General features: G+C 67.5%; 49 protein-coding genes (2 of these 49 only partly in view). 18 read left to right on the top strand and 31 right to left on the bottom strand.

Features of this window, described 5'->3' with window-relative positions; all coding sequences use genetic code 11:
* The 12 genes from FDN03_RS06645 to FDN03_RS06700 form a co-directional block, all read right to left on the bottom strand.
* On the bottom strand, positions 1-923 hold the 5' portion of the coding sequence (locus FDN03_RS06645; RefSeq protein ID WP_249354388.1) for a dipeptide ABC transporter ATP-binding protein. Its footprint begins 115 nt before the window's first position; 923 of the gene's 1,038 nt are visible here — the first part of the coding sequence; its start codon is at positions 921-923; the stop codon falls past the left edge of the window.
* On the bottom strand, positions 904-1,926 hold the full coding sequence (locus FDN03_RS06650) for an ABC transporter ATP-binding protein (protein ID WP_212743873.1): 1,023 nt from the start codon (positions 1,924-1,926) through the stop codon (positions 904-906). The genes FDN03_RS06645 and FDN03_RS06650 overlap by 20 nt, the downstream gene beginning before the upstream one ends.
* Positions 1,923-2,831: an ABC transporter permease gene (locus tag FDN03_RS06655; protein WP_138175277.1), complete on the bottom strand. Its 909-nt coding sequence runs from the start codon at positions 2,829-2,831 to the stop codon at positions 1,923-1,925. Before FDN03_RS06655 ends, FDN03_RS06650 begins: the two co-directional genes overlap by 4 nt.
* Entirely contained in the window at positions 2,828-3,751 is a 924-nt protein-coding gene (locus FDN03_RS06660; protein WP_138175279.1) for an ABC transporter permease, read from the bottom strand. Before FDN03_RS06660 ends, FDN03_RS06655 begins: the two co-directional genes overlap by 4 nt.
* Positions 3,752-3,823: 72 nt before the next feature.
* Positions 3,824-5,422, bottom strand: a complete 1,599-nt coding sequence (locus FDN03_RS06665; protein WP_138175281.1) for an ABC transporter substrate-binding protein — start codon at positions 5,420-5,422, stop codon at positions 3,824-3,826.
* A gap of 118 nt (positions 5,423-5,540) precedes the next feature.
* Positions 5,541-6,737: an ROK family transcriptional regulator gene (locus tag FDN03_RS06670; RefSeq protein WP_138175283.1), complete on the bottom strand. Its 1,197-nt coding sequence runs from the start codon at positions 6,735-6,737 to the stop codon at positions 5,541-5,543.
* Positions 6,738-6,950: 213 nt separating this feature from the next.
* Positions 6,951-7,865, bottom strand: coding sequence for a phosphotransferase (locus FDN03_RS06675; RefSeq protein ID WP_171021152.1), 915 nt, complete (start codon positions 7,863-7,865; stop codon positions 6,951-6,953).
* A 497-nt stretch (positions 7,866-8,362) separates the two neighbouring features.
* The gene (gene gatB / locus FDN03_RS06680; protein ID WP_138175287.1) at positions 8,363-9,865 is read right to left on the bottom strand and encodes an Asp-tRNA(Asn)/Glu-tRNA(Gln) amidotransferase subunit GatB; all 1,503 of its coding nucleotides are present in this window, start codon (positions 9,863-9,865) and stop codon (positions 8,363-8,365) included.
* A gap of 9 nt (positions 9,866-9,874) precedes the next feature.
* Entirely contained in the window at positions 9,875-11,413 is a 1,539-nt protein-coding gene (gatA, locus tag FDN03_RS06685) for an Asp-tRNA(Asn)/Glu-tRNA(Gln) amidotransferase subunit GatA (RefSeq protein ID WP_171021153.1), read from the bottom strand.
* A 4-nt stretch (positions 11,414-11,417) separates the two neighbouring features.
* The gene (gene gatC, locus FDN03_RS06690) at positions 11,418-11,714 is read right to left on the bottom strand and encodes an Asp-tRNA(Asn)/Glu-tRNA(Gln) amidotransferase subunit GatC (protein WP_054822085.1); all 297 of its coding nucleotides are present in this window, start codon (positions 11,712-11,714) and stop codon (positions 11,418-11,420) included.
* A gap of 85 nt (positions 11,715-11,799) precedes the next feature.
* Positions 11,800-12,354, bottom strand: a complete 555-nt coding sequence (locus tag FDN03_RS06695) for a 1,4-alpha-glucan branching protein (protein WP_138175289.1) — start codon at positions 12,352-12,354, stop codon at positions 11,800-11,802.
* 50 nt (positions 12,355-12,404) lie between these two features.
* Complete coding sequence (locus FDN03_RS06700) at positions 12,405-12,929, bottom strand: GNAT family N-acetyltransferase (RefSeq protein WP_138175291.1); 525 nt, start codon at positions 12,927-12,929, stop codon at positions 12,405-12,407.
* 701 nt (positions 12,930-13,630) lie between these two features.
* On the opposite strand from FDN03_RS06700, the gene FDN03_RS06705 reads away from it, so the two are divergent.
* On the top strand, positions 13,631-14,419 hold the full coding sequence (locus FDN03_RS06705) for a glucosamine-6-phosphate deaminase (RefSeq protein ID WP_138175293.1): 789 nt from the start codon (positions 13,631-13,633) through the stop codon (positions 14,417-14,419).
* A gap of 99 nt (positions 14,420-14,518) precedes the next feature.
* Here FDN03_RS06705 and FDN03_RS06710 read toward each other — a convergent pair whose 3' ends face one another.
* Together FDN03_RS06710 and ligA are read right to left on the bottom strand one after the other, a co-directional pair.
* The gene (locus tag FDN03_RS06710) at positions 14,519-15,334 is read right to left on the bottom strand and encodes an inositol monophosphatase family protein (protein WP_138175295.1); all 816 of its coding nucleotides are present in this window, start codon (positions 15,332-15,334) and stop codon (positions 14,519-14,521) included.
* Complete coding sequence (gene ligA / locus FDN03_RS06715) at positions 15,331-17,613, bottom strand: NAD-dependent DNA ligase LigA (RefSeq protein WP_138175297.1); 2,283 nt, start codon at positions 17,611-17,613, stop codon at positions 15,331-15,333. The genes FDN03_RS06710 and ligA overlap by 4 nt, the downstream gene beginning before the upstream one ends.
* Before the next feature lie 244 nt (positions 17,614-17,857).
* On the opposite strand from ligA, the gene FDN03_RS06720 reads away from it, so the two are divergent.
* Positions 17,858-18,247 carry a hypothetical protein gene (locus FDN03_RS06720; RefSeq protein ID WP_138175299.1) on the top strand — a complete coding sequence of 130 codons (390 nt, stop codon included), beginning with the start codon at positions 17,858-17,860 and terminating at the stop codon, positions 18,245-18,247.
* A 24-nt stretch (positions 18,248-18,271) separates the two neighbouring features.
* Here FDN03_RS06720 and FDN03_RS06725 read toward each other — a convergent pair whose 3' ends face one another.
* The 5 genes from FDN03_RS06725 to FDN03_RS06745 form a co-directional block, all read right to left on the bottom strand.
* Entirely contained in the window at positions 18,272-19,318 is a 1,047-nt protein-coding gene (locus FDN03_RS06725; RefSeq protein ID WP_138175301.1) for a protein phosphatase 2C domain-containing protein, read from the bottom strand.
* A complete protein-coding gene (locus tag FDN03_RS06730; RefSeq protein WP_138175303.1) occupies positions 19,318-20,529 on the bottom strand; it encodes an adenylate/guanylate cyclase domain-containing protein in 1,212 nt (403 codons plus the stop codon). Before FDN03_RS06730 ends, FDN03_RS06725 begins: the two co-directional genes overlap by 1 nt.
* Positions 20,526-21,080: a hypothetical protein gene (locus FDN03_RS06735; RefSeq protein WP_054821906.1), complete on the bottom strand. Its 555-nt coding sequence runs from the start codon at positions 21,078-21,080 to the stop codon at positions 20,526-20,528. The genes FDN03_RS06730 and FDN03_RS06735 overlap by 4 nt, the downstream gene beginning before the upstream one ends.
* Positions 21,081-21,217: 137 nt before the next feature.
* Positions 21,218-22,084: a biotin--[acetyl-CoA-carboxylase] ligase gene (locus FDN03_RS06740; protein WP_138175305.1), complete on the bottom strand. Its 867-nt coding sequence runs from the start codon at positions 22,082-22,084 to the stop codon at positions 21,218-21,220.
* Between the two features lie 98 nt (positions 22,085-22,182).
* Positions 22,183-23,040 carry an NAD(P)-dependent oxidoreductase gene (locus tag FDN03_RS06745; protein ID WP_138175307.1) on the bottom strand — a complete coding sequence of 286 codons (858 nt, stop codon included), beginning with the start codon at positions 23,038-23,040 and terminating at the stop codon, positions 22,183-22,185.
* 202 nt (positions 23,041-23,242) lie between these two features.
* Between FDN03_RS06745 and FDN03_RS06750 the strand changes: the two genes are divergently transcribed.
* From FDN03_RS06750 to FDN03_RS06760, 3 genes are all read left to right on the top strand, one after another.
* Positions 23,243-24,853, top strand: coding sequence for an acyl-CoA carboxylase subunit beta (locus tag FDN03_RS06750; protein WP_138175309.1), 1,611 nt, complete (start codon positions 23,243-23,245; stop codon positions 24,851-24,853).
* Between the two features lie 51 nt (positions 24,854-24,904).
* Entirely contained in the window at positions 24,905-25,129 is a 225-nt protein-coding gene (locus tag FDN03_RS06755) for an acyl-CoA carboxylase subunit epsilon (RefSeq protein WP_138175311.1), read from the top strand.
* Positions 25,130-25,322: 193 nt separating this feature from the next.
* Complete coding sequence (locus FDN03_RS06760) at positions 25,323-26,990, top strand: DUF885 domain-containing protein (RefSeq protein WP_138175313.1); 1,668 nt, start codon at positions 25,323-25,325, stop codon at positions 26,988-26,990.
* Positions 26,991-27,109: 119 nt separating this feature from the next.
* On the opposite strand, the gene FDN03_RS06765 is transcribed toward FDN03_RS06760, so the two are convergent.
* Positions 27,110-27,751, bottom strand: coding sequence for a hypothetical protein (locus tag FDN03_RS06765; RefSeq protein ID WP_138175315.1), 642 nt, complete (start codon positions 27,749-27,751; stop codon positions 27,110-27,112).
* 8 nt (positions 27,752-27,759) lie between these two features.
* Positions 27,760-28,149, bottom strand: a complete 390-nt coding sequence (locus tag FDN03_RS06770) for a VOC family protein (protein WP_138175317.1) — start codon at positions 28,147-28,149, stop codon at positions 27,760-27,762.
* Positions 28,150-28,307: 158 nt separating this feature from the next.
* Between FDN03_RS06770 and FDN03_RS06775 the strand changes: the two genes are divergently transcribed.
* The 5 genes from FDN03_RS06775 to FDN03_RS06795 all read left to right on the top strand — a co-directional run bounded on the left by FDN03_RS06775 (position 28,308) and on the right by FDN03_RS06795 (position 35,503).
* Positions 28,308-28,952 carry a cyclase family protein gene (locus FDN03_RS06775; RefSeq protein WP_138175319.1) on the top strand — a complete coding sequence of 215 codons (645 nt, stop codon included), beginning with the start codon at positions 28,308-28,310 and terminating at the stop codon, positions 28,950-28,952.
* Positions 28,953-29,164: 212 nt separating this feature from the next.
* Entirely contained in the window at positions 29,165-30,544 is a 1,380-nt protein-coding gene (locus FDN03_RS06780) for a dicarboxylate/amino acid:cation symporter (protein WP_138175321.1), read from the top strand.
* Between the two features lie 182 nt (positions 30,545-30,726).
* A complete protein-coding gene (locus FDN03_RS16590) occupies positions 30,727-31,407 on the top strand; it encodes a TetR family transcriptional regulator (RefSeq protein WP_249354389.1) in 681 nt (226 codons plus the stop codon).
* Between the two features lie 5 nt (positions 31,408-31,412).
* Positions 31,413-34,856, top strand: coding sequence for an MMPL family transporter (locus tag FDN03_RS06790; protein WP_138175323.1), 3,444 nt, complete (start codon positions 31,413-31,415; stop codon positions 34,854-34,856).
* Positions 34,853-35,503, top strand: a complete 651-nt coding sequence (locus FDN03_RS06795) for a Maf family protein (protein WP_138175325.1) — start codon at positions 34,853-34,855, stop codon at positions 35,501-35,503. The genes FDN03_RS06790 and FDN03_RS06795 overlap by 4 nt, the downstream gene beginning before the upstream one ends.
* A gap of 72 nt (positions 35,504-35,575) precedes the next feature.
* Here the strand turns inward: FDN03_RS06795 and FDN03_RS06800 are convergent, their stop codons facing one another.
* The gene (locus FDN03_RS06800) at positions 35,576-36,397 is read right to left on the bottom strand and encodes an alpha/beta hydrolase (protein ID WP_175419313.1); all 822 of its coding nucleotides are present in this window, start codon (positions 36,395-36,397) and stop codon (positions 35,576-35,578) included.
* A gap of 158 nt (positions 36,398-36,555) precedes the next feature.
* Here FDN03_RS06800 and FDN03_RS06805 point away from each other — a divergent pair, with 158 nt between their 5' ends.
* Complete coding sequence (locus FDN03_RS06805) at positions 36,556-36,984, top strand: hypothetical protein (protein WP_249354391.1); 429 nt, start codon at positions 36,556-36,558, stop codon at positions 36,982-36,984.
* 14 nt (positions 36,985-36,998) lie between these two features.
* Here FDN03_RS06805 and FDN03_RS06810 read toward each other — a convergent pair whose 3' ends face one another.
* Genes FDN03_RS06810 through FDN03_RS06820 form a run of 3 tightly spaced genes read right to left on the bottom strand, consistent with a single transcriptional unit; the run spans position 36,999 to position 40,564 of the window.
* Positions 36,999-37,535 (bottom strand): HPP family protein, encoded by a 537-nt coding sequence (locus FDN03_RS06810; RefSeq protein WP_138175327.1) that lies wholly within the window; start codon positions 37,533-37,535, stop codon positions 36,999-37,001.
* 27 nt (positions 37,536-37,562) lie between these two features.
* Positions 37,563-38,024: a hypothetical protein gene (locus FDN03_RS06815; protein ID WP_138175329.1), complete on the bottom strand. Its 462-nt coding sequence runs from the start codon at positions 38,022-38,024 to the stop codon at positions 37,563-37,565.
* Complete coding sequence (locus FDN03_RS06820) at positions 38,021-40,564, bottom strand: nitrate reductase (protein WP_138175331.1); 2,544 nt, start codon at positions 40,562-40,564, stop codon at positions 38,021-38,023. Before FDN03_RS06820 ends, FDN03_RS06815 begins: the two co-directional genes overlap by 4 nt.
* Before the next feature lie 297 nt (positions 40,565-40,861).
* On the opposite strand from FDN03_RS06820, the gene FDN03_RS06825 reads away from it, so the two are divergent.
* Positions 40,862-42,637 carry a biotin carboxylase N-terminal domain-containing protein gene (locus FDN03_RS06825; RefSeq protein WP_138175333.1) on the top strand — a complete coding sequence of 592 codons (1,776 nt, stop codon included), beginning with the start codon at positions 40,862-40,864 and terminating at the stop codon, positions 42,635-42,637.
* Positions 42,638-43,176: 539 nt separating this feature from the next.
* Here FDN03_RS06825 and FDN03_RS06830 read toward each other — a convergent pair.
* The 3 genes from FDN03_RS06830 to FDN03_RS06840 form a co-directional block, all read right to left on the bottom strand.
* Complete coding sequence (locus FDN03_RS06830) at positions 43,177-44,565, bottom strand: MFS transporter (protein WP_138175335.1); 1,389 nt, start codon at positions 44,563-44,565, stop codon at positions 43,177-43,179.
* Between the two features lie 262 nt (positions 44,566-44,827).
* Positions 44,828-45,250, bottom strand: a complete 423-nt coding sequence (locus tag FDN03_RS06835; protein WP_138175337.1) for a GNAT family N-acetyltransferase — start codon at positions 45,248-45,250, stop codon at positions 44,828-44,830.
* 200 nt (positions 45,251-45,450) lie between these two features.
* Positions 45,451-46,854, bottom strand: coding sequence for an NAD(P)H-quinone dehydrogenase (locus FDN03_RS06840; protein WP_249354393.1), 1,404 nt, complete (start codon positions 46,852-46,854; stop codon positions 45,451-45,453).
* Between the two features lie 102 nt (positions 46,855-46,956).
* Here FDN03_RS06840 and FDN03_RS06845 point away from each other — a divergent pair, with 102 nt between their 5' ends.
* The 4 genes from FDN03_RS06845 (at position 46,957) to FDN03_RS06860 (ending at position 50,618) form a co-directional block, all read left to right on the top strand.
* On the top strand, positions 46,957-47,772 hold the full coding sequence (locus FDN03_RS06845; RefSeq protein ID WP_138175339.1) for a purine-nucleoside phosphorylase: 816 nt from the start codon (positions 46,957-46,959) through the stop codon (positions 47,770-47,772).
* A 39-nt stretch (positions 47,773-47,811) separates the two neighbouring features.
* On the top strand, positions 47,812-49,548 hold the full coding sequence (locus FDN03_RS06850) for a phospho-sugar mutase (RefSeq protein WP_349291709.1): 1,737 nt from the start codon (positions 47,812-47,814) through the stop codon (positions 49,546-49,548).
* A 103-nt stretch (positions 49,549-49,651) separates the two neighbouring features.
* A complete protein-coding gene (deoC, locus tag FDN03_RS06855) occupies positions 49,652-50,338 on the top strand; it encodes a deoxyribose-phosphate aldolase (RefSeq protein WP_138175341.1) in 687 nt (228 codons plus the stop codon).
* A 34-nt stretch (positions 50,339-50,372) separates the two neighbouring features.
* Positions 50,373-50,618, top strand: a complete 246-nt coding sequence (locus tag FDN03_RS06860) for a hypothetical protein (protein ID WP_138175343.1) — start codon at positions 50,373-50,375, stop codon at positions 50,616-50,618.
* 141 nt (positions 50,619-50,759) lie between these two features.
* Here FDN03_RS06860 and mfd read toward each other — a convergent pair whose 3' ends face one another.
* Positions 50,760-54,383: a transcription-repair coupling factor gene (gene mfd, locus FDN03_RS06865; RefSeq protein ID WP_138175345.1), complete on the bottom strand. Its 3,624-nt coding sequence runs from the start codon at positions 54,381-54,383 to the stop codon at positions 50,760-50,762.
* Positions 54,384-54,652: 269 nt separating this feature from the next.
* Here mfd and FDN03_RS06870 point away from each other — a divergent pair, with 269 nt between their 5' ends.
* Together FDN03_RS06870 and nhaA are read left to right on the top strand one after the other, a co-directional pair.
* Positions 54,653-55,147: a DUF2505 domain-containing protein gene (locus FDN03_RS06870; protein ID WP_138175347.1), complete on the top strand. Its 495-nt coding sequence runs from the start codon at positions 54,653-54,655 to the stop codon at positions 55,145-55,147.
* A gap of 158 nt (positions 55,148-55,305) precedes the next feature.
* A complete protein-coding gene (gene nhaA / locus FDN03_RS06875; RefSeq protein ID WP_138175349.1) occupies positions 55,306-56,637 on the top strand; it encodes a Na+/H+ antiporter NhaA in 1,332 nt (443 codons plus the stop codon).
* Between the two features lie 137 nt (positions 56,638-56,774).
* Here the strand turns inward: nhaA and sufU are convergent, their stop codons facing one another.
* Both sufU and FDN03_RS06885 read right to left on the bottom strand, forming a co-directional pair.
* Positions 56,775-57,230, bottom strand: a complete 456-nt coding sequence (gene sufU, locus FDN03_RS06880; protein WP_138175351.1) for a Fe-S cluster assembly sulfur transfer protein SufU — start codon at positions 57,228-57,230, stop codon at positions 56,775-56,777.
* On the bottom strand, positions 57,231-57,671 hold the 3' end of the coding sequence (locus tag FDN03_RS06885) for a SufS family cysteine desulfurase (protein ID WP_138175353.1). It continues 858 nt past the right edge of the window; the window shows 441 of its 1,299 coding nt (coding positions 859-1,299); its start codon lies beyond the right edge, outside the window; the stop codon is at positions 57,231-57,233. It abuts the gene before it with no gap.

Genomic DNA, 57,671 nt, shown 5'->3' on the forward strand with positions numbered 1-57,671 from the left:
CGGGTGTGGAAGCGGCAGCCGGTGGGTGGATCAATGGGCGAGGGCGGGTCGCCCTGGAGCATGATCAGCTTCCGGTCGGTGCCATCGCCACGACGCAGCTCCGGCGCGGCCGAGAGCAGCGCCTGGGTGTAGGGGTGGGCGCTGTCGTCGTACACCTGGTCGTAGGTGCCGGTTTCCACCACGCGCCCCAGGTACATGGTGGCGACGCTGTCGGAAATGTGGCGCACGATCTGCAGGTCGTGGGCGATGAACACGTAGCTGAGCCCCAGCTCGCGCTGCAGCTGCATCAGCAGGTTCACCACCTGGGCGCGCACCGAGACGTCCAGGGCGGAGACCGCCTCGTCGCAGATCAGCACCTTGGGGTTCAGCGCAATGCCCCGGGCGATCCCGATCCGCTGCTGCTGGCCGCCGGAAAAGTTGTGCGGGTAGCGCTCCAGATGGTCCGGGTTCAGTCCGACAAGTTCCATCAGCTCGCGCACCTTGGCCCGGCGGGCGGAGGGCCGCACCAGCTCCGGGTGGATTTCGAAGGGCTCGAGCAGGATTTGTTCGATGGTCATGCGCGGGTTCAGCGACGCATAGGGGTCCTGGAAGATCAGCTGGATGTTGCGCCGCATCTCGGCGCGTTCGGCGCCGTGCAGGGAGTTGATGTCGACCCCCTGGAACAGCACCTGCCCCTCGGTCGGCTTTTCCAGACCGCTCATGATCCGGGCCAGGGTGGACTTGCCGCACCCGCTTTCACCGATCACGCCCAGGGTTCGGCCGCCGGCGACCTGCAGATCCACCCCGTCCAGGGCCTTGACGACCTTGCGCGGCCCAAAGGGCAGCGGGCGGGCGACCGGATAGTGCTGTTTGACCCCGCGCAGCTCCATGATCGATTCATGGCTCTGGGCGGTGAAGCCGAGTTCAGTTTCGGTGAGTGACAAGGCTTTCGACCTCCCGGTAGTTGAAGCAGGCGGTGTGGCGCTGTGGGTCAATCTGTTCCAGTGGCGGCACCGCGGTGGTGCAGTGCTCGGTGACGTACCGGCAGCGATCGGCGAAGGAGCACCCGGCCGGCAGGGCCAGCAGGTCCGGCGGGCTGCCGGGGATCGCCGGCAGCAACTGGCCCTTGAGCTCCTCGCTGGCGATGGATTCGGCCAGCCCCTTGGTGTAGGGATGGGCCGGCTCATCCAGCACCTGGGCGGTCGGGCCGTTCTCGATGATCCGCCCGGCGTACATCACCGCCACCTGGTCGGTCACCTCACGCACCACCGAGATGTCGTGGGTGATCAGGATCAGGCCCATGTTGTTCTCGGCCTGCTGTTCCTTGAGCAGCTGCAGGATCTGGGCCTGCACCGTGACATCCAGCGCCGTGGTCGGCTCGTCGGCGATCAGCAGTTCCGGGCCCAGCGCCAGTGCCATGGCGATGACGATGCGCTGGCGCATCCCGCCGGAGAACTGGTGCGGGTAGTCGTTCACGCGGCTGGCCGAGGCGGGGATCTTGACCCGGTCCATCATTTCGATGGCGGCCTTCTTCGCTGCGGTTCGGCTCATCCCGCGGTGCACCCGGTACAGTTCACCGATCTGCCGCCCCACCGGATGAACCGGATTCAGGGCGCTAAGGGCATCCTGGAACACCATGGAAACCTTCGGACCGGTCAGCTGGCGGCGCCGCTTGGCGCTGATGGAGAGCAGGTCCTCCCCATCCAGCAGGATTTCCCCGTCGACCACCCGGGCCGGAGGGGTATCCAGCAACCCCATGATGGTGCGGGCGGTGACGGACTTGCCGGAGCCGGACTCGCCCAGGATCCCCAGGGACTGCCCGGCCTGGACCGACAGGTTGACACCATTGATGGCGGTCGCCACCCCCTGTGCGGTGGCGAACTCAACGCGCAGGTTGCTCACCGAGAGCAGCTTGTGATGCTGGGCCTGGGTTGTTGGAATCATCATTTGCCCTTCGGGTCGAATTCGTCGCGGATGGCTTCACCGAACAGCACGAAGCCCAGCACCGTGATCGTCAGGAAGACTGCCGGGAAGATCAGCAGGTGCGGTGCCGCATCGATGTAGTCGCGCGCGGCGGCCAACTGCAGCCCCCAGGAGACGGCCGGGGGCGTCAGGCCGATGCCGATGAACGTCAGCCCGGCCTCGGCGGAGATCATCCCGCCCACGCCCAGGGTCTGCAGCACCAGCAGCGGGGTGATCGCGTTGGGCATGATGTGCTTGCGGATGATCCGCCCGTTGCCGGCGCCCAGCAGCTTGGCTGCCTGAACGTATTCGCGGTGGCGCACCTCCATGACGGAGGAGCGCATGAAGCGGACGCCACCCGGCCAGCTGAACAGGGCCAGGGCAAAGATCACGGTCCACACGTTGCGCTCCCCGAAGAGCTGCAGCACCACGATGGCCGCCAGGATGAACGGCAGCCCGAAGGCCATGTCGCAGATGCGGGAGATGACCGCGTCGACCCAACCGCCGAAATACCCGGCAATGGCCCCGACGATGGCCGCGATCGCAAAGGCGATGGCCGAGACGAGCACGCCGACCAGGATCGAGGCCCGGGCCCCGTAGATCACGTTCGTGTAGTAGTCGCAGCCCTGGATGTCGATGCCGAAGATGTGCTCGGCACTGGGCGGCAGGTTTGATTTGAGGATGTCGCAGTTCTCGGTCGGCCCGGGTCCGAAGCCGGTGAACAGCTGCGGGAAGGCCGCCATCAGCACCATCAGCAGAACGATGGCCCCGGAGATCGCGAAGCGCGGACGCAGCCACCAGCGGCGGTGCGTGCCCTTGGGCTGGTCCGGTTCGCGCTCGACGGCTTCTGCCCCGTCCCCGGAGGCGACGGTCGCGGTAACGTTACTCATATTCTCACCCGTGGATCGATCAGGCCGTAGGTCAGGTCAACAAGCAGGTTGAAGACCAGGTAAACCAGCACCAGCAGGGTGGCGATGCCCACGACCACGGTGCCTTCCTTGTTGTTGATGGAGCTGACCATCAGTCCCCCGATGCCGGGGATGTTGAAGATGGCCTCGATGATCACCGCGCCGCCCAGCATGCCGGCCAGGCTCAGGCCCAGGTAGGTCACCACCGGGATCATCGAGTTGCGCAGCGCGTGCCCCCAAATGATGCGGCGCGGGGAAAGCCCCTTGGCCTTGGCGGTGCGCAGGTACTCGGCACGCAGCACGTCCACCAGTGAGGTGCGGGTGAGCCGGGCCAGGCCGGCGGCGGCTTCAAACGCCATGACCAAGGCCGGCAGGATGAACGCCATGGGCCAACCGGCCCGGATGCCGGCCGGCTCCACCCAGCCCAGGTGCACACCAAAGTAGGTCTGGGCACCCAGGGCAATCACGAAACCGGGCACACCCATGAAGATGACGGTGAACACCAGCGCGAAGTGGTCTCCGGCCCGCCCGTTGCGCAGCCCGCCGTACACGCCAATGACCAGGCCGATGATCAGCTTGAGCACCCAGGCGGTCAGGGCCAGGGTGAAGGTGACCGGCAGGCGTTCGAGGATCAGGTCCAGGACCGGCCGACCGAAGAAGTCGATGCCGAAGTTGCCCTGGAAAACGCCGAGCATGTAGTTGCCGTACTGCACCAGGAACGGATCATCCAGGTGGTAGGCCTGGCGGATCTGCGCCACGGTGGCCTCCGGCAGGGGCCGCTCACCGGTCAGGGCGGAAATCGGGTCGCCCGGCATCAGGAAGGTCAGGGCGTAGATGATGAATGTTGCTCCCAGCAGCACCGGGATCATTTGTGCCACACGCCGTAGGGTGTAACCCAGCATTTGCTTACCTCTTTGTTCGATAAAGAGACTTGGACCCGTGGGACCACGGGTCCAAGTCCATGTTCGATCTGGTTAGCAGGTGTAGCCCGCGCGGTAGTACTGCAGGTCGCCCTGCACGTCATTCAGTTCGGCGCAGCCGGACTGAAGACCGTAGTCGGTGGGGATGAACAGCGGGATGGCCGGCATGTCCTTGATGATCAGGGCCTCGGCCTGCTTGAACAGCTCGGTCGACTTGGCGTCGTCCATTTCGGCGCGGGCGGCCTTGACCAGCTTGTCGACCTCCGGGTTGGAGTAGGCGGTGGCCGAGTTGCCGTCGCCGCCGGTTTCATACTGGCTCAGGTACTGGTCCGGGGACTTGTAGGACCAGCCCCACAGCCCAAAGGCCGACCCTTCCAGCTTCTGGGAGTTGCGCCGCTCGGACAGTTCGGTTCCCAGCATCGGCTTCATCTGCACCTTGATGCCCAGGTTGTCCTGGATCTGCTTGGCGATGGCCTGCACCAGCTGCTGGTCGGAGGCCGAATCGCTTTCGATGATCAGTGTGCCGTCGAAGCCGCCGTCATCGGCCAGGATCTTCTTGGCTTCCTCGGGGTTGAATTCGCAGGCCTCGCAGGATCCCTCAACGTAGGAGTCCAGGGACGGCGGGACCAGCGAGTCGGAGGGCTCGGAGTGGCCCTTGAGCAGCGACTGGGCGATCGCCTCACGGTCGATGGACATGGAGATCGCCTTGCGCAGCGCCGGGGACTTCAGGGTGTCCACGTACTCCGGGATTTGCAGGGTCTGCTGCTTGGAGCTGGTCTTGACCTCGTAGAGGGCCTGCTCGCCGAGCTGGTTCTTGGCCTTGTCGACCATGGTCGCCGGCACATTGCGGATCATGTCCAGGTTCCCGGCGGTCATGTCGGTGTAGGCCGGATCCACTGCGGTGTAGATCTTGGCGACCAGCTGATCGGCGCCGCCGCTGAAGCCCTGGGCACCCTGGAAGTCGTCCCACTTTTCCAGCACAACCTGCTGGTTGTGGTCCCAGGAGACGAACTTGTAGGGGCCGTTGGAGACGGGGTTCTGCTCGTAGGCGTCCAGGTCGTCAAAGGCCGACTCCGGCATGGGGCAGGTGGGGTTGGTGCTCAGGATCTTGGGGAAGTCGCGGTTCGGGGCGGTCAGCGTGACCTGCATGTGGGTGTCGTCGATGACCTTGACCCCGGACATCGTCTTGGTGCTCGGCTTGGATCCGTCCTCCGGGTTCAGGTCCTTGTAGCCTTCGAAACTGACGAAGGTGCCGTTGCCCTGCCAGGCGTTGGAGCCGGTGGCGGTGGCGTTCCAGGCATCGGCGAACGACTGGGCGGTCACCGCGGTGCCGTCGTGGAAGGTCCAGCCCTCCTGCAGCTCGATGTCCCAAACCTTGGCGTCATCGCTGGTGACGGACTTGGCGGCCAGCGGCTCGAACTCCTGGGTATCCAGGTTGATTTCCATCAGGTTGGCGCACAGCGCCATCCCCAGCTGACTGCCCGGCTCCTTCTGCGGGACGATGCTCTTGGGCTCGGTGGACATGAACGAGAGCACGCGCTCCCCGCCGTCCTGTCCGGCGCTGGGCTGGCCGTTGGATGAGCAGGCCGTGGCCGCCATCATCAGCGTGACTGCGCCTGCGGCGGCCGCCAATGCCTTGGAATGTTTCCTCATGGTCTCTCCTTGGTGCGAGTGACACGTGAGCCGCCTCAATGCGACCTGTGCCTGCCATCACATACTTTATTTTATGAAATAAAGTAAACATACGAGTGTGACGTTGTCAACAAGATGACTAGCCGAGGGCCGCGAAAGTCCCCAGATCCATGGCTTCAATGAAGCGCAGCGGGTGGGCCAACACCTCGTTGACCATAATGCTCGCGGCGAAGAGCGTGAGCGAAAGCGCATGGTCAGTGGAATAAACCACCCTGTGCGCCGCCTCGGCGCCCCGCAGCGAAAAGCGCGCCACATCCCGCTTGACCTGGGCCAGGGTCTCGGGGCGTTCGGCCGGAGTGCCGGCGATCACCAGAAGGCCCGGGTCCAGCAAATCAACCAGGGTGGCAGCGGCACGGGCGACATAGCGGTCCCGGTCGGCCACCAGCGCCCGGATCTGCTCATCCCCCGCGTCGTACAGCCGGTCGATGTCACCATAGTGCACCACGTCGTCCCGGCCCGCCTCGTGGGCCAGCCGCACGGTGGCCTCGTCCGTTGCCATCACCTGCAGACAGCCGTTGCGACCACAGGGGCAGGGATGCCGCCCGTCGGAGACCGAAAGGTGGGCGATGTTCCCGGCGTGCTGGGTCCGCCCGGCGCGGATCCTGCCGTCGCTGACCAGCACCGCGCCGAGGTCCGAGGTGTTCACCAGCATGACGAAGTCCGATTCCTCCCGGCCGTGCCCGTAGAGCAGTTCGGACTGCGCTGCCGCCCTGGCGTTGTGATCCAGGATGACCGGGAGCGGAAGCTGCTCGGCCAGCAGCTGCACCGCCGGCACATCGACCCACGCAGCACCGGGGTTGTCCACGATCCTCCCCTGCTGGCGATCGACGATGCCGCCGGTGGCGACCCCGGTGCCCAGCACCCGTCGTCCCCCGGCGTGCTGCTGCATCAGATCCCGTGCACCGGCAACAATCACCTCGAAGGCCTGATCCACGTCCATGCCGGAGTGCGGGATCAGCACCGAGGCCTGGCTGACCCCGTCAAGCCCGGTGAGCACCACGCCGGTCACCCGTGGGCCCAGGTGGATGCCCATGACAAGGTGGGAGCGCGCATCGACATGCAGCGGAACCCGCGGGCGGCCCTGGCCGCGGGCCACCGGCTCCCCCTCAAAAATCAGCCCGGCATCGATCAGCCGAGCGGCAATACTCGTGACCGAGGCGGCGCTGACCCCAATGGCGTCGGCGACCTCCTTGCGGGAGCTGCCGGGCGCGGCGAAAACCTGCTGCAGGACTGCGGAAAAATTCTGCGCGCGCACCGGATCCGTTTTTCGACTCATGTCACCGGGGCCTTTCGAGGGAATGTGTTTTTCTACACGCGATGTGAAAGCGAACTTTCATCATTGTGCCACCATTTGCGCTCCCCACTTTGCCGCCGGTAACAATTGACCACCGGCCCGCCACGGCACCGCAGGACCGATGCCCCGCGGCGCCCGGGTAGATCATTACAAGTCACGTTCGTGATTCACGGTTGGCGCAAGCGGCGAATCCAGCTATCGGCCGGCGGAGAGCAGCAGGTCCAGGCTTTCCCGCCCGATGCGCTCCAAGGGGTCCACCGGGTCGAGCTGGCAGAGGAGCAGCCCGTAGCGCAACGCCCAGCCCCGCGCACGGTGCCACAGGTCCTCCCCGTCGCTCACCCCGTAGCGTTCCAGGGCCCGGGTTCGTGCGGTGGACCCGAAATGCAGCCACAGCATGCCCAGGTCCGAGGCCGGATCCCCGGCGCACAGATCCCCGAAATCCACGAGGGCCGCGAAGCGGTACCCGGTGGCGGCGCGGCGCACGATGGTGTTGTGCGGGTGCGGGTCCCCGTGCAGCCACCGCGGCGCGCCGGCATGATCCGCGGACTGCAGCGCGGCCGCCCAGATCGCTGCGGCGGCCGGTCGTCGTCCTGCCGGCAGCCGCGGCAACAGCGCGCGGGTGGCGCCATCGAGCTCCCGCAGGGCAAGACCGCGGAAGTTGCTGGTCGGCGCCTGCGCGGGGGCGGGGACGTGCAATGCCCGGAGGTAGTCGGCCAGGGCCGGGGCGTAGGCGTCGCGCTCTGCGCGCGGCAGGCCCGCCGCGCTGACCCCCGGGACGAAGGGGACGATGGAGAAGGTGAACGGGTAGGTTGCGGTGGGGTGCCCTACATGCAGCGCCAGCCCCGGGCTTAGGCCCGTGTCGGCGGCCAGCCGGGCCAGCCAGGCGCGTTCCTGTGTGCCGATCCGCTCGGCCTGGGCACGGCGCGGCAGGCGGATGAGGTGCCGCGGACCCAGCCGGTAGATCTCGTTGTCCCACCCGCTGGCAAAGTATGCCACCGGCAATTCGGCCCACTGCGGTGCCTGCCCGCGGAGCAGCTCTTGCACCAGGCAGCGGTCGATGCGCACTTCGGCCTCGGGCGCACCCGGCGGGGTGAAACGGCCTGCAGTCATGGTTTTCATCGTAGTGCCTCCACCTGCGCCCACCCACCGGGGAGCGGGGCGATGGCTCCCGCCAACCCCCGCCCAAGAGACGCCACAGCCGGCCGCGCTTCACGTACTGTCCCCAGCCCAACCACGATCAGCTTTCCCAGGGGCCGCGGTCCCCTCATCCACGTGCAGGATCGCACGCCCACCACGGCCGCGGCCGGCGTACGCTGGGGCCGGTCAGTGAAAACCCTGGCCGTCGCTGTTGCGTTCAACGAGGTGGCCACTGGCGTGCGCGGCGAACCGTGAGCAAAGCGCCCGCGGCATGGACCGGGCGCACAGCCCAGCGGCCGGACATTGGCGCCACGAGCGGGGCGGGCGGACTGCCCCGGCGCGGTATCCGGCAGCGGCCTCACATCGGTCACGGCACCGGATGAGTACCAGGAAGCGGGCAAAATAGGCATCGCGCCTGCACCCCCCGCGTTCGGGGATGCAGGCGCGATGCCTTGCTCGGTGGCTGGAGACTAGAGTCCCAGCTTCTCCATGACCAGTTCACGCACGCGGCCGGCGTCGGCCTGCCCGCGGGTCGCCTTCATGACCGGGCCCATCAGCGCACCGATGGCCTGCATCTTGCCGCCCTTGATCTTCTCGACCACGTCGGGCATCGCGGCGATCGCGTCATCCACGGCCTTGCCCAGCGCCGCGTCATCGTTCACGATCGCCAGCGAACGCTGCTCGACGATCTGGCTGGGGGTGCCTTCCCCGGCCAGCACGTACTCGAGCACCTGGCGGGCAATCTTGTCGTTGATCTTCTTGCCCTGGATCAGCTGGTCGATCTCGACGATGGTTTCCGGCGTGACGCCAACCTCGGCGATTTCCTTGTCCGCGGCCTTGGCCAGGCGGGCGATCTCGCCCATCCACCACTTGCGGGCGACCGCGGCGGTGGCCCCGGCGGCAATGGTTGCCTCGATTTCATCGAGCACCCCGGCGTTGACCACGTCGCGGAATTCCTTTTCCGCGTAACCCCATTCGGCCTTCAGCCGCTTGCGGCGCTCGGCCGGCGGTTCGGGCAGTCGGGAGCGCAGCTGCTCGATCCAGTCCGCGGTGGTCACGATGGGGACCAGGTCCGGTTCCGGGAAGTAGCGGTAGTCATCCGCGTCCGACTTCGGGCGGCCCGAGGTGGTCGAGCGGGTGTCCTCATGCCAGTGGCGGGTTTCCTGCACGATCTTCTGGCCCGAATCCAGCACCGCGGCGTGGCGTTCGATCTCGAAGCGCACCGCGTGCTCCACGGCGCGCAGCGAGTTCACGTTCTTGGTCTCGGTGCGGGTGCCGAACTTCTCCGCCCCCTTGGGCATCAGCGAGACGTTCGCGTCGCAGCGCACGTTGCCGCGCTCCATGCGGGCATCGGAGACACCCAGGTTCTTGACGATCTCGCGGATCGCCGCGACGTAGGCGCGGGCCAGCTCCGGGGCGCGGGCACCGGCCCCGACGATCGGCTTGGTGACGATCTCCACCAGCGGCACGCCGGCGCGGTTGTAGTCCACCAGCGAGTAGTCGGCGCCCTGGATGCGCCCGGCGGCCCCGCCCATGTGGGTCAGCTTGCCGGCATCCTCCTCCATGTGCGCGCGCTCGATCTCGACGCGGAAGACCTCCCCGTCCTCCAACTCGATGTCCAGCCAGCCGTCGTGGGCGATCGGGTCATCGTACTGGGAGGTCTGGAAGTTCTTCGGGGTGTCCGGGTAGAAGTAGTTCTTCCGGGCAAAACCGCACTTCTCGGCGATCTGGCAGTTCAGGGCCAGGCCGATGAGGATGGAGTATTCCACCGCGGTCTTGTTCACGACCGGCAGCACGCCGGGCAGGCCCAGGTCCACGGGGGTGACGTTGGTGTTCGGCTCATCGCCAAAGGCGTTGGGCGCGTCGGAGAACATCTTGGTCTTGGTGTTCAGTTCGACGTGCACCTCGAAGCCCAGTACCGGGTCGTACTTTTCCAGTGCGACGTCGAAGTCTACGAGTTCTTCGGTGATCATGCTCTCCCCCTAGGCCTTCTGGGCGATCGAGTCGGTGTCAATGGCGGGTGCCTGCGAGATCAGCGAGTGGCCCCACTGCTTTTCCAGCAGGGCCTCCAGCGCGGCGCCGGCACGGTAGAGGCGGGCGTCCTCGAACGCGGGGGCCAGGAACTGGATGCCCACCGGCAGCCCCTCGCTCAGCCCGCCGGGCACGGTGATGCCCGGAACCCCGGCCAGGTTCGCCGGGATGGTGGCCACGTCGTTCAGGTACATGGCCAGCGGGTCGTCGGTCTTCGCGCCCAGTTCGAAGGCGACGGTCGGTGCGGTCGGGGAGATCAGCACGTCGGCCTGCTCGAACGCGGCGGTGAAGTCGCGCTGGATCAGGGTGCGGATCTTCTGCGCCGAACCGTAGTAGGCGTCGTAGTAGCCGGCCGACAGCGCGTAGGTGCCCAGCACGATGCGGCGCTTGACCTCGTCACCGAATCCGGCGGCGCGGGTGGCGCCCATGACGCGTTCGATGGTCAGCGCACCGTCCTCGGGCAACACCCGGTTGCCGTAGCGCACGCCGTCGAACTTGGCCAGGTTGGAGGAGACCTCCGAGGGCATGATCAGGTAGTAGGCGCCCAGCGCGTACTTGAAGTTCGGGCAAGAGACCTCCACGATCTGGGCCCCGGCCTCGCGCAGCAGCTGCAGCGATTCCTCGAAGCGGGCCTGCACGCCGGCCTGGTAGCCCTCGCCCTGCAGTTCGTTGATGACCCCGATGCGCAGCCCGGACAGGTCTCCGGCGGCGCCGGATTCGGCGGCGGCCACCAGGCCCTGCAGGGCGTCGGGCAGGGAGGTGGAGTCCTTCGGGTCGTGCCCGCCAATCAGCTCCTGCAGGTGGGCCGAGTCCAGCACCGTGCGCGAGACCGGGCCGATCTGGTCCAGGGAGGAGGCCATGGCAATGGCCCCATAGCGGGAGACCGCGCCGTAGGTGGGCTTCACCCCCACGGTGCCGGTGACCGCGCCGGGCTGGCGGATCGAACCGCCGGTGTCGGTGCCCAGCGCCAGCGGGGCCTCGAAGGAGGCGACCGCCGCAGCCGAGCCGCCGCCGGAGCCGCCCGGGATGCGGTTTAGGTCCCACGGGTTGCGGGTGACCCCGTAGGCGGAGTGCTCGGTGGAGGAGCCCATCGCGAATTCGTCCAGGTTGGTCTTGCCCAGCATCGGCAGCTTCGCGGCGCGGATCTTTTCGATCACGGTCGCGTCGTACGGGCTCATCCAGCCTTCGAGCATCTTCGAGGCGGCGGTGGTGGGCTGGCCCTTGGTGACGATCAGGTCCTTGATGGCGATCGGCACGCCGGCCAGCGGGTGCAGCGCCTCGGACTCGGCCCCGCCGGCGGCGCGGATTGCGTCGACCTCGGCGGCCACGGCCAGCGCCTCTTCCGCGTTCACGTGCAGGAACGCATTCAGGGTGGGGTCAACCTCGGCAATGCGCTCCAGGTGCGCCTGGAGCGCCTGGACGGAGGTGACTTCCCCGGCGCGCAGCTTGGCGGCCAGTTCGGTGGCGGAGAGCTTGATGATCTGGTTCATGTCCTTATTCACCATCCAGGATTGCCGGGACCTTGAAGCGGTCCTGATCGGAGTCCGGTGCGTTGGCCAGGACCTCGTCGATCGACAGGGTCTGGCCCACCACGTCCTCGCGCATGACGTTGGTCAGCGGGATCGGGTGGCTGGTGGCCGGGATGTCGGAGGATGCGACTTCGCTGACAGAGGCGATGGCATCGACGATCACGCCGAGTTCACCGGTCATCTTGTCCAGCTCTGCGTCGCTCATCTCGATGTGAGCCAGGCGTGCCAGGTGCACAACGTCCTCACGGCTGATGGCAGACATATATCTCCCTAGGGTGGGCGGTTGGATTTCTCCTCCAATTCTAGCCCCTGGGCCGCAGGGCAAAGCCCAGATGTGGTGCGCCGCATTACGCCATGCGCAATACCGCACCACGCTGTGTGGCCCCGGCGCCATCCACCCATTCGGCGCTGAGGTAGTGTCCGGTGCCGGCCCCGGGCCGCGGGCGGCGTTCAATGCCGATGGTGCCGGAACCGGTGGTGTCCATCCCGCCCTCCACAGTGACCCGCGGCTCGTCGGTGTCCGAGTTGTTCTGGTGCTGCGGCACGCTCAGCCCGGCGAACAGGTCACGCACGCACTGCTGCCAGGTGGGGTCGTGCTCGGCGTCGTAGACGTAGCGCAGGCCCAGCACCCCGTGCTGGCTGGTGCCCAGCAGGTGGTCCTGCCCGCCCTCCAGCGGTTCGCCGCGGTAGCTCAGCGGCAGGTGGTAGACGGTTCCGTCCTGCCGGTCCAGGGCGATGATGAATTCCATGCCGACCTGCCCGGCGGGGTCCTCCAGGCGGAACCCGCCCACGGTGTCCAGCTGCGGGCGCGCGGTCCCGCTAAAGAAGTCCTGCTGCGGCAGCCAGGAGGTCAGCAGCTCGGTCTTGGTCGGATCCATGGTGGTGGCGTAAATGATTCCCATGGCCACAGTGTTCCAAGAAACACCGGTGGGGGCAATGCCGCGGACGCGGCCTAGAGCCCGTAGGTGTAGACCACCAGGCGAATGTCGGTGTCCGGGACGAACCAGTCGCGTTCCTCGCGGTGGGTGAAGCCCAGCTTCTCGTAGAGCCCGCGCGCGGCGACCCAGTGACCGCCGGTGGTCAGTGAGACGGTGTGCACCCGGTCCAGGCTGCGGGCGTGGGCCAGGGCCGCAGCGACCATCGCCTTGCCGGCGCCGCTGCGCTGCACGGTGGGGTCCACGCTGAGCATGCGGATCTCCAGCTCCCCCGGCAGGGCGATGTCGGCGTATTCGTTGCCGTGCTGCATCAGCGACATGCTGGCGATGACGTGCCCGTCGCGCTTGGCGACCAGGATGGTGCAGTGCTCGTGGCGCTTGGCAACCTGGCGCACGAACTGCAGGTACTCGTGGTTCGGGTCATCGAAGTGCCCGGCGTCCAGGTACGCGTCAACGGTGATATCACCGATGCGCTGGTAATCCTCGGCGGTGGCCTCGGTGATCTCCAATTCGGTGGCGGCGGGAAGAGTTTGGCAAGTCATCCTTCCCAGTGTGACAGCCCCGCGGCACTGCCGGTGACCAGTCAAGCCCGCTTTGTTGCCAACTTCACCCCCGGTGTAGCGCGTCGACCTCTTTGATGCGCAGGGATGTTGGCGTGATCCAGAGTGTGGAACACGCTATGAAGCTCTTCTTCTCAGAAGCGCTGGGCGCCGCCCTGCCGCACCGCGGGCCCGCAGCGCCATGGCACCCCGATACCTGGCAGGCCGGTACCGGTGCGCAGACATAAAGTGCGCTGCGCCGGTAATAAGTTCGGCGTTCCACGGCCACCGGCACACCGCCCGGCCCCGGCCCCCGGCCCCCGGCCCCGGCCCCCCGGACCCCGGCGGCAGCCGGGCTCCCCCGCGGCGTCCGGCCGGGGCGAAACCTCGGGAAGAACCGGGCTCTGGCAAGGAAAAACTTGGACAGAGCCACACCCGCCGGCGCGGGCCGAACCACCGAGCGCGGACGGAAAAGAACGGTGCAACCCGCACACCCCATGGGGTGCCCCCACGGGCAGGACAAGGGTCTGGCGGCAGAAAACGCGACGTCGCCACCACCGAAAAACCCGTAACATTATTGGTAATGGGTTCAGTGCGTGCCAGGCACGCAGGGTGCTGGGGACACCGTCGTCTCGGGAACCTTGGACGCACAATCATTCGTCGGATATGACACTTTCGTCACCAAGTTTCAAAGGAAGAACGCATTGAAGGTACTCATCGGTTCCTCCCCTGACGAGGTTGCACGCCTCGCCGCCACCGCCGTCCTTGAGGGTTTCCAGCGCTATGCCAGCGACCGGGCACCGGTCCTCGGGCTGGCCACCGGTTCCTCTCCGCTGGGCCTGTACAGCGAACTGGCCGACTACGTCGCCAAGGGCGAACTGGACCTGTCCCAGGCCACCGGCTTCGCCCTGGATGAGTACGTGGGTCTGCCCTCCGACCACGTGCAGTCCTACCGCCAGACCCTGATCCGCGAGGTCTGCCAGGTGATGGGCCTGCCGGAGCAGAACCTGAACGTGCCGCTGGGCGATGCCGAGTCCCTGGATGTGCTGGAGGAAGCGGCCACCGCCTACGACGCGGCCATCGCCGCCGCCGGCGGGGTGGATGTGCAGATCCTGGGCATCGGCTCCAACGGGCACATCGGGTTCAACGAGCCGGGCACCGCCCTGCGCAGCCGCACCCACGTCACCCGGCTGACCGCCCGCACCCGCTCGGACAATGCCCGCTTCTTCGGGTCGCTCGATGAGGTCCCCACCCACAGCGTCACCCAGGGGCTGGGCACCGTGCTGGAGGCCCGCCGCCTGGTCCTGGTGGCCACTGGACGGGTCAAGGCCGGCGCCATTGCCGCGGCGATCGAGGGCCCGCTGGCCGCATCCTGCCCGGCCTCGGTGCTGCAGCTGCACGAGGACGCGATCCTGGTGATTGACGAGGAGGCGGCCAACGACCTGAAGCACCGCGAATACTATGAGGACTCGGCCAAGGCGCTGGTGATCTAGCCTTCGGCCGGTTCCACGCCCGATGCAAGACGGCGTCCCTTCCCGCGGGCCTTGCCTGCGCGAAGGGGCGCCGTTTGCCGTGGCGCTGCGCCGCGGCTCCTAGTCCTGGGCCGGCTGGGGTTCGCCCAGCTTCTGCGCGTCAATGTACCCGGCGTACTGCCAGCCCGGGGTGCTGGAGGGGCGGTGCACCGCCACACCGGCTTCCTCGGCGATCAGTGCCCCGGCGGCCCAGTCATACTCCTGGGTGCCGTACTCGGCGTAGGCGTCGAGCGCGCCCTCGGCCACCAGGCACAAATCCAGCGCGGCCGACCCCAGGCGCCGCACGTTGACGTAGTCCTCCAACAGGTCGGCGAGCACCCGGGCCTGGAACTGGCGGCGGGTGGCGTCATACCCGAACCCGGTGGCCAGCACCTTGGCGGTGGTTTGCTGCGGGCCGGAAAGCCGGGTGGTGGTGCGGGTGGCCAGGTCCTGCTTCCAGGCCCCCAGTCCACGCCCGGCGTAGTACTCCGCGCCCAGGGCCGGAGCCTGGATGGCACCGGCCAGCCAGGTCACCTCCCCTTCCTCGCTGGTGTGGCACACGGCCACGGAGGAGGCGTAGTAGTGGACGCCGCGCACGAAGTTCGCGGTCCCATCCAGTGGGTCGATGCTCCAGCGGTAGCCGCTGGGCTTGGCCGGGGTGTGCGAGCCGAATTCCTCCCCGGTCAGCGCGTCGTTCGGCCGGGTGGTGATGATTGCGGCGCGGATCGCCTCCTCGGCGGACCGGTCAAAGTCGGTGACCCAATCACCGGCCGCGGATTTCTCATCCACCCCCAGCACGCGGGCGCCGCGCCGGGCCAGCACCTGGGCGCCGGCGCCGGCGGCCTGACGGGCCAGCAGCACCAGCGGGTCGTGTTCCACGGGGTTCTTCGGGTTCATGCCCCACCTTCCGCGCCCTGCTGGGCGACTTCTCGTGCCGCGTCCGGGCCCTGCTCCAGCAGCACCTTGAACCCGGCCTCATCCAGCACCGGGACGCCCAGGGACTGGGCCTTGTCCAGTTTCGACCCGGCGGCCTGCCCGGCCACCAGGAAATCGGTTTTCTTCGACACGCTGCCGGTGGCCTTGCCCCCGCGCACGATGATCGCCTCCTTGGCGGTGTCGCGGCTGAATTCCTCCAGCGTGCCGGTGACCACGATGGCCTGGCCCTGCAGGTGCTTGACGATGCTCTGATCGAGCTCGTCGCGCATCTTCACCCCGGCCTGCTGCCAGGCGGTGACGATGTTCCTGTGCCACGGCACGGCGAACCAGTCCACGACCGCCTCGGCGATGATCGCCCCGACCGAGTCGATCTGCGCCAGCTCCTCGCGGGCGCCGGGGGCGTCGACCACCTTCAGCAGCTCGTCCATCGACCCGTAGCGGGTGGCCAGGGCCCGGGAGGCGTTGGGTCCCACATGCCGGATGGACAGGGCCACCAGCACCCGCCACAGCGGCTGGTCCTTCGCCTTTTCCAGCTCGTCGAACAGCTTCAGCGTCATCTTGGTGGGGGCCGGCGGCTTGGCCTTGGTGCCGCGGGTGAAGAAGTACGGCACCAGTTCGAACACCCCGGTGCCCTCCCCCTTGGAGCGCTTCTCCCGCCACACCCGCACCTGGGCCAGCTCATCGAGCCGGTCCTTGAGGCCGAAGATTTCCGCCTCGTTGCTGATCACCCCTTCCCCGGCCGGGATCACCATCCCGCCCTGGGTGGCCGGGTCCTGGCCGGGGCCGCTGGTCAGCGCCGCGGCGGCCTCATAGCCCAGCGCCTCAATGTCCAGGGCGCTGCGGCTGCCCAGGTACGCCACCCGCTCGGTGAGCTGGGCCGGGCAGCTTTGGGCGTTCAGGCAGCGGATGTCCACGTCGGATTCCTTGGCCGGGGCCAGTGGTTCACCGCAGCTGGGGCAGTGGGTGGGCATCACGAAGTCGCGCAGGTTCTCCTCATTGCCCTCGCGCAGCGCCAGCACCGGTCCGACGATCTCCGGGATCACATCCCCGGCCTTGCGCAGGATGACCGTGTCCCCGATCTTCACGTTCTTCGCCTTGACGACCTCCTGGTTGTGCAAGGTGGCCCGGGCGACGGTGGATCCGGCCACCAGCACCGGCTCCATGACCCCGAACGGGGTGACCCGGCCGGTGCGCCCCACCTGCACCGCAATGTCCAGCAGCTTGGTGTGCACCTCCTCCGGCGGGTACTTGTAGGCCACCGCCCAGCGCGGCACCCGGGAGGTGTAGCCCAGCTGCTCCTGGGTGGCCAGGTCATCGACCTTCACCACGATCCCGTCGATGTCGTGCACCAGCTCGTGGCGCTTGCGCCCGTGCTCGGCAATGAACTCATCGACCTCGGCCAGCGAGGAGACCACCTGCGAATACGGGGAGACCGGCAGCCCCCAGCGGGCCATCAGCTCATAGCTTTCGGACTGGTTGGCGATGCCCAGCCCGGCGTTGCGCCCCACCCCGTGCACGAACATGCGCAGCGGGCGCTTGGCGGTCTGCGCCGGGTCCTTCTGGCGCAGCGACCCGGCGGCGGCGTTGCGGGGGTTGGCCAGCGGGGCCTTGCCCTGTTCGATCAGCGACTCGTTGTAGGCGTTGAAGTCCTGCGTGGCGATGAACACCTCGCCGCGCACCTCAAACTCGTGGGGCCAGCCGCTGCCGGAGAGCTGCTGGGGGATGTCGGCGATGGTCAGCGCGTTGTGGGTGACGTCCTCGCCGGTGGTCCCGTCCCCGCGGGTCGCGGCGCGCACCAGCTTGCCGTCGCGGTAGGTCAGGTTCAGCGCCAGCCCGTCGATCTTCACCTCGCACAGCCAGGCGGGCTTGCGCTCCGGGCGCAGGCGCAGCGCGTTCGCCTCGGCCCGCTCCAGCCAGGCGTCCAGCTCCGGCATGGAGAACACGTCCTCCAGGGAGTACATCCGGCTGGCGTGGGTGACCGGGGCGAAGGCCGCGGAAACCTCCCCGCCGACCTCCTGGGTGGGTGAGTCCTGCCCGGCCAGGATCGGGTACTGCCCCTCGATGCGCTGCAGTTCGCGAAACAGCGCATCGTATTCGGCGTCCGAGATCAGCGGCGCGTCCTGCTGGTAGTAGGCCTCGCGGTGCTGGCGGATCTGTTCGACCAGGGCATCATGCGCGGCGCGCACGTCTTCCGGCGGGGCCGAACTGGTTTCGGTGGGGGCAACGGCATTTTCACTCACACCCCTTATTGTGCCCCACCTGCCAAGTCAGATCACCTGTGCTCTGCGCGCGCCCGGAGTTTTGCCCCCGGCGCCGGATCCCGGGGACACCGGTTGCGGCGCGGGGACCAGCCCCAGCCGGGCGCCGGAATCGGTGGTCCTGTTGCTGATCGGTGGTGCGGGGTATCGTGGAGCTACCAAGTCAAAGACGGGGCATGACCGTTGCCGGCACGGCCCCGGCGCCTGATCTGCAGTGGGGTGTGTCATGGGGTCACGACGCGAGGGTGAAGGGCACGACGAGCGCCGGAGCGGGGTTTGGCAGCACGAAGCCGACCCGGCCGGTGGCCTGCCGCCCGGCAAGGACGCCGAAGAGGGGCCCGACACCGCCCGGTCCCCTGCGCAGTCCGGGCCGGGACCGGACCCCGGGCGCCCCGTCGGGCAGCGGGAGTGGAGCGATCTGAGCGAACAGCAGCGCAGCCACCTGATGCGGGAACTGGATTCGGAAGTGGCCTACCAGCGGCGCAAGGCGGCCCTGCGGCTACTGGAGCGGCTGCAGCAGAGCACCGACCCGGAACACGCCGTGCACTACGCCCGGGCCATCGCGCTGCTGCAGGGCGCCGCCCCCACACCGGAGGGGCGCAGCCAACTGGCCTGAGCCGGTGGGAAGCGGCCGCCGGGTTTAGCCCGCGTCCTGCCCTTCGGGCCGCGCCGCCGATTCGGTGGACGCCGGGGCCGGCGGTACCGGATCGGTGGCCTGCGGGGCCGGCTGCGCCCGGTCCGCCGCGGCTTCGGCCAGCTCGGCCGGGTCCGGGGCGGGCAGCACGTCAATGACGATGACGGCGATGTTATCCCGTCCCCCGGCCTCCAGGGCCGCCTGCAGCAGGGCGACCACCGCGGTTTCCGGGTCCTGGTAGGACAGCAGCAGCGCCTGCAGATGCTCGGCGGTCAGCTCCCCGCTCAACCCGTCGGAGCACAGCAGATAGCGGTCTCCGGCATGCGCCTTGAGCACCATGGTGTCCGGCTGGCTGTCCGCCCCGGCGCCCAGGGCACGGGTGATCAGGTTGCGGTGCGGGTGGTTGCGGGCCTCCAGCTCGGTGATCTGCCCGGCGTCAACCATTTCCTGCACCGCCGAGTGGTCCCGGGTCAACTGCTGCAGCACCCCGCCGCGCAGCCGGTAGCCGCGCGAGTCGCCCACGTTGACCAGCAGCAGGTCCGGCTGCGGCTTGTCCACTGCGGTGTTCAGCTCATCCTGGCGGCGGCGGTGCTCGGCCAGCATTTCGGGGGTGATGCGCTCCATCACGTCGGTGCGGGCCTGCTCGCGGTTGAAGCTGGCGGTCCACGGCGGCACCGAGATCGGGGCGGTCACCGAATCCCGGGCGGTGTCGCTGCCGCGCACCTGCAGCAGCGCGCACAGGGTGGTGCCCCCGCGGGCGTCCAGCGCGTCGCGGATCCGGTCATCGGCCAGCTGCACCTGGCGGATCACATCCAGCACCGTGGGCAGCGGGTGCTCCGGGGTGCGGTCGGTGTAGAAGGTCAGCTCCTCCAGGGTTTCGGTGGCCAGTTCGCTGGCCAGCTCCCCGGCCTCGTGCCCGCCCATGCCGTCGGCCACCGCGAACACGGTCGGGGTGATCAGGATGGCGTCCTGGTTCTCGGTGCGCCGCATCCCCACGTGGGTGCGTCCGGCGGCGACCAGGCCGAAGCCCGCCACCGATTTGGCCTGGCTCATCAATCGATCACCAGCCGTCCACCCTCACCGGCGGAGAGCAGGTAGGGCTGGATGTCCCCGAACCCGCGCACCGAGGTGATCTCCTGGGCGGTGAGCACGAAGCGTTCGTCGTTGCGCAACGTATTGGCGGTGATCGCGTCGGTGAGCACCGTGCCCGGTTCGGCCAGGGAGGTCAGCCGGGCGGCCAGGTTCACGGTCGGCCCGTAGATGTCCCCCAGCCGGGAGAGCAGCCGTCCCCACACCACCGCGACCCGGGTCTTGGGCAGCAGCTCGTCGGCCTCGAACTCCTTGGCCAGGGCCAGGGAGATGCGGGCCCCGGCCTGCGGGGTTTCGGCCACGAAGAGCACTTCGTCGCCGATGGTCTTCACCAGCCGGCCGCCGCCCACCGAGATGATCTCGGCGCTCTTGGCCTCAAAGCGCTGCACCAGCTGGGCCAGGGTGCGTTCGTTCATGCGGCGCGAGAGCGAGGTGTAGGAGACCAGGTCGGCGAAGCCGACGGCGCGGGCCAGCGGCAGCGGGGTGTCGTCGTCGTCCTCCCCGCTGTGCTGGTTGTAGGCCGCCACCCCGGCCTCGGCACGCACCGAGAGCCGGTGGATGGCCGCGTTCATCTGGCGCCGCCACGAATACAGCAGCAGGTCCTCGATCGGGCCGATCAGCTGGGGCAGGATGTTGACCAGTTCGCGCCGGGCCTGCCGGTCGCTCATCGACTGGTTCGTGACCATGTCCTCGATCAGCGCCTCGACCTGCCAGACCACCATCCGGTCGGTCATCTGCCCCACCGAGCGCATCAGCGAGATCGCGGTTTCCTCGGTGAGCTTGCCCTCGCGCACCAGCCCGACCATCGACTTCAGCGCCTCCTCGTCGCGCTGGGTGAAGAACACCTCGTCGTCCCCCAGCTCCGGGAAGCCCATGGCCCGCCACAGCTTGCGGGCCGAGAGCAGGGAGATCCCGGCCTCGGCGGCCACCTCGCGGCGCTTGAACTCACGCTTGCCGCCCAGCAGGCGCTGTTCCAGGGCGGCAACGGTTTCCTTGATGCCGGCCGGGGCCTGGGCCGGGACCTGCAGCGGGTTCTCCATGGCCTGGGCCAGCTCCTGGATCGGGTCGGCCTCCAGGCGGATCTTGGGCAGCGCCTGGGTGCGCGCCTCCAGGGCGGCGTCACTGGCCGCCTGCGGGGTTTCGCTGCGGGAAGGGCTAGTGTGCTCGGAGCTCATCGATCATTCCCCTCACCGGCCGCGGTCCCAAAGGGTCCGGCCACTTGGTTGTTCCCACCCATGTTCTGCAGCGCCTCGATGGCCAGCCGGCGGAAGGAGGTCACCGCCGGAACATGGGGAATCCTGACATAGCCGTGGTTCAGCACCACGTCCAACGTGCCCGGCCGCTGTGCCGGGTTCTTCTTCTTGCGGGTATGGGCCAGCAGGTCGCGCACCGTGTACAGCCCCACCGACTGCAGCTGGCCGCCGCTGCGCGGGGTGCGGAACAAGATCCGCTCGGTGGTCAGCACGATCCGCGAGCGCAGCCAGCCGATCCACGGGGCGACGCACCAGATGCCCACCAGCAGGAACCACAGCAGCACGAACAGCCAAGAAAGCACCCCGGCGTTGGGAGCAATCCACCCGGGAAGCTGCTGGCGCGAGAGGTAGCCGAGGATAAAGGCGAAACTTCCGGTGAGGATCAGCAGGGTGATGAACGGCTGGCGCAGCACCCGGGAGTGCACACGGGTCTTGATGATCACGCGCTCGTTCTGGTGTAGCGGTAGCTTCATGATGGCCGTGCCGGCACCTCCTCGCTTGCCTTGTGCTGCCTGCCTTCAGCGGTTGCAGTTCCCCGAAAAACCGGGGGTCCCGTATTCCATACTAGTCCCGCGCCCCCACCGGTTTGGCTCCGGGGCCGGCGCACCGCCTAGGCGTACTGCCCGTCGCTGCGCCGCACATGGTGCACGTCCCCGGCCAGCACCCGGTGCTCGGTGCCGTGCTCATCGCGCACAAGCAGCGCCCCGTCCGCTGCCAGGTTCAACGCCCGGGCCTGCAGACTGGTTCCATCCGGGTAGTCGATGCGCACGTCCTGGCCCAGCGTGGCCAGCGACTCGGCGACCAGTTCGCACAGGCTGCGTCCGCCCTGGTTGGCCAGCGGTGCGCCCGCGTTGCCGCCCACCGCCCGGAAGGCCGCATCCAGGTTCACGAAGCGACGCAGGTACGCGCCCAGCAGCTCGGTGCGGTCCAGCCGTTCCCCGCTGGCCAGGCGCAGGGAGGTGGCGGTGGACACCGGCAGCTCGGCGGCGTCCTGGTCCACGTTCATCCCGGTGCCCACCACCACGGCCGGTCCGGTCGGTGTGGTGGCCAGCTGGGCGAGGATCCCGCAGACCTTGCGGGAATCGACCAGCACGTCGTTGGGCCATTTGATGCCGGCGGCCAGCCCGGTGCGTTCGGCGATGGCCTGGCACCAGGCGGCCGCGGCCAGCATCGTGTACCAGGACAGGGCCTCCACCGGCAGCGCCGGCACCGGGCGCACCAGGATGCTCACGGTCAGCGCCGCGCCGGCCGGCACCACCCAGCCGCGGCCCAGGCGCCCCTTGCCCGCCTGCTGGTGTTCGGTGCTCAGCACCGCCAGGTGCCCGGCGCTGTCCTCGGCCGCGGCCTGCACCAGGTCCGCGTTGGTCGAGCCGGTGGAAGGCACCAGCCGCACCGGGTCAAGGCCCAGGTCGCGGGCAATCTGGGATAGGCGCGCCGCGTCCAGGGCGGCGCGTGGCGCGCGGGAGGGAGGCATCATGCCTTCCAGCCTATGCCACCGCTCACCCCCGCACGCCCGTGCTGCTGCCGGGTTTCGCGGTGGGCGTCACGCCGGGGCCCTGCGGGCGTTGGCAGCGCTTAGAGGAAGATGTCCGGCACCAGCTGGCTGGTCGGGTCGGTGGCGTAGGCGTCGAAGTCGGTGACCCCCGCCGCGGAGAGCACCTGTTCGTCGGTGAAGAAGTTGCCGCTGCAGCTGCGCGGGTCGCTGGCCAGGATGGCGGTGGCGGCCTCGGCGACGATGCGGGCATCGCGCGCCCCCTTGATCATGGTTCCGCCTCCGGGCAGGTTGCGGATGGCCGCGGTGTCGATCAGCGTGGCCGGCCACAGGGAGTTGACCCCGATGCCCTCGTCCTTCAGCTCCTCGGCCAGGCCCAGGGTGGTCATGCTCATCCCGTACTTGCTCATGGTGTAGGCCAGGTGGGCCCCGGCCCAGCGCGGATCCAGGTTCAACGGCGGGGAGAGGGTCAGGATGTGCGGGTGGGCGGACTTGCGCAGGTGCGGCAGCGCGGTCTTGGACAGCAGGAAGGCCCCGCGCACGTTGATGTCCATCATCAGGTCGTAGCGCTTCATGTCCACGTCATCGGTCTTGGCCAGGTTGATGGCGCTGGCGTTGTTGATGACGATGTCGATCCCGCCAAAGCGCTGCACGGCGCTGTCCACCATCCGGGCCACGTCCTCGTCCTTGCGCACGTCCCCGACCACGGCCAACCCGGTGCCGCCGGCCTGGTTGATCTGCTCCACGGCGGTGTGGATGGTACCCTCCAAGGAAGGATGCGGGGTGTCCGTCTTGGACAGCAGCACGAGGTTGGCCCCGTTCTTGGCCGCCTGCAGGGCGATGGACAGCCCGATGCCACGGCTGCCGCCGCTCATCACGATGGTCTTGCCTGCCAGGGTTTGAGGCTGGGGATTAATGGTGTTGCGCGAATCTTCAGTCATGTGACCCAGATTACTTGAAAACGCCCCCCGTAGCTACTGGTGAGTAACATAATCTGGCGCTGTTGCCGGATTCGACGAACGCATTTTGTAGGCTTCCTACAAACGGGACCGCCATTTTCCCAGTTAGACTGACGTGGGTGGCATTTTTCTTGTGCCATTCCTACACAACTTTACGTACCAGGCAACCAAGGGAGTCGAAGGCATGACGCAGGGGCGCACCGAGGCGGATGAAGCGATCGACCTGTCCACCACCGCCGGCAAGCTCGCCGAGTTCCGCCGTCGCGAGGCCCTGGCGCAGCTGCCCTCCGGCCCCGAGGCCGTGGAAAAGCAGCACGCCCGTGGCAAGCACACCGCCCGCGAACGCATCGACATGCTGCTCGATGAGAACTCCTTCGTGGAATTCGACGCCCTGGCCGTGCACCGCTCCACCGCCTTTGGCATGGAGAAGAAGAAGCCGCTGGGCGATGGCGTGGTCTGCGGCTACGGCACCGTCGATGGCCGCCTGGTTGCCGTCTACTCCCAGGACTTCACCGTCTACGGCGGCTCGCTCTCGCAGGTGAACGGAGAGAAGATCGTCAAGGTCCAGGAATTCGCGATCCGCAACGGCTGCCCGGTTGTCGGAATCAACGACGGCGGCGGCGCGCGCATCCAGGAGGGCGTGGCCTCCCTGGCGATGTTCGCCGACATCTTCCGCAACAACGTGCACGCCTCGGGCGTGGTTCCGCAGATCTCCCTGATCATGGGCCCGTGCGCCGGGGGCGCCGCGTACTCCCCGGCCCTGACCGACTACGTGATCATGGTGGACAAGACCAGCCACATGTTCATCACCGGCCCGGACGTCATCAAGACCGTGACCGGCGAGGAAGTGGACATGGAAACCCTGGGTGGGGCGCGTCAGCACAACTCCACCACCGGCACCGCCACCTACCTGGCCGAGGATGAGGAAGACGCCATCGAGTTCTGCAAGGAACTGCTGGACTTCCTGCCCTCCTCGAACCTCACCGACGCGCCGCTGGCCGAATTCGAGGAAGAGCTGGAGCTGACCGAGGAGGACGAACAGCTCGATACGCTGATTCCGGACTCCGCCAACCAGCCCTACGACATGCGCACCGTGATCGAATCCGTGGTAGATGACGGGCAGTTCTTCGAGATGCAGGCGCTCTACGCCCCGAACGTGATGATCGGCTACGCACGCATCGAGGGCGCGACCGTGGGCATCGTGGCCAACCAGCCGCTGCAGTTCGCCGGCACCCTGGACATCGCGGCCTCGGAAAAGGCCGCCCGCTTCGTGCGCAACTGCGATGCGTTCAACATCCCGATCGTGACCCTGGTGGACGTGCCCGGCTTCCTGCCCGGCAAGGACCAGGAATTCCAGGGCATCATCCGCCGCGGCGCAAAGCTGCTGTACGCCTACGCCGAGGCCACCGTGCCGAAGCTGACCGTCATCACCCGCAAGGCCTACGGCGGAGCCTACATCGTGATGGGCTCCAAGAAGCTCGGCGCGGATCTGAACCTGGCCTGGCCCACCGCCCAGATCGGCGTGATGGGCGCCCAGGGCGCGGTGAACATCCTCTACCGCCGCGACCTGGCGGCGGTGCAGGCCGAGGGCGGCGACGTCGAGGCCCGCCGCAGGGAAATCATCGAGGGCTACGAGGCCGAGCTTCTCAACCCGTACCAGGCCGCGGAGCTGGGGTACATCGACGCGGTCATCGCCCCGAGCGACACCCGCCTGCAGCTGGTGCGCGGGCTGCGCGCCCTGCGCGAGAAGCACGCGAGCCTGCCGCCAAAGAAGCACGGCAACATCCCGCTGTAGGCCCCGCCTACACCCCCAGCGACGCCCCGAGCAAAGTTCGAAGGACTGGATATGGAACAGCACACCGTCACACGGCAGGCCACCGCCGCGCTCACCGTAACCCGCGGCAATCCGAGCCCGGAGGAACTGGCGGCGGTCACCGCACTGCTCAGCGCCATGGGCTCCCAGCCAAACCAGAACGGTGCCGCGCAGGCCCCGGCCGGACGGGTCACCCGGATCCGCAAGCGCCGCGCATTGAGCACTCCGCGGCTTCCATGGAGCATTGCCCGCCGCTAACCCCGCAGACTCACACCGCGGTCACCGGCTTCCTGCCCCGCTTCCCTGCGCTGCGCCCGCAGCGCAGGGAAGCGGGGCATTGCCATGTGCTCAACCGATCCACGTCACAGGGATTGCCGGCGCCCGCTACGAACGGCGGAATTGGTCCGGCAAAACTCTTCAACAAATATTTCACGTCCACTAGGCTTGGCTCATGACCAAGGACACATCGGCCCGCGCCGACTCCGCCATCGATGAGGTGGCCAACGAATACTTTGAGCAGGTTCTGCAACTCTTCCCGGAGATCGGAACCGAGATGGGACTGCCGGGCTACGAAAGCCGCTACGGGGACTACTCCCCGGCCGGCACGCAGAAATACGCGGAGCTGACCTCCGCCACCCTGGAGAAGCTGGACGCACTGACCGCCCAGGACGCCGTCGATGAAGTCACCCTCGACGCGATGCGCGAACGGCTCGGCCTGGAGCTGGAAATCATCGCCACCGGACGCACCGAGCTGAACAACATCGCCAGCCAGGCGCAGGAGATCCGCGCGATCTTCGATTTGATGCCACAGGACAGCTCCCAGGACTACCGCTTCATTGCCGAGCGCCTGGCCAACGTCCCGGCCGCCATGGACGGCTACATCGCCTCGCTGCGCGACTCGGCCGCCAAGGGCCAGATCGCCGCCCGCCGGCAGGTGAAGATCGTGATCGAGCAGGCCACCGACTACGCCAAGGACGGCGGGTTCTTCGACGAGCTGGCCTCCGCCGGGGCCGCAGTGGACGCGTCCCTGGCCCCGGCGCTCGGCGACGGCGCGAAGCAGGCAAAGGACGCCTACCGGTCACTGGCCGAGGTACTGGGCGAGGAGCTGCTGCCCATGGCGCCTGAAAAGGATGCGGTCGGCCGCGAACACTACGCCCTGGCTTCACGCTACTTCCTGGGCGCGGAAGTGGACCTGGAGGAAACCTACGCCTGGGGCGTTGAGGAACTGGCCCGCATCATCGCCGAGCAGAAACGCGTCGCCGCGCAGATCAAGCCCGGGGCCACGATCGAGGAGGCCAAGCAGGTCCTGAACCAGGATGCTGCGCGCAAGCTCAGGGGCACCGAGGCGCTGCGCACCTGGATGCAGCAGAAGGCCGACGCGGCGCTGGCCGACCTGGCCGGCACCCACTTTGACATCCCCTCCCCCATGGACCGCATCGAATGCATGATCGCCCCCACCGAGGATGGCGGCATCTACTACACCGGGCCCTCCGATGACTTCTCCCGTCCCGGACGCATGTGGTGGTCAATCCCGCCGGGTGAGGAGGAGTTCTCCACCTGGTCGGAGCTGACCACCGTCTACCACGAGGGGGTTCCGGGCCACCACCTGCAGATCGGCACCGCGCAACTGCAGGCGGACACGCTGAACAAGTGGCGCCGCAACCTGTGCTGGGTTTCGGGCCACGGCGAGGGGTGGGCCCTGTACTCGGAGCGGCTGATGCAGCAGCTGGGGTACCTGGATGACCCGGGCGACCACATGGGCATGCTGGACGCGCAGCGGATGCGCGCGGCCCGCGTGGTCTTCGACATCGGCGTGCATCTGGAGCTGGAGGTCCCCCAAGCCTGGGGCGAAGGCACCTGGACGGCGCAGAAGGGCTACGAATTCCTCAAGGCCAACTTTGACGAGTCCCCCGGGCAGCTGGACTTCGAGTTCACCCGCTACCTGGGATGGCCGGGACAGGCACCCAGCTACAAGGTGGGCCAGCGGCTGTGGGAGCAGATCCGCGATGAGCTCTCGGCACGCGAAGGCGAGGACTTCGACGTGAAGGCCTTCCACACCCGGGCCCTGAAGCTCGGGTCGGTGGGCCTGGACACGCTCAAGCGCGCCCTGCTGGACTAGCCAGCGTCCGCCCGTGGCGAAGACCCGCACCTGTCCTCGGTGCGGGTCTTGCCGTGCCCCACCGGCATGCCGCAATCCGGTCAACGCCTTCGGTCGCTGCCGCCCTACCGACGCCGCAGCTACGGCGAGCGCTTCGCAGCGCGTGAACGGACCAGCCAGGGAAAGCCGTGGGGCTCGTCGGCGGCGCGGCGGGCGGCCTCGCGATGATCATGGCGTCGCGGCTGGAGCGGAAGGTTCTGCGGGTGCACCGGGATTGCGGCGCTCACCGGCACCGGGTCGGTGCTGATCCACTGGCATTCGGTGATCACCCCGAGCTGCGGATCCAGGTAACTGGGCATCCGGCTAAAGCCCTGGGCCGGGAGCACGTACACGACCCCGGCGTCCATTGGCGGCTGCCCGTTCTCCGGGTGCGCAAAGGAGAGGAAGATCCGGCGCTCGGCCTCCCGTCCGGGTGTGCTGCCCGGATAAAAGCAGGCGTTGAGAAACCCCGGGGTGTTGGCCGAGCGCACCGCGTAGGCAATGGCCCAGGTGGGGTCCTCGGTGGCGAACACCGCGGTGGTTTTGGAAAACCTGTCGGGGCTGTGGTCAATGGGTGTCCTGGGGGTCAGCTGATGCAGGCCCGGTGTTCTGGAGCCGTGCAGCAAGAAATCCCCGGAGCGCACATACGCGGCGAGCCGGGACCAGACCCGATCCCCGTCGGTGGGAGCGGGCACATGCCAGGAGCCGGTCTGCCCCGCAGCGGCGGGCTTGGGATCGCTCACCGCGGCGCTTAGCCCGCGTAGCTGCTCAGCTGGATCAGATTGCCGCAGGTGTCATCGAAGACGGCGGTGGTCACCGGCCCCATGTCGGTGGGTTCCTGGGTGAATTCCACGCCCAACCCCCGCAGCCGCCGGTATTCGGCCTGCACGTCCTGGACGGCGAATGAGGTGAAGGGTATTCCGTCAGCCACCAGGGCCTGCTTGAAGGGCAGCACCGCCGGGTGGCTGGAGGGTTCAAGCAGCAGCTCCGGTCCATCCAGCTCCCCGGGTGCGGTCAGCGTGATCCAGCTGTCGGTGCCCATCGGGATGTCGTGCTTGATCTTGAAGCCCAGGACGCGGGTGTAAAAATCGCGGGCCCTGCTTTGGTCATCAACAAAGACGCTGGTGATGTAGATCTTCACGGTTCTGCCCTTTCCTCAACCTGTTTTCCCCATCGTAGTTTGGCCTGCCTCTCCTTCCCACTCCCCTGATCGTTCACTAGGGTTGCTGGAGCAGGGCGCGCCGGGAGCAGAAGCGCCGCTGACCGGTTCGAGAGCCAATTCAACGGAAAGGAGTTCGCATGCCAATCCTTGACCTGACGCACCCGATCAGCAGCGGCATGCAGGTCTACCCGCAGGATCCCCAGGTCTCACTGCAGCCGGCGCTGCAGCAGGCGACTGATGGTGTGGCCGTCACCGCGGTTCACTGCGGTTCGCACAGCGGAACCCACCTGGATGCGCCAAGCCACGTGATCGCCACGGGGCGCAGCACCTCGCAGATCGACTTGGATGAGCTGTGCGCGCAAGCGGTGGTGATCCAGGTGGGCCAGGCCCGGCCGCGGGAGGTTCTTGGCCGGGAGCGTCTTGGCGGGCAGATTCCCGAATCGGTTCCGCCGATCGTGGTGATCGCCACGGGATGGGACCGGCATTACGGCACCGACTCCTACCTGGAGCATCCGGTGCTGGAGCCGGCGCTTGTGCAATTGCTGATCGAGCGCGGGATGCGGGTGCTGGCGGTGGACACGCTGAACCCGGACCACACCCGGCAGGAAGAACACGCCACCGGGTTTCCGGTGCACGAGCTGGTGCTGGGCAGCGACCGGCTAATCGTGGAGAACCTGCGCGGCGCCACCGGGTTGCCCGATTCCTGCCGCATCGGATTCTTTCCCCTGAACCTGGAATCCTGCGACGGGGCCCCGGTACGAGCCGCGGCCTGGGTCGAGTAGCACGCGTCCCCGCACGGATTGGCTGGCGCAGGCCCGTCTGGCAACGTACCGGGCGAGTATGACGAACCATTGCGTGGTTAACGCTTTATTCCGTGCCTTTCGGTGAAGCGCGGCACAGGCGGGCGTGACACAATCAGCAAAAATTCGGCTTTCGTAATAATAAGAAATATTGGTTCTTTGCTGGTACGTTACGCCCCCTACGGTGGTGGATCATGGCTACTTCACTGAACACCAAAAGACTTCCCGGCTGGGTGACCGGCTTCGGGCCGCAGATCATCGCGGCCCTGATCCTCGGGCTCATCCTCGGCCTGGTTGCCAAGTACACCGGCAGCACCGCCGAGGAGCCCACCGCACTGGGCCAGGCCCTGCAGATCGTCGGCTCCAGCTACGTCTCCCTGCTGCGTGCCGCAGTGGTGCCGCTGATCTTCTTCGCCGTGGTCGCCTCGATCGCGAATCTCGCCAAGGTCACCAATGCCGCCCGTCTGGCCTGGCAGACCCTGCTGTGGTTCGGGATCACCGCACTGATCTCGGTGCTGATCGGCATCACCCTGGGGCTGGTGTTCCAGCCCGGCGCCAATACCGGCCAGGACATGCCGGAGAACTACGACGGCAAGACCGGCAGCTGGCTGGGCTTCCTCACCGGGCTGATCCCGGCCAACTTCCTGGGGCTGGGAGCCAACACCAGCATTGAGGACGGGGCGGCCAGCACGTCGCTGAGCTTCAACGTGCTGCAGATCCTGGTGATCGCCATCGCCGTGGGCGTGGCCGCACTGAAGGTGGGCGAGGCCGCCAAGCCGTTCCTGGACTTCTCCGCCTCCTTCCTGGCCATCATCCAAAAGGTGTTGTGGTGGATCATCCGCATCGCCCCGATCGGCACCATTGGCCTGATCGGCAACGCCGTGGCCGTCTACGGCTGGGACACCATTGGTGCGCTGGGCAAGTTCACCCTGGCGGTCTACGTGGGCCTGGCGCTGGTGCTGTTCGCGCTCTACCCGGTGCTGGTGCGCCTGCACGGGCTGGGCATCAAGCAGTACTTCTCCGGGGTGTGGCCGGCGGTGCAGCTGGGCTTTGTTTCCCGTTCCTCGATCGGCACCCTGCCGCTGACCCAGCGGGTGACCGAACGCAACCTGGGTGTGCCCTCCGGCTACGCCTCCTTCGCGGTGCCGCTGGGCGCGACCACCAAGATGGATGGCTGCGCGGCCATCTACCCGGCGGTTTCGGCGATCTTCGTCGCCCAGTTCTTCCACATTGACCTGGGGCTGACCGACTACCTGCTGATCGCCCTGGTCTCGGTGCTCGGTTCGGCCGCGACCGCCGGCACCACCGGCGCGATCGTGATGCTGACCCTGACCCTGTCCACCCTGGGCCTGCCGCTGGCCGGCGTGGGCCTGCTGATGGCCGTGGACCCGATCATCGACATGGGCCGCACCGCGGTGAACGTGGCCGGCCAGGCGCTGGTGCCCACGATCGTGGCCAAGCGCGAGGGCATCTTGGATAAGGACCTGTACGACGCGCCGCGGGCGGGTAATCCGTTCGCCGATGAGCACGCCGCCACCTCCCAGCCGGAGCCGCAGGCGCAGCCGGTGCACTAACCGGGCTCATCCCGGGCCGGTCCGGCTACGGGCCAGCCATTAGAGAGCGGGGCCGAATCCATCACGGATTCGGCCCCGCTTTCGTGTTGACAGGCCCTGCAGCACCAGACCGGTTCCGGCTGTGACCGAACACACGAAAAAGGGTTTGCACCGAGTGCAAAATTGCACGTAGTGTAAAACTCGTGACAACTGACTCCAGCGGCACCCGCCGTGAAATGAACAAGCAGGCAACCCGGCAGGCCATTGTTGACGCCGCGTTGACGCTGCTGCGCAACCAGGGCCGCGAGGCCATGACCGCCACCGCCATCGCCGAGGCCGCCGGCATCTCCCGGCGCACCCTGTTCAACTACTTCCCCACCGTGGACGCCGTGCTGGCCGAACCGCTGCAGCGGCTGCTGGACCGCGTGGTGGAGGTGCTGGCCGAATCCACCCAGGAACTGCCGCTGATCACCGCCGTCATCCGGGCCCTGCAGGGCGCCGGGGTGCCGCAGCTGCTGGAGCCGGTGGCCTACCTGGGGATCTACGCCGAGGACTGCTCGCACCAGTCCGGCGGCAGCCAGCCGAACCAGTGGCAGAACTCCTCGCGGGACATCATCACCACCATTGAGCGCAAGTACCCGGAGGCCGACCCGTTCGAGGTGCGGATCTTCTCCCACGTCGTGCTGGGGGCCGGGCAGGCCGCCTTCGAGGAATGGACCCGCCAGCTGGCGATCACCACCGGTACCGAGGCCAACGCCCCCCTGGACATTTCCCCGCAGCAGATCCAGGAACTGCATTCGCTGCTCACCCACGCCCTGGAGCAGCTGCGTGACGGCTTCCCGGCGCTTTTGACCACCTCCGATTCCACGGACAAGGACCTTTAACCCCCATGGCTTCCTTCCTTTACCGCCTGGCCTCCTGGGCCCACCGGCACCGTTTCCGGATGATCTCCATCTGGTTGGCCGTCTTCATCGCCATCGGCACCAGCGCGACCTTGTTCATGGGCCAGCTGTCCAACACCTTCTCCCTGCCGGGCACCGAGACCCAGCGCACGCTGGACCGGATGGAACGTGAACTTCCGGACCTGGCTGGCGGCTCCGGGGCGATTGTCTTCCGCGAATCCAGCAACCGTCCGCTCAACGAGCAGCAGTCCCAGGCCATCGAGTCGGCGCTGGATCAGCTGGAGCACCACCGTGAGGTTGTGAACGTGGCCCGCCCGTTCGAGCTGCAGGAACAGCTTGATGAGGCCGAGCCGGAACTGGCCAAGGCGCAAAAGAAGCTGGACGACGGGCAGAAGGAGCTCGAGGACGGCAAACAGCAGATCGCCGACGGCAAGCAGCAGTTGGAGGACGCGCGCGATGAGCTGACCGAGGGCTGGGCCCAGCTGTTCGACGGGCAGAAGGAAATCAAGCAGGGCGAACCGCAGATCAACGCCGCCGAGGCGAAGCTCGCCCAGGGCTGGGCAGAGCTGCGCTCGGGGGAAGCCGAACTGCGCAAGGGGCAGGCCCAGTTTGATGCCGGCGAACGCCAGTGGAAGGCTGGGATGGCCGAGTACCAGTCCGGGTACGCACAGTACGCGGCCGGGCAAAAGCAGTTTGCCGCCGGGGAACAGAAGCTCGATGCGTCGGCCAAGGAATTGGCCGCCGGGGAAAAGCAGTACCGGGCGAACCTGAACAAGATCCTGGACGGCAAGTCCCGCGCCGAACGGGAAAAGGAACTTGCCGCCGGCAAGAAGCAGGCCCAGCAGGGGCTGCAGCAGGCCGAGGATGGGATCAAGACCCTTGATGCGGGGATAAGCCAAGCCGAGGCAGAGTTGAAGAAACTCAACAGCCAATTGGCCGAAGCTGAGAAGAACGGTGCTACCGAGGGACTCGACGAACTGAAGGAAGGCATCGCCACCACTCAGGCGAGCATCGAAGAGCTGAAAAAACAACGCTCGGCAGCTGCATCCGGGCAAGAGAAATCCCAGGCTTCCCTGGAGCAGATCGCCCAGGCCCAGGCCGGGCTGAAGCAGCTTGACCAGGCCCGCGCCCAGTTGGATTCGGGCAAGCAGCAGCTGAACGCCGGACGCCAGCAGCTGGAATCCAAGCGCGGCGAGCTGGAGGCGGCCGGCCCCAAGCTGGCCCAGGCCAAGAAGCAGCTGGACGCCGGCAAGAGGGAACTGGATGCCAACCGCGCCAAGCTGGCCGCCGGATGGCAGGAAATCAATGCCGGGCGGGCGGAGCTGAACGCCGGGCAGGCCGAGTTCGACAAGCAGAAGGCCAAGTTCGAGGCCGGCAAGGCCGAACTGGCCGCCGCCGAGAAGCAGCTGAAGGACGGCGAAGCCACCGTCAAGCAGAAGACCAGGGAGCTGGAGGAGGCCGAGGCGAAGCTGCCGCAGGCCGAGCGTGAACTGGAGCGTGGACGGGCCGAACTGGACTTCGCCGCCCGCCAGGTGGGCGCCTCCTCGGACATGCGCTTCATCTCCGAGGACGGTTCCACCGCCGTGGCCCAGGTGTCCTTCCGCGGGCAGACCGATGCGCTGACCCCGGCCGACCGTGAGGCGATCACCGCGATCGCCACCGGACCGCAGGCCGCCGGCGTGGAGGTGCTGTTCTCCAAGGAAATCCTGCAGGACATCTCCGAGGTGTTCGGGGCCGCCGAGGTGGTGGGCCTGGTGGTGGCCGCGATCGTGCTGATCGTGATGCTAGGTACGCTGATCGCCGCCGGGCTGCCGCTGCTGCTGGCGCTGCTGGGCGTCGGCGCCGGTGTGGGCACCACCCTGGCGTTCTCCTCATTGGTGGACATGGCCTCCATTACCCCGGCCCTGGCGCTGATGCTGGGCCTGGCCGTGGGAATCGACTACGCGCTGTTCATCATCCACCGGCACCGCACCCAGGTGCTGGGCGGCATGCAGGTCGGTGAGTCGATCGCCCGGGCGGTGGGCACCAGCGGCAACGCGGTGGTCTTCGCCGGGCTGACCGTGATCATCGCCCTGGCCGCGTTGACCGTGCCGGGCCTGCCTTTCCTGAGCGTGCTGGGCCTGTCGGCCGCGTTCACCGTGCTGATGGCGGTGCTGCTGGCAATCACCCTGCTGCCGGCGCTGCTGTCCCTGGTGGGCGACAATATCGTCTCGAAGCGGGCCCGTGAACGGGCCGCCTCCGGGGTGGTTTCCGAGCCGAAGTCGGCGCGCTGGGTACAGCTGCTGACCAAGGCCGCGATCCCGGTGAGCCTGGTGGTGGTTGCGGTGCTGGGCACCATCGCCCTGCCGGCCACCCAGATGCGCACCGCCCTGCCCGATGGCTCGGCCGAGGCCGCCGATTCGATGGCGTTCCAGGCCTACCAGCAGACCAGTGACAAGTTCGGCGCCGGGTACAACGGGCCGCTGCTGGTGCTGGCCGACCTGCCCGGGGACCTGAACCAGCGCCAGGCCGATTCGCTGGCCCTGGATGTGGCCGATCAGCTGCGCACCCATGATGCGGTGATCGCCGCGATCCCGGCCACCATGACCGATGACCGCTCGCTGGTGGCGATCCAGGTGATTCCGGCCGACGGGCCGGCCTCGGAAGCCACCGAGAACCTGGTGCACGAACTGCGGGATGACGCCGAGCGGATCCAGTCCGCCACCGGCATCACCGACATGGCCGTGACCGGTCAGGTGGCCGCGCAGATCGACGTTTCCGAGGTGGTCACCAACGCGCTGGCCCCGTACCTGAGCATCGTGGTGGGCCTGTCGCTGATCCTGCTGCTGCTGGTCTTCCGTTCCCTGGTGGTGCCGCTGCTGGCCACCGGCGGCTTCCTGCTCTCGCTGGCCGCCGCGTTCGGCGCCAGCACCGCGGTCTACCAGTTCGGCTGGCTCTCGGGGGTGTTCGGGGTCAACGTCCCGGGCCCGCTGCTCAGCTTCCTGCCGATCCTGCTCACCGGCATCCTGTTCGGCCTGGCCATGGACTACCAGGTGTTCCTGGTCTCGGCGATGCGTGAACGGTTCGTGCACGGCGAATCGGCCCGTGACGCGGTGCGTTCGGGCTTCTCCATGACCGCCCCGGTGGTCACCGCCGCGGCGCTGATCATGATCTCGGTGTTCGCCGGGTTCATCTTCTCCCACCTGGCGATGATTCGCCCGCTGGGCTTCGCGCTGGCCTTCGGCGTGCTGTTCGACGCGTTCGTGGTGCGCATGACCCTGATCCCGGCCGTGATGCACCTGCTGGGCGACAAGGCGTGGTACCTTCCCAAGTGGCTGGATAGGATCCTGCCGAACGTGGACGTCGAGGGCGAGGGGCTCACCGCCCTGCTGGAGGAACGCGACGAACACCACCACGACCGGGCAAGCCACACCGAAAGCGTGAACGCATGAGCGAACAGACCCTGAACCAGGACCCCGCGCAGGCCCCGCGCCTGCTGCTGGCCTCGGCCTCCCCCGGCCGGCGCCGGGTGCTCACCGATGCGGGCATCCGCTTTGACACCCAGGTGTCCTCCGTGGACGAGGACGCCGTGCTGGCCGCCGCAGAGGCGCAGCACGGTCCGCAGGACGCGGCCGCCACCGCGCTGCTGCTGGCCAAGGCCAAGGCCGAGGACGTTGCGGCCCAGGCCCCGGCGGGCACCTTGGTGCTGGGCTGTGATTCGGTGTTCGAGATCGACGGGGTCGCCTACGGCAAACCGCACACCGCGGACGTGGCCCGCCAGCGCTGGCAGCAGTTGCGCGGCTCCGCCGGGGTGCTGCATTCGGGACACTGGCTCATTGCCGCCGGCGGGGGCCGGTCCGTGGGGCTGGGCTCGGCAACCGTGGTGCACTTCGCCCAGGTCGGCGACGCGGAGATCGAGGCGTATGTGGCCAGCGGCGAACCGTTGCCGTGCGCCGGTGCGTTCACCATCGACGGGCTGGCCTCCGCGTTCATCGAATCCATCGAGGGCAACTATCAAAGCGTGGTTGGCCTTGATGTGAGCATGCTGCGCCGGCTGCTGGCCGAGCATGGCGTGGCGATCACCGAACTCTGGGCCTAGCCGGCCGCTGAGAACCCTCAAGCATGAAATGCCCCGAACGGCGTGATCCGTTCGGGGCATTGTGTGTTGGGCCTATTCCGGCTGCTCGGGCCGTTCCACCCCCAGGTAGGTTTCCTCCGGCACCGGGGCGGCCACCTGTTCACGCACGGCTTCCAGCAAGCGCGGGTCGTTGAGCAGCCGGAAATGCCCCATGGTCTCCAACTTGATGTTCTGGGCCCCCTGAAGCTGGCTGCCGCCGGGAATGTGCGGATCAAAGGAGCTGTAGATGGAGGTGATCCGCGAATTCACCGCCAGGTTCGCGGCCAGCTGCAGCAGTCCGGCGTTGCGCGGCGAAAAGGCGCGCAGGGAACGGATCGGTGCGAAGCGGGCGTACACCGAGCCGGAGAATGGGGTGCTGATCGCCACCATCTTGGCAATCCGCTCGGGGTGCGGGGAGGCGCTCATGGCATGCTTGCCGATCAGCCCGCCCTTGCTGTGCGCCACGATGACCACCCCGTTCAGGTCATGTTCGGCCAGGTAGTCCGAAACCAGGCGGGACATTTGCGGCACGGTGCCCCGGTTGTACCCGATCCCGCTGACCGCATGCACCGGATGGCCGGCCTGGTGCAGGTGCCGGGCGACCGGGAGCAGGAATTGCCAGGTCTCCCAGATGCCCGGGATCAGCAGCACGGGCGCGGCCTGGGCATCAGAGTAACTGAGCAGCTCCTGCTCGGCCACCGGGCGCAGGAAAGCGCGGGCCTGCCAGTAACCGGCGTACAGGTAGTCCAGCAGCCAACCCTGGCCCCGGCGCAGTTGCCCCACGCCCCGCTCACGGATCCGATGCAGGCAGGCAGGGAGCTGGAGCGGTACGTGCCGGGTCAGTGCGCCGTGCAGCCGGTCCAGTAATCGAGCCATTCCTTCACGATACTAAAGAACGTTTCAGCCGCACCCCGCGGGTGCCGGTCTGCTGGGAATCACCGATTCGGTGTTGCCTGCGGAAGGAAGGCTGCCTATGCTCAGGGAACTTTCGACGGTGTCGGTCTTTGGCACGGCGTGAGACATGGGAGCAGAGGATGGTGTGCAACGAGACCGGGTTCGAGGTGTCGGCCCCACCGGGCCCGGCAGCGCGGACGGGCAGGGCCCTGGCCAGGGCCCAGGGCCTGTACTTGCTGGTGACCGGGGTGTGGCCGCTGCTGCACTACCGGAGTTTTGAAGCGGTGCTGGGCCCCAAGGTCGATGACTGGTTGGTCAGGTGCGTCAGCGGGCTCGCGGTTACGCTGGCCTACCAGCAGCTGCGCACGCGCGCCACGAGCCAAGGCTTGACCACGGCGCGCAGGATTGGCATCGGCGCTGCCCTGTCCTTCGGCGGCGTTGATCTTCGCTACGGCGGCAGCGGGCGCATCAGCCGGATCTACCTGCTTGACGCCGCCGTGCAGGCCTGCTGGGTGGCGGCCTGGATAAAAACCGCCTCCCCACCCCGGGCCCACCAAGCCGAGAGGTAGCTGGGGCACCCCGGCTACTTGCCGGTCGCAGGCTTGGTGCCCAGCAGCAGATTCAGGCCCCAGCCAAGGATGGTAATGAAGATGATCGCCCCGAGCATGGACAGCAGTTCGGCCGGGGTGCTCAAAATCCCCAGGCTGATGATCAATGTGGTGGCCCCGGCTGGCGGGTGTGGTTTGTTCGTCCAGGTCAGCACCAGCGTGGTCAGCGCGACCGATAGCGCCCCGGCCGCCACATGGGTGGGGCTCAGTCCCCCGACCGGGGTGGCGGCCTGATGTTGCAGGCCGAAGCCGTAGAGGCAGGCCGCCCCGGCGGCCAGGCCCACCAGGTGCCCGATCAGCGCGTTGGCGGGGCGCGCGGATTTCAGTTGCGGGGATTCGAAGAACAGCATCACCGTGGGTCCCAGGCTGGGAAAGAGCCAGGGTGATTTCAGGGCCAGGCCGATCCCGCCGCTGGCGGCCAGCACCAGCAGGCAGAGGATGGCCGCGTAGAGGCTGCTGCCCAGCCGGCCTTTGGACTCGGCCAGTCGGGCGTGCATCGCTTGCTTGGGCATGGGTCCCCTTCTCTCGGCCGCGCGGCTTTACTCGGCGACCAGCAGCGCCTGCGGGGCGGCCTGCTTCATCCGGGTGCTCAGCCACTTCAGCTGTTTTTCGGTTTCTTCCTCGCAGGCGCGTACCACGTCGAGCAGTTCCTCATCGCGCAGCCCCTGACCGGCCTGCTTCACCATGGTCCAGGTGATGTCCACCAGGGAGGCCAGCAGGTAGAGGTCCTGCAGATCGCGCAGCAGCCCCAGCGGCCCCTTGCGGGTTTCGCTCAGCCCGTCGGCGTGCAGGCGTTCGGGTTCGTCGTCGACGTCGCCCTGCCCGTAGCGCTGCACGATCGGCTGCAGGGCGCGCTGGTGCTCATCGCATTGCTTGGCCAGGGTCTGGCAGATGAAGTGCACATCCGGTTCGTGGCCGTGCCCTTCGGCGACCTGGCGGAAGGACTCGGCCAGGGTGCTTTCGGATTTTTCCAGCAGACTCAGGTAGGTGGACAGGTTCATGGCTGCTCCTTGCTCGCAGGGTCATCCGACGGTGCTGCCGGAGGGAATTCTTCACTGGCCAGCGCGGCCGGCCCACCGGTGGTGGGCACCACCCGGCGGGAGCGCGCGGCGTGGTGGGGGTGCGTGGTTGGGTGGGAGGCGGTCGTGGTGGGGGCCGGGGCGGGGCCCTCTGCGTCGGCCACCTTGCGCAGGCGCACGGCCGCGTTTTTCAGTACCGGCTGCTTGGAGACCGGGTCCCATTCGGTCAGGGTCAGCTCGTTCGCGGCCCGGTGTTCGGTGGCCGGGGTGCCGCCCTCATCCCAGTAGCCGTAGTGGAAGGGCGCGAAGATGGTCCCCTCGCGCACATCGCTGATGCGCAGGGCCGCGGTGATATGTCCGCGGCGGGATTCCACGCTGACGATGTCGCCCTCGTTCAGGCCCCCGGTGGCGGCGTCCACCGCGGAGATCTCCACCCAGGCCTGCGGGGCGGCGGCGTTCAGCTGGGGGCTGCGCCCGGTCTTGGTGCGGGTGTGGAAGTGGTAGGCGGTGCGCCCGGTGGTGTAGCGGAACGGGTAGCCGGTGTCCGGGGTTTCATGGGTGGGATGGTACGGCGCGGTCTTGAAGATGGCCCGCCCTGCCGGGTTCATCGCCTTGTAGGCCTGCGGCCCGACGGTGCCGCCGGTAAGCAGGTCGTGCCCGTAGGTTTCGCAGTAATCCGGGTCGGTGTTGAACACCCCATCCGTGTACAGCCGTTCGGTGCCCCCGGGCTGCTGTTCGGTGCACGGCCAGGGCACCCCGCTGCCCCCGCGCAGCGCCTGGTAGCTCAACGCACTGTAGTCGCATGGCCGCCCGCGGGTGCACAGCTTCCAGGCTTCGAACGCCTCCTCGGGCCCCTGCCAGTCCAACAGCGGGCTGCCGTCCAGTTGGGTGAAGCCCATCCGCCGCGAATAGTCGATGAACGTCTCCAGGTCGCTGCGGGCCTGGCCGGGCGGGTCCACCGCCTTCTGCGAGAGGTGCACCGTGCGGTCCACGTTGGTGAAGGTCCCGGTTTTCTCACCCCATCCGGCCGCCGGCAGCACCACGTCGGCGTACTGCGCGGTTTCGGTCAGGTACAAGTCCTGCACCACCAGGAACAGGCCCCGACTGGCCAGGATGTCGCGGATGCGGGGCAGTTCGGGCAGTGACACGGCCGGGTTGGTGGCCGAAACCCACAAGAACTGGATAGAGCCCTGCTCCACGTAGCGGAAGATCTGCATGGCGTGGGTGGGCGGCGCCCAGTGCGGGATCGTGGCCGGATCCACGTTCCACAGTTGGGCCAACTCCTGCACGTGCTGCGGGTTTTCCCAGTTTCGGAAGCCGGACAGGTCCCCGTCGGCACCGCATTCGCGATTGTTCTGGGCGGTGGGCTGACCGTTCATCTGCAGGATCCCGCTGCCGGGTTTGCCAATCAGCCCGCGCAGCAGGTGCAGGTTGTTCACGGCACAGGAGGAGGCGGTGGCCTGGGAGGACTGGTAGAAGCCCTGCAGCACGGTGGAGAGCACCCGTTCACTGGTGCCAAAGATCTCCGCGGCGCGGCGCACGTCCTGGGCGTCGACCCCGCAGGTGCGGGCCACCTCCTGTGGGGTCCACGGTTCGACGGTGGAGCGCAGTTCCTCCACGTTCATGGTGTGCCGGCGGATGTAGTCCTCGTCGATCCAGCCGTTAACGAACAGTTCGCGCACCAGCCCGTGCATCAGGGCCAGGTTGGTCCCCGGCTTCAGCGCCAGGTGCACCTCGGCGTGCCGGGCGACGTCGGTGTCCCGGGGATCCACGCACACCAGCCGGGGTTTGTCCGGCCCGGCCAGCCGGTCCAGCACCCGGGCCCAGAGCACGGTCTGGGTTTCGGCCATGTTGTGGCCGAACAGGAACATCGCATCGCATGCGTCAATGTCCCGATAGCTTCCGGGCTGCCCGTCGGAGCCGAAGGATTCCTTCAAGGCGGTGGCGGCGGTGGCGGTGCACAGCCGGGTATTGCCGTCCATGTGTGGGGTGCCGATCCCGGCCTTGCCCACGATCGCCTGGGCATAGTACTCCTCCAGGAACAGCTGCCCGCTGGTGTAGAACCCGTGGCTGAGCGGCCCCTTGGTCTGCAGCAGGTGGCGGCTGCGCTGCACGATGCGCTCCATGGCGGTGTCCCAGTCGCAGGGAACCAGTTCCCCGTCCTGGCGGATCATGGGGGTGGTGAGCCGGTCGGGACTGTTCATGGCCTGCCAGCTGGCGAACAGCCCCTTGGGTCCAAGCCGGCCGTGGTTGACCCGGTCCGCAGCGCGCCCGCGCACCCCGACCATGGTCCCGTCCTTGACCGCGATGTCGATTCCGCAGCCGTTGCTGCACAGCACGCACGCGGACTGCACCCAGCGCTCAACCTCGGATTCCTCCACCCCCTCGGCCAGCACCTGGTCCACCCGCACCGGCCACCGCTCCTCGCGCCCGTACGGGGTGCGGGTGCCCCAGATTTTGGCGATCCGGTCAACCTTCCCCAAATCCTCGTGTCCCTGCTCAGCGCTCACCCGTTCAGCCATTGCCGTTCCTTCCATGCCAGTGTCCCCCGGGCTGCCCCGCCCGGGACCGCGGCCCAACCGTGGCGGTGTGCTGCGCCGCCGGTGCCGCTGGTCTGGCCACGCTAGGCACGCCCATTTTCATGCCGCAACCATTCTTCGCTGACTCCTAGAAACCGTCCTCACTGAACCGGCTTTGTAGGAACCCTCCAAAAATTTCGGAGGTTCACCCCGGGATAGGCGGGTTATTACATGTAGTTCCCACAAAACCGATAGGCTCCCCTAGGAAGACTTTAGAAATCTTGAAGACAAGGCCCACCAATGAACCCATTGACGAAGGTGTTGATCGCCAACCGTGGCGAGATTGCGGTGCGCATCATCCGTGCCGCCCGTGACGAGGGCATCGAATCGGTTGCCGTGTACGCCGATTCGGACCGCGACGCCCTGCATGTCCGACTGGCCGACGAAGCCTACGCGCTGGGCGGGACCACGGCCGGCGACTCCTACCTTCGCATCGAGAAGATCCTGGATGTGGCCGAGCGCTCCGGAGCGGATGCCGTGCACCCGGGCTACGGGTTCCTGGCCGAGAACGCCGAGTTCGCCCAGGCCGTCATCGACGCCGGGCTGACCTGGATCGGGCCTCCCCCTGCTGCCATCGAACAGCTGGGTGACAAGGTGCAGGCCCGCCACATCGCCGAGAAGGTGGGCGCCCCGCTGGTGCCGGGCACCAAGGACCCGGTCGCCTCGGCCGAGGAGGTCTATGCCTTCGCCGATGAGTTCGGGCTGCCGCTGGCCATCAAGGCCGCCTACGGTGGCGGCGGGCGCGGCATCAAGGTGGTGCGTGAGCGCGAAAGCATCGGCGAGCTCTACGACTCGGCGGTGCGTGAGGCGACCGCCGCGTTTGGCCGCGGCGAATGCTTCATCGAACGTTTCCTGGACGCCCCACGCCACGTGGAGACCCAGTGCCTGGCCGACGCCGAGGGCAACGTGGTGGTCGTCTCCACCCGCGACTGCTCGCTGCAGCGGCGCAACCAGAAGCTGGTTGAGGAGGCCCCGGCCCCGTTCTTGAGCGAGGAGCAGGTCCAGCGCCTGTACGATTCCTCCAAGGCGATCCTGAAGGAGGCCGGCTACGTGGGTGCCGGCACCTGCGAATTCCTGGTCGGCCAGGATGGGGTGATCTCCTTCCTGGAGGTGAACACCCGCCTGCAGGTTGAGCATCCGGTCTCCGAGGAAGTCACCGGCCTGGATCTGGTGCGCGAGCAGTTCCGCCTGGCCCGTGGCGAGCAGCTGGGCTATGGCGATCCCGAGATCCGCGGGCACTCCTTCGAGTTCCGGATTAACGGGGAAGACGCCGGACGCGGCTTCATCCCCACCCCCGGCACCATCACCTCCATGACCCTGCCGGCCGGTCCGGGTGTCCGCCTGGATTCGGGCATCGAGGCCGGGGAGAGCGTCTCGGGCAACTTCGACTCGATGATCTCCAAGCTGATTGTCACCGGTTCCACCCGTGAGGTTGCCGCCGCCCGTGCCCGCCGCGCCCTGGAGGAGTTCCAGATCGAGGGGATGGCCACGGTGCTGCCCTTCCACCGTGCGGTGATGAGCGACCCGGCGTTCGTGCCCGAAACCGGCGCGTTCTCGGTGCACACCCGCTGGATCGAGACCGAGTTCAACACCCCGATCGAGCCGTTCGCGGCCGGCGTGGTGGACAGCGAGGAAGCGGACGAACGCACCAGCGTGACCGTGGAGGTCGGGGGCAAGCGCCTGGAGGTGACCCTGCCGGCATCACTGGGCAGCGTCACCGATGGCGCCGCGGCCAAGAACGGCAAGAAGAAGCGCAAGGGCACCCGCAAGGGCGGGGCCGCCGGGGCCGGGAACAGCACCGAGCTGCTCTCCCCGATGCAGGGAACCATCGTGAAGGTTGCGGTGAACGACGGGGACCCGGTGACCGCCGGGGACCTGATCGTGGTGTTGGAGGCCATGAAGATGGAGCAGCCGATCACCGCGCACCGCGACGGCGTGGTCAGCGGGCTGAAGGTCACCCCGGGTGAGACCCTTTCGGCCGGGGCCGTGATCGCCTCGATCAACGACTCCGAATAACCTCGGGCTTTTTGGGCGGCGGCCGGGTTGGTGCATGAGGCACGAACCCGGCCGCCGCTTTGGTGCCGCCCCGGTGTCGGGCGTCCCGAACCGGCGGTGGCCGTTCAGGCGGCCTGATCTGGCGTAGAACGCAATCAGGGGTCACAATCCGGACTATGCGTCTTGAACTTCGGCGGCGGCGACGCCTATACCCAAACACCCCTGAGACCCATCGTCTTCACCCTCTTGGCCGCCCTCTCACCCAGATGGAACTCGAGTCCAAACGCGGGCGCATCACTGACTCCGTTATCAAGCGCCGCACCCCCGGCGGCGACCACGTAGGCCGGCGCGCCACCTGGTCTGCTTTCAGGAATTTCATTCCCAGCTGTTGTCGCTAGGATCCTAGCGGTAGCGGCTGGTGGCGAAAAACCCGGGCGGAAATGATGCGTTGACATGGCAATGGTGCGGCGCAGCCCCCGAGGTTGTCGGGGGTGCACCGCACCATTGTCTGTTTGAGCTGACCGGCTACAGGGTTCCCGTCCGCTGGTCGCTGAGGGTGTTTAATCGACGTAGTTCTCGATGTCCACGTCACGGGTGTCACGGGTCATCAGCAGCGCGATCAAGGTCGCGACCGCCGCAATGGCCAGGTAGACGCCCACCCCGACGGTGCTGCCTTCCCCGGCATTCCACAGGGCAATGGCCACAAACGAAGCCGGGGCGGCACCGATCACCGAGGACAGGTTGTAGGCGACTGCCGAACCGGTGTAGCGCACATTGGAGGGGAAGAGCTCGGGCAGGTAGGCCGCCATCGGCCCGAAGGTCAGGCCCATCAGGGTGAACCCCACGATCAGCCCGGCCATGGCCGCACCCTTGCCCGGTCCGAAGAACAGGGTCCAGGCGGCACCGAAGACCAGGATGCCCACGGTGACGTAGATCAGGAACTTGCGGCGGCCGTACTTCTCGGCCAGCGGGCCGGAGGCGACGGTGAAGATGCCGAAGAAGACCACCCCGATGATCAGCATCGTCAGGAACTCGGGGCGGGCGATGCCCAGGCCCGGCACGAAGGAGGCCGGATCAAAGCTCTTGCCGGCGGCGTCGGCGGCGGCCTGCGCCTGCTCCGGGGTGGCGGCCGCGGTGCCGTAGGTAAGCGTGAAGGAGGTCATCAGGTAGAACAGCACGTAGGTGGCGAACATGATGAATGTTCCGGCCAGCACCGGACGCCAGTGCCGCTTCATGGTGACGCTGAACGGGGACTTGACCACCTTCTTCTGTTCCACGACCTTCATGAACGAGGTGGATTCAACCAGCTTCAGACGCACCCACAGGCCCACGATGACCATGACCAGGGAGAACCAGAACGGTACGCGCCAGCCCCAGGCCAAAAACGCCTCGGGACTCAGCCAGGTCTGCAATGCAACGAACATCAGGTTGGCTATGATGAAGCCGACCGGGGCGCCCAGCTGCGGGAAGGTGCCGTACACGGCGCGCTTGTTCTTCGGGGCGTTTTCGGTGGCCAGCAGGGCTGCGCCGGACCATTCGCCACCCAGGGCCAGGCCTTGGGCAAAACGCAGCAGCACCAGCGCCAGCGGAGCCAGCACCACCCAGCCGCCCTGGGCCGGGGGCAGGAAGCCGATCAGGAAGGTGGCAATCCCCATGGTCATCAGCGAGGCGACCAGCGTGCCCTTGCGTCCCAGCTTGTCGCCGTAGTGCCCGAAGACAATTGAGCCCAGCGGACGGGCCAGGAAGGCCACACCGAAGATTGCGAACGAGGAGAGGATCGCGTTGATGGTGGTTGCGTTCGGGAAGAACAGGGCCGGGAAGACCAGGACGGACGCGGTAGCGTACGCGTAGAAGTCGAAGAACTCGATGGTGGTGCCGATCATCGAAGCAAAGAGCACGCGTCCGCGCGTGTTCTGTTTCGGGACCGCTACCTGGCTTGCCTGAGACATGGAGGCGTCTCCTTCAAAGGTGCGAAAAGTGAAAATGTATGGATCCAGCTTACTGCGCCAAGTCCACATAGCGGATTTTGTGTCCATTATTTGGACAATGTTTACGCTGGTGCTCTCAAATGCTGGTCGTGGCCGGATTCGAGCAACGTGCTACAGAGAATAACCGCTAGATCCGCCACTGGGAAGAGGTAGGAAAGGAGCCACGGCCCGCGGCAGGCAGGGAAACGGAGCCGCAGAAGGCTCAGCGGCGCATTGAGGCGGTTTAGCGCAGCGAGACGAAGCACTCCAATGGCGCCCCGGGATTCTCCGCAGCCCGGTGAAACCCCAGTGCGCGATAGAAGGCGGCCAGCGCCGGATCCGCGTCGGTGAGCAGAACGGTTTGGCGCACCCGCGCATAAGGCCGCAGCACCTCAAGGACCAGACGCCGCCCCAGACTGCGGCGCTGGTGATCCGGATGCACCAGCACATCTTGCAGATAGCAGATCGTTTGTCCGTCCCCGACCACGCGGGCCAGGCCGACCAACCGCGTTTGGTCCCACGCCGTCACGGTGTGCAGGCTCGCGGCAAGCGCCTGCAGCAGTATGTCCGGCTGATCAGTGTAGGCACCCCAGCCCACGGCGTCATAAAGCGCCACGACCTCATCGCGCACACTCCGCGGGTCATCCAGACTCTGCAGCCGGTACACGGGCGCTCCACCACCTAAAACTTGCTTCCGAACCGACGCCTGCCGGGCCTGGTTGTAGCCTACCCTCCGGGCCGGGCCCGCTTGGCCGCGGCGGCAACTGCCGGCGCCGCGGCACGGGGCTTCGGTTAACGATCCGTGGCGGGCTGGCGGCCCAACCGGGGCAACGCCAGCCCGCCACGGGGCGAACACAGAATTGAGGGTTACATGTGCCGGTGCAGGCGGCGGGCCGCCTCGGCCAGCGACCCGGCCAGTGACGGGTAGACGGTGAAGGTCTCGGCCACGTCATCCACGTGTAGGTTGTTCTGCACGGCCAGGGCCAGCGAGTAGATCAGTTCACTGGCGCGCGGGGCAACCACCACGCCGCCGATCACGGTGCCAGAGCCCTTGCGGGAGACGATCTTGACGAACCCCTCCTCCATGTTCATCATCTTGGCTCGGGCGTTGGTGGCCAGGTCAACCTTGACGATGTTCGCCTGGTACTTGCCCTCGGCCACGGCGCGCTGGGAGACACCAACGGTCGCGATTTCCGGGGAGGTGAAGATGTTCGAGGAGACCAGGTCCAGGTTGATCGGCTTGACCGAGTCGCCCAGCAGGTGGGCCACGGCGATGCGTCCCTGCATGGCCGAGACCGAGGCCAGGTTGAACACCCCGGTGCAGTCCCCGGCCGCGTACACGTTGTTGGCGGTGGTGCGCGAAACCCCGTCGACCCGGATGTGCCCCGAATCGGTCAGCTGCACCCCAGCCTCCTCCAGGCCCAGGCCCTTGGTGTTCGGGATCGAGCCCACGGCGACCAGGCAGTGGCTGCCTTCCAGCACGCGCCCGTCGGCGAGGGTGACCAGCACCTTGTCGCCCTGGCGGGTGACGGCTTCGGCACGGGCCTGGGAGACCACGTTCAGGCCGTTGCGCTTGAACACGTCCTCCAGCACCCCGGCGGCGTCGGCGTCCTCACCGGGCAGGACCCGGTCGCGGGAGGACACCAGGGTGACTTTGGCGCCCAGCAGGTTGTAGGCGCTGGCGAACTCGGCGCCGGTGACGCCCGAACCGATGACGATCAGATGCTCGGGCACGTCATTCATGTTATAGATCTGGGTCCAGTTGAAGATCCGCTCACCATCGGGCTTGGCGGTGGGCAGTTCGCGCGGGTGGGCGCCGGTGGCCAGCAGCACCGCGTCGGCGTCCAGCTTCTGGATGCTGCCGTCGGTGCCGGTGACCTCCACGGTGTGGGCGTCCAGCAGACGCCCCTCCCCGATCAGGATGCGCACCCCGGCCCGCTCCAGGCCGTTGCGGATGTCCGCGGACTGCTCCTTGGCCAGGTCCAGCAGCCGGTGGTTGACCACCGCGAAGTCGGTTTCGGCGTCGTCCAGCCCCTCGATCTTCACCCCGAAGCTGGAGGAGTGCTTGGCCCGGCGCACCACGTCAGCGGTGGCGATCAGGGTCTTGGAGGGCACCACGTCGGTCAGCACCGCCGAACCGCCCATGCCGGCACGTTCCACGATGGTTACGTTGGCGCCCAGTTGGGCCGCGCCGATGGCCGCCTCGTAGCCGCCCGGCCCGCCGCCGATGATTACTAGTCTGGTTGCTTCATTCCTGCGTTCTGTGCTCACGCACCCCATTGTCTCTTATTGGGCCAGCACGTGCACATTCGCCCGGTGCGCGCCCGCGCGGGCGGGGTTCAACTGACAAAAACGCATACCGGGCGGTAGCGTATTGCCGTGACTACTTTCGATATTGATCCCAGCACCCTGGCCCACGAAGCGGCCGGGGCGATCGCCGAGGCCACCGGCGTTGCCAAGCACGATTTGGCCGTGGTCCTCGGCTCCGGGTGGGGCCAGGCCGCCGAACTGATCGGCGAGACCACCCACACCCTGGACGCGGCCACCATTCCCGGTTTCCACGCCCCGGCGGTGCCCGGGCACAAGGGCCACATTTCCTCGATCCTCGCCCGGGACGGCAAGCGGGTGCTGGTGCTGGGGGCGCGCTCCCACTTCTATGAGGGGCGCGGGGTGCGCGCGGTGGTGCACCCGATCCGCACCGCGGCGGCCGCCGGCTGCACCCAGCTGGTGTTGACCAACGGCTGCGGCGGGCTGAACCCGAACTGGGCCCCGGGCACCCCGGTGCTGATCTCGGACCACATCAACCTCACCGCCGCCTCCCCGCTGGAGGGGGCCACGTTCGTGGACCTGACCGACCTGTATTCCTCGCGCCTGCGCCGAATCGCGCGCGAGGTGGACCCGAGCCTGGATGAGGGCGTGTACGCCCAGTTCACCGGCCCACACTACGAAACCCCGGCCGAGGTGCAGTACGCCAAGGTGATTGGGGCGAACCTGGTGGGCATGTCCACCGCCCTGGAGGCCATTGCCGCCCGCCATGCCGGGATGGAGGTCTTCGGCATTTCCCTGGTGACCAACCTGGCCGCCGGGATCAGCGACATGGCGCTGAGCCACGAAGAGGTCATCGAAGCCGGGCAGGCGGCCGGGCCGCGGATCTCCAAGCTGTTGGCCGAGATCATCTCCCGCTTCTAGTCACGGCGTTTCACGCCCCCAGCAAAGGTAGGCACACAGTTGATCGACAGCACCGACAACGCACAGCTGCTCGACCGGGCCCAGGCCTGGGCGGCAAGTGACCCCGACCCGCAGACCCAGGCCGAGCTGGCCTCGCTAATCCAGGGCGCCCAGGCCGGCCAGGCCGATGCGCTGCAGGATTTGACCGAGCGCTTCAGCGCCAATCTGGCCTTTGGCACGGCCGGGCTGCGGGCCGAGCTGGGGGCCGGGCCGATGCGGATGAACCGGGTGGTGGTGCGCCGCACCGCCGCCGGGATCGCCCGCTTCCTGGCCCACCGCGCCCAGCGCGCCTACACCCCGAGCGTGGTGGTGGGCTTTGACGCCCGCCACAATTCGCACCAGTTCGCCCTGGATTCGGCGGCGATCTTCACCGCCGCCGGATTCGACGTGCACCTGATGCCGTCCCCGCTGCCCACCCCCGTGCTGGCCTGGACGGTACGCGAGCTGGGCGCCGAGGCCGGGGTGATGGTCACCGCCAGCCACAACCCACCCCAGGACAACGGCTACAAGGTCTACGTTGGCGGGCGGGTCAGCGACGAGCATGGGCGCGGCGCCCAGATCGTCGCCCCGATCGACGCGGAAATTGCCGCCCTGATTGACCACGACCAGCCGGTCGATGACATCCTGCTGGCCCCCTCCGGCTGGCAGGTGCTGCCCGCCGCCGGGCAGCCCGGGGACATTGAGGCCCGTTACCTGAAGGCGATTGCCAAGGTGATCCCCGAGGCCGGCGCACAACACCCGGCGGCCCGCGAACAGCTGCGCATCGTGGTCAGTGCGATGCACGGGGTGGGCGGGCACACCATGGCCCAGGCCCTGGCCGGGGCCGGCTTCAGCGACGTGCACCAGGTGCCGGAGCAGGCCGAACCGGACCCGCAGTTCCCCACCGTCGCGTTCCCGAACCCTGAGGAACCCGGGGCCATCGACCTGTCCCTGCAGCTGGCCCAGCGGCTGGAGGCGGACCTGGTGATCGCCAACGACCCGGACGCGGACCGCTGCGCCGCTGCGGTGCACACCGAGTCCGGGTGGCGGATGCTGCGCGGGGACGAGGTGGGATGGCTGCTGGGCGACTACCTGGCACCGCGCCTGCCCGAGGGCGCGGTGCTGGCCAACTCGATTGTTTCCTCCCGGATGCTGGGCTCGATCGCGGCCGCCGCCGGACGCCCACATGCCCAGACGCTAACCGGTTTCAAGTGGATCTCCCGGGTTCCGCACCTGGGCTTCGGCTACGAGGAGGCCCTGGGCTACTGCGTGGCCCCGGAACTGGTGCGGGACAAGGACGGGATATCGGCCGGGCTGGTGCTGGCCGAACTGGCCAGCGAGCTGAAGGCCGCCGGTTCGAGCCTGGCCCGGCGCCTGGAGGAACTGGCCGCGGCCCACGGCGTGCACGTCACCGACCAGCTCTCATTGCGCTTCACCGACCTGTCGCGGATCCCCGTGCTGATGCAGCGGGTGCGCACGCACGCCCCGCGCACCCTGGCCGGGGCACCGGTCAGCGAGGTGGTGGACCTGGCCCGCGCAGGCGCGGAGCTGCCGGCCACCGATGCGGTGGTGCTGCACACCGCCAACCGGGCCCGGGTCATCATCCGTCCCTCCGGCACCGAACCGAAACTCAAGTGCTACATCGAGACCATCGTGTCGGTGGATCCAGGAGCCCCGGTGGGCGCACTGCGTGAGCAGGCTACCGCCGAGTGCGTGGCCATCAAGGCCGAGCTCGCCGAATTTTTCGCCGACAGATAGCTTCCACCCGCAGGTCCTGAAGGGACCCCACGATTTCACAGTTCGCTTTTAGTGTTCGGCTGCGGTCCTTGGACCGCAGCCCCAACGATTGGCAAGGATGATCATGACCGAACTCTCCGCCCAGGACATTGCCGGGTACATCGACCACACGCTGCTGGCGCAGAACGCCTCCCGGGAGCAGATCGTGCAGATCTGTACCGAGGCCAAGCAGTACCACTTCAAGTCGGTGTGCGTGAACCCGCTGTGGGTTTCCACCGTTGCCCGTGAGCTGGCCGGCAGTGACGTGCTCACCTGCTCGGTCATCGGCTTCCCGTTGGGGGCCACCACCACCGAAACCAAGGTGTTTGAGGCCAAGCAGGCGATCTCCGACGGCGCGAACGAAATTGACATGGTCATCGACGTGGCCGCCGCGCTGCGCGGGGATGGGGACGCGCTGGTCAACGACATCTTCGCGGTCGCCCAGGCAGTGCATGAGGGCGGGGCGATCTTGAAGGTCATCATTGAAACCGCCCTGCTGGACGAGTCGGCCAAGGTGCTGGCCTGCACCTCCGCCAAGTCCGCGGGCGCCGACTTCGTGAAGACCTCCACCGGCTTCTCCACCGGCGGGGCCACCGTGGAGGACGTGGAGCTGATGCGCCGTACCGTGGGCGAACAGATGGGCGTCAAGGCCTCCGGCGGGGTGCGCACCCTGGAAACCGCGCGGGCCATGATCGCCGCCGGCGCCACCCGTCTTGGGTCCAGCTCAGGAGTTGCTATCCTAGAGGGAGGACAAGGCGGGACCGGCTACTAACCGGCCGCAGGTTTTCGTTCCACAAGGAGAAATAGTGTACTCGAACGACAAGAACGTCTCCCACTCCGGCGAGGGTCGCCTGGTTGGCAACGTCATCAGCTTTGTGATCTTCTTCGTCATGTTCGCCGGTGGCATCTACGCCCTGTCGTTCTGGTCGCTGGACAACGCCTGGATCCCCTCGATCCTGTGCTTCGCCCTGGTCTCTTTGGGCTTCGCCATTCCAATGCACCTGATGGGGCGCGCCGACTCGGCCGAAGTCACCATGCACCAGAACGACTAAGACCTGCCGCGACGTTAGTCACCGCACCGGCAAAAAGGTGGATGGATCCGCACGGATCCATCCACCTTTTTCGTTCCCCGGTGCGTGGGCCTACCGCCCGGTCCGGCCGGCGCGCGGGCCGGCAGGAACGGGCTGGTGGGATCAGGCCCCGGTGCCGGCGGCCGAGGGGGCCGGCTGGGTTTCGAACAGGTTGTAGAGCAGCTGTTCGGCCCAGTCCAGGATCTCCTCGTCGGCCAGCGGGCGTCCGCCCACCGGGGCGGTGCGCGGACGGTCGAAGAAGATCGCGTTCAGCGCCGGCTTGTTCGCCGCCCCCGGGTACAGCCGCTCCAGGCGCACCTGGCGGGAGGCGGGCAGGTCCTCGATCTTCGCCGGGGCGACCTTCACGTGATTGCCGATCAGCTGGATGTCGCTCAGGCCCGCTGCCCGGGCCCGGATCCGCAGCCCGGCCACCCGCAACAGGTTCTGCACCGGGGCCGGCATCTTGCCGTAGCGGTCCACCAGCTCCTCCCCCACCTCGGCCAGCGCCTCGGGGGTCTCGGCCGAGGCGATGTTGCGGTACGCCTCCAGGCGCAGCCGTTCGCCGGGCACGTAGTCGTGGGGCAGGTGGGCGTTGACCGGCAGCTCGATCTTCATTTCCGCCGGCTCGGTGTCCCCCTCCCCCTTGTAGTCGGCCACGGCCTCCCCGACCAGGCGCAGGTACAGGTCGAAGCCCACCCCGGCGATGTGCCCGGACTGTTCCCCGCCCAGCAGGTTGCCCGCCCCGCGCAGTTCCAGGTCCTTCATCGCCAGCTGGTAGCCCGAGCCGAGTTCATTGTGCGCCGCGACCGCCTTCAGCCGCTCCAGGGCCACCTCGCCCAGCGGCTTTTCGGCGTCCCACAGGAAGTAGGCGTAGGCCCGTTCCCGGGCCCGGCCCACGCGCCCGCGCAGCTGGTGCAGCTGGGACAGGCCGTAGTTGTTGGCCCGGTCCACGATCAGCGTGTTCGCGTTGGAGATGTCCAGCCCGGTTTCGATGATGGTGGTGGAAACCAGCACATCAAACTTGCGTTCCCAGAAGTCCTGGATGATCCGTTCCAGGCGGGATTCACTCATCTTGCCGTGGGCCACCTCAACCCGCGCCTCGGGCACCAGCTCGCGCAGTTCGGCGGCGACCCGCTCAATCGAGGAAACCCGGTTGTGCACGAAGAACACCTGACCGTCACGCATCAGCTCGCGGCGGATCGCCGCGGAGATCTGCTTGTCGGTGCGTGGACCCACATAGGTGAGCACCGGGTGGCGCTCCTCCGGCGGGGTGGCCAGCGTGGAGGTTTCCCGGATCCCGGTCAGGCTCATCTCCAGGGTGCGCGGGATCGGGGTGGCGCTCATGGCCAGCACATCCACGTTGGTGCGCAGCTTCTTCAGCTCCTCCTTGTGCTCCACGCCGAAGCGCTGCTCCTCGTCGATGATCACCAGGCCCAGGTTCTTGAACTCCACGTTCTTGGACAGCAGCCGGTGGGTGCCGATGACGATGTCCACGCTGCCGTCCTTCAGCCCGGCGAGCACCTCCTTGGCTTCCTTGGCGGTCTGGAAGCGCGAGAGCGCCTTCACCCGCACCGGGAATCCGGAGTAGCGTTCGGTGAAGGTCTGGTAGTGCTGGGAAGCCAGCAGCGTGGTGGGCACCAGCAGGGCCACCTGCTTGGAGTCCTGCACCGCCTTGAAGGCGGCGCGCACCGCGATCTCGGTCTTGCCAAAGCCCACGTCCCCGGAGATCAGCCGGTCCATCGGGACCTGCTTTTCCATATCGGCCTTCACCTCGTTGATGGCGGTGAGCTGGTCCGGGGTCTCCACATAGGCGAAGGCCTCCTCCAGCTCCGACTGCCAGGGGGTGTCGGACCCAAAGGCGTGGCCGCGGCTGGCCATGCGCGCCGAGTACAGCTTGATCAGGTCCCCGGCGATCTGCTTGACCGCCTTGCGGGCCTTGGACTTCGTGTTCGACCAGTCCGACCCGCCCATCTTGGACAGGCTGGGTGATTCGGCGCCCACGTAGCGGGTGATGGTGTCCAGCTGGTCCATGGGCACGAACAAGCGGTCCCCGGGGGCGCCGCGCTTGGAGGGGGCGTACTCCACCACCAGGTATTCGCGCCTGGCGTCCTTGGAGGACCCGGCGACCTTGCGGGCCACCAGCTCCACGAACTTGCCGATGCCGTGCTGCTCGTGCACGATGTAGTCCCCGGCGACCAGGGACAGCGGGTCCACCGCGTTGCGTTTGCGCTTGGCGGTCATCTTCTTGCCGGCGCGCGGGGCGTAGGCGCTGGAGCGGCCCAGCAGGTCGGCCTCGGTGAGCAGGCCGAACTTCAGCTCATCGAACACGAACCCGCGTCCGGCCTGTGCCTGGGTGATCTCAATCAGCCCCGGGGTGGGGTCCTGGGAGATCCGCTCCACCCGGTGGGCCGGGATCCGGTATTCGTGGAACAGCTGGGAGAGCCGGGCGGCCGGGCCGGGGCCCTCGGTGGCGACCACCAGGCGCCACTCATCGCGGATCCGGGAGGAGATGAACGCCATCATTTCCTCGATGTCCCCCTGGTAGCCGCGCGGTTCGCGGGCGTGCACCCGGATGGTTTCGGCTCCCAGCTCCAGTGCCTCATCGGCGCCCAGTGAGGTCACCGCCCACCAGGAGACCTCGGCCGCCGCGGCGTGCTCCACCGTCTCGCTCAACGAGGCGAAGTCGCCCGAGGCCAGCTGGCGCCCGGCCTCCGCGGTGGACAGATCCAGCGGCGCATTGGCCCCATCGGAGGCCGAGGCCCAGGCGGCGGCCAAAAATTCGGCGTTCGTCTCATTCAGGTCGTGAGCCCGGGTGCGCACCCGTTCTGGCTCCATGACCAGCGCCACCGAGGAGGCCGGCAGCAGCGAGAGCAGCGGCACCATCTTGTCCACCAGCACCGGGGCGAGGGACTCCATGCCCTCCACGGCGATGCCCCCGGCGATCTTCGTCAGCATTTCGGTGGCTGCGGGGAACTGATCGGCCAGTTTCGCGGCCCGGCTCATCACCTTCGGGGTGATCAGCAGTTCGCGGCAGGGGGTGGCGGTGATGTGCTCCGGCGCCTGGTCGCTCATGGAGCGCTGGTCAGCGATCGAGAAGTAGCGCATGGTGTCGATCTCGTCACCGAAGAAGTCGATGCGCACCGGGTGGTCCAGGGTCGGAGGGAAGACGTCGATGATGCCGCCGCGCACCGCAAACTCCCCGCGGTGGGTCACCATGTCCACCCGGGCGTAGGCCGCCGCGGCCAGGTCCTTGATCACCTGGTCGAACCCGGGTTCGGCCCCCAGCACCAGCTGCACCGGGCGCAGCTGTCCCAGTCCCTGCACCAGCGGCTGCAGGACCGCGCGGATCGGGGCGATGATCACCTTCAGGTTCGGATCGCCGTCATGCAGCCGACGCAGCACCTCCAGGCGCCGGCCCACGGTGTCGCTGCGCGGGGAGAGCCGTTCGTGCGGCAGGGTTTCCCAGGAGGGGAACTCGGCGACCGAGGCCCGGTCCATGTAGGCGCCCAGCGATTCGGAGACCTCCTCGGCCTCCCGCCCGGTGGCGGTGACAACCAGCACCACCCCCTCGTGCTCGGCGGCGACCAGCGCGTCACTGACTTGGGCGCTGAGGATGGCGCGCATCCCGGCGGGCGCGGCGATCTCAATCTCGGTGCTGCGCGTGGAATAGGGTCGGGCGGCGTTCTCGTGGATCCTCTTGAATGACGTCTCGGTGCGCAGGAAATCATGCAGTCCGTGCAGGGTCATGACAGTCAACGGTCCTCTCGCGGCAATTCTGGGTGGGGCATCTCGACGCTGGGCATGTCGGGGGCGGACATGTCGGTGACGGGCATGCGCGCAGCACGACGGGCGGCCTTCGGGATTCCGGGGGCCGCGCAACAGATCAAATGGTGTTTCGCCATGCTCTCCTAGCCTACCCAACCGGTGCTGGCCGGTAGGCTAGATTGTGATCGATTCACCGGGAACATTAACCGGTGGGTACCCGCAGCGAATAACAAAGGATTGGCAACGCATCCATGGCACTGAACGCTAGCACCCAGATTCCCCACCCGGTTTCCGACATCATCGCCACGCTGACGAACCGCGAGTTCGCCGAGCACCTGACCACCCTGGCCAAGGGAACCCTGACCGACTTCTCCGTCCAGGGCGACACCGCTGGCGCTTTTACCCTGATCACCGTGCGCGCGTTGCCCACCGACCGGGTGCCGGACATGGCCAAGAAGTTCGTTGGCTCCTCCGTGGAAGTCACCCAGACCGAGAAGTGGGGCGCCCCGGATGCCTCGGGCAGCCGCACCGCCACGGTGGACATCTCGGTGGGCGGGGTGCCGGTGAGCGTCAGTGGCTCGGAGGCGTTGGACGCGAACGCCGAGGGCACCAATTTCGCCATTGAGGCAAAAGTCTCCTCCTCCATTCCGTTCATTGGCGGCAAGATCGCTTCGGCGGCCGAGCCGTACCTGGGCAAGGCCCTGAACATGCAGGCAGCCCAGGTCAACGCCTGGTTGTCGAAGTAAGTCCGTTCTTCCCGCCAGCCCAAAGCCCGGTGACCACGACGTCGGTGGACGCCGGGCTTTGCTTGTGAGCTGAGGCTCAAATCGATACTGTTGTCTTTGGTGTGCCGGGAAGTCTGGTCGGCGGAAAATGTTCATCCAAGTAGTAAGCGAGACCCTTCATGCCCCAAACACCCTCGCCAGGACAGCACCGCCTGTTCTCCCGCCCGAGCTATCCCGAATTCATCCGCATCGGCAAGATCCTGCGCAAGGAAACCGTCGGCGGGATGCTGCTGATCGCCGGTGCGGTTCTGGCCCTGATCTGGGCCAACACCCCCTGGAGCGATTCATACTTCGCGTTGCGCGACTTCCACTTCGGGCCCGAGATCTTCGGCGTGAACCTGGATCTGTCCCTCGGACACTGGGCGGCCGATGCCTTGCTGGCCATCTTCTTCTTCCTTACCGGGTTGGAGCTGAAGAAGGAATTCGTGATCGGCGACCTGCGGCGCTTCAAGACCGCCGTTGTGCCGGTGACGGCCGCGTTTGGCGGCGTACTGGTCCCGGCCCTGTTCTACACGATCATCAACTTCTCCGCCGGTGAGGAAACCCTGCGCGGCTGGGCGATTCCCACCGCCACCGATATTGCGTTCGCAGTCGCGGTGCTGGCCGTCATCGGTTCGGCCCTGCCCACCGCGCTGCGCATTTTCCTGCTGACCCTGGCCGTGGTCGATGACCTGATCGCGATCGTGATCATCGCGTTTGTCTTCACCGACGAGCTGAAGCTGAATTACCTGGGCCTGGCCCTGATCCCGATTGCCGCGTTTACCATCCTGGCCTACGCCTTCGGCAAGCTCTTCGCCAACCATGCTTGGGCGGCTTGGCTGCTGTTGCTGCCGTTGGGCGTACTGACCTGGATTTTCGTTTTCGGTTCGGGGATCCACGCCACCATTGCCGGCGTGGTGCTGGGCTTCTGCGTACCGGTCAAGCGCCGCCACCCGGGGCGCGGACGGGGACTGGCCCAAGAGTTCGAGCACCGCTTCCGGCCACTGTCCAGTGGGTTCGCGATCCCGGTGTTCGCCTTCTTCTCCGCCGGCGTCTCGGTGGTGGGCATGGAATCGGCCGGCGAACTGTTCCTGGATCCGGTGTTCTGGGGCATTGTCATCGGCCTGGTGGTCGGCAAGCCGATCGGCATCATGGGTTCGACCTGGGTGCTGACCAAGTTCACCAAGGCTTCCCTGGATGAGGACACCAAGTGGGGCGACCTGCTGGGCGTGACGCTGCTGGCCGGCATCGGCTTCACCGTCTCGCTGCTGGTCTCCGAGCTGTCCTTCGGCCTGCAGTCCCCGCACTACGAGCACGCGAAGGTGGCCATCCTTACCGGATCGTTTGTCGCCGCGATCCTCGGCGCACTGTGGCTGGTGCCGCGTAACCGCCGCTACCGGGTCATCCACGAACGTGAAACCCGGGACGAAAACAAGGACGGGATCCCGGACGTCTACCAGCAGGACAGCTGATTTGCTCACGCCTCCTGCGGGTGTGAGCCCGGTACGGCAACTATCCTGATGAACACGCCAGCCCTTGGAAACCAGTGGTTTCCAAGGGCTGACGTGTTCCTCCGGGAACCGCGCCGTTGCTACGGCCTGCCGGCGTGCTATTGGCCGTTGGCGGCCAGCAGGGCGGCCTCTGCGGCCACCCAGGAAAGCATGGCGCATTTGACCCGTGCCGGGAACTTGGAGACCCCGACAAAGGCGGCCGCGTCCTCCAGGGCCTCCTCATCGGGGGTGGCGATTCCGCGGGAGCGCATCATCTCACGGAAGAGCCCCAGGCGCTCCATGAATTCATCACGGCTCAGCCCGGTGGCCAGCTCGGTGAGCACCGAGGCCGAGGCCATGGAAATCGAGCACCCTTCCCCTTCCCAGCTGATGGTCTGCAGGCCCCCGTCCTCGCCCAGTTCGACACGGACCTTGATCTGGTCCCCGCAGATGGGATTGTGCTGGTGGGATTCGCCGTGCCGGTGGCCCTGGCCGGGCTGCTGCAACGGGGATCCGGTGCGCGTCTTGGCGTGGTCCAGGATGACCTGTTGGTAGAGCTGATCGAGGTCGTTCACTTAGACTCCAAAATACTTTCGAACCGAGCCGACGGCTTCGATGAGCCGGGCGATGTCTTCTTCGGTGTTGTACAAATAGGTGCTGGCGCGGGTGGTGGCGGTGACACCCAGGGCCCGGTGCAGCGGCTGGGCGCAATGGTGACCCACCCGGACCGCAATGCCCCGCGAGTCCAAGTACTGGCCCACGTCGTGCGGATGCACGCCGGTGACTTCAAATGGGACTGTGCCGATGCGCGGGGCATCGGTGGGACCGAAGACCCGCACGCCTTCAAGGTTCGCCAGGCCCTGCAGCAGCAGCCCTCCCAGGCGCTCTTCCCATTCGGCGATGCGCTGCATGCCGATTTCGTCCAGGTAGCTGGCCGCAGTGGCCAGGCCGTGGGCCTGGGAGACCCGCTGGGTTCCGGCCTCAAAGCGCTGGGGCGAGGGCAGGTATTCGGCGTG

It is taken from the genome of Glutamicibacter sp. V16R2B1 (assembly GCF_005774635.1).
Classification (GTDB): Bacteria; Actinomycetota; Actinomycetes; order Actinomycetales; family Micrococcaceae; genus Glutamicibacter; species Glutamicibacter creatinolyticus.

Coding starts and splice junctions, on each gene's coding strand:
- FDN03_RS06730 (WP_138175303.1), bottom strand. CDS start 20,529: ATGAGCTCCGAGCACACTAGCCCTTCCCGCAGCGAAACCCCGCAGGCG.
- mfd (WP_138175345.1), bottom strand. CDS start 54,383: ATGACCCTGCACGGACTGCATGATTTCCTGCGCACCGAGACGTCATTC.
- FDN03_RS06790 (WP_138175323.1), top strand. CDS start 31,413: ATGGCTTCCTTCCTTTACCGCCTGGCCTCCTGGGCCCACCGGCACCGT.
- FDN03_RS06755 (WP_138175311.1), top strand. CDS start 24,905: ATGGAACAGCACACCGTCACACGGCAGGCCACCGCCGCGCTCACCGTA.
- deoC (WP_138175341.1), top strand. CDS start 49,652: ATGACCGAACTCTCCGCCCAGGACATTGCCGGGTACATCGACCACACG.
- gatC (WP_054822085.1), bottom strand. CDS start 11,714: ATGTCTGCCATCAGCCGTGAGGACGTTGTGCACCTGGCACGCCTGGCT.
- FDN03_RS06805 (WP_249354391.1), top strand. CDS start 36,556: ATGGTGTGCAACGAGACCGGGTTCGAGGTGTCGGCCCCACCGGGCCCG.
- FDN03_RS06650 (WP_212743873.1), bottom strand. CDS start 1,926: ATGATGATTCCAACAACCCAGGCCCAGCATCACAAGCTGCTCTCGGTG.
- FDN03_RS06710 (WP_138175295.1), bottom strand. CDS start 15,334: ATGAACCCGAAGAACCCCGTGGAACACGACCCGCTGGTGCTGCTGGCC.
- FDN03_RS06670 (WP_138175283.1), bottom strand. CDS start 6,737: ATGAGTCGAAAAACGGATCCGGTGCGCGCGCAGAATTTTTCCGCAGTC.
- FDN03_RS06750 (WP_138175309.1), top strand. CDS start 23,243: ATGACGCAGGGGCGCACCGAGGCGGATGAAGCGATCGACCTGTCCACC.
- FDN03_RS06695 (WP_138175289.1), bottom strand. CDS start 12,354: ATGGGAATCATTTACGCCACCACCATGGATCCGACCAAGACCGAGCTG.
- FDN03_RS06675 (WP_171021152.1), bottom strand. CDS start 7,865: ATGACTGCAGGCCGTTTCACCCCGCCGGGTGCGCCCGAGGCCGAAGTG.
- FDN03_RS06825 (WP_138175333.1), top strand. CDS start 40,862: ATGAACCCATTGACGAAGGTGTTGATCGCCAACCGTGGCGAGATTGCG.
- FDN03_RS06810 (WP_138175327.1), bottom strand. CDS start 37,535: ATGCCCAAGCAAGCGATGCACGCCCGACTGGCCGAGTCCAAAGGCCGG.
- FDN03_RS06665 (WP_138175281.1), bottom strand. CDS start 5,422: ATGAGGAAACATTCCAAGGCATTGGCGGCCGCCGCAGGCGCAGTCACG.
- FDN03_RS06655 (WP_138175277.1), bottom strand. CDS start 2,831: ATGAGTAACGTTACCGCGACCGTCGCCTCCGGGGACGGGGCAGAAGCC.
- FDN03_RS06660 (WP_138175279.1), bottom strand. CDS start 3,751: ATGCTGGGTTACACCCTACGGCGTGTGGCACAAATGATCCCGGTGCTG.
- FDN03_RS06725 (WP_138175301.1), bottom strand. CDS start 19,318: ATGAGCCAGGCCAAATCGGTGGCGGGCTTCGGCCTGGTCGCCGCCGGA.
- gatB (WP_138175287.1), bottom strand. CDS start 9,865: ATGATCACCGAAGAACTCGTAGACTTCGACGTCGCACTGGAAAAGTAC.
- FDN03_RS06745 (WP_138175307.1), bottom strand. CDS start 23,040: ATGACTGAAGATTCGCGCAACACCATTAATCCCCAGCCTCAAACCCTG.
- FDN03_RS06700 (WP_138175291.1), bottom strand. CDS start 12,929: ATGACTTGCCAAACTCTTCCCGCCGCCACCGAATTGGAGATCACCGAG.
- FDN03_RS06795 (WP_138175325.1), top strand. CDS start 34,853: ATGAGCGAACAGACCCTGAACCAGGACCCCGCGCAGGCCCCGCGCCTG.
- FDN03_RS06775 (WP_138175319.1), top strand. CDS start 28,308: ATGCCAATCCTTGACCTGACGCACCCGATCAGCAGCGGCATGCAGGTC.
- FDN03_RS06740 (WP_138175305.1), bottom strand. CDS start 22,084: ATGATGCCTCCCTCCCGCGCGCCACGCGCCGCCCTGGACGCGGCGCGC.
- FDN03_RS06870 (WP_138175347.1), top strand. CDS start 54,653: ATGGCACTGAACGCTAGCACCCAGATTCCCCACCCGGTTTCCGACATC.
- FDN03_RS06820 (WP_138175331.1), bottom strand. CDS start 40,564: ATGGCTGAACGGGTGAGCGCTGAGCAGGGACACGAGGATTTGGGGAAG.
- FDN03_RS06735 (WP_054821906.1), bottom strand. CDS start 21,080: ATGAAGCTACCGCTACACCAGAACGAGCGCGTGATCATCAAGACCCGT.
- gatA (WP_171021153.1), bottom strand. CDS start 11,413: ATGAACCAGATCATCAAGCTCTCCGCCACCGAACTGGCCGCCAAGCTG.
- nhaA (WP_138175349.1), top strand. CDS start 55,306: ATGCCCCAAACACCCTCGCCAGGACAGCACCGCCTGTTCTCCCGCCCG.
- FDN03_RS06830 (WP_138175335.1), bottom strand. CDS start 44,565: ATGTCTCAGGCAAGCCAGGTAGCGGTCCCGAAACAGAACACGCGCGGA.
- FDN03_RS06720 (WP_138175299.1), top strand. CDS start 17,858: ATGGGGTCACGACGCGAGGGTGAAGGGCACGACGAGCGCCGGAGCGGG.
- FDN03_RS06800 (WP_175419313.1), bottom strand. CDS start 36,397: ATGGCTCGATTACTGGACCGGCTGCACGGCGCACTGACCCGGCACGTA.
- FDN03_RS06815 (WP_138175329.1), bottom strand. CDS start 38,024: ATGAACCTGTCCACCTACCTGAGTCTGCTGGAAAAATCCGAAAGCACC.
- FDN03_RS06780 (WP_138175321.1), top strand. CDS start 29,165: ATGGCTACTTCACTGAACACCAAAAGACTTCCCGGCTGGGTGACCGGC.
- FDN03_RS06760 (WP_138175313.1), top strand. CDS start 25,323: ATGACCAAGGACACATCGGCCCGCGCCGACTCCGCCATCGATGAGGTG.